The 57671-nt window shown below is 70.2% G+C and carries 47 protein-coding genes (2 of these 47 cut by a window edge); 18 read left to right on the forward strand and 29 right to left on the reverse strand.

Translation table 11 applies throughout. The features are described from left to right. From IE226_RS18485 to ngcE, 7 genes are all read right to left on the reverse strand, one after another. On the reverse strand, positions 1 to 1127 hold the 5' portion of the coding sequence (locus IE226_RS18485) for an ROK family transcriptional regulator (protein WP_190082376.1). 73 nt of this gene lie to the left of the window's left edge; only the first 1127 of its 1200 coding nucleotides appear in the window; its start codon is at positions 1125 to 1127; its stop codon lies beyond the left edge, outside the window. Between the two features lie 197 nt (positions 1128 to 1324). Further along, complete coding sequence (locus tag IE226_RS18490; RefSeq protein ID WP_190082377.1) at positions 1325 to 2209, reverse strand: carbohydrate ABC transporter permease; 885 nt, start codon at positions 2207 to 2209, stop codon at positions 1325 to 1327. After that, positions 2209 to 3087, reverse strand: coding sequence for a carbohydrate ABC transporter permease (locus tag IE226_RS18495; RefSeq protein ID WP_229871168.1), 879 nt, complete (start codon positions 3085 to 3087; stop codon positions 2209 to 2211). The genes IE226_RS18490 and IE226_RS18495 overlap by 1 nt, the downstream gene beginning before the upstream one ends. Positions 3088 to 3206: 119 nt before the next feature. Continuing rightward, the gene (locus tag IE226_RS18500) at positions 3207 to 4469 is read right to left on the reverse strand and encodes an extracellular solute-binding protein (protein WP_229871172.1); all 1263 of its coding nucleotides are present in this window, start codon (positions 4467 to 4469) and stop codon (positions 3207 to 3209) included. Between the two features lie 148 nt (positions 4470 to 4617). Beyond that, positions 4618 to 5514: a carbohydrate ABC transporter permease gene (locus tag IE226_RS18505; RefSeq protein WP_190082379.1), complete on the reverse strand. Its 897-nt coding sequence runs from the start codon at positions 5512 to 5514 to the stop codon at positions 4618 to 4620. Between the two features lie 21 nt (positions 5515 to 5535). Next, positions 5536 to 6450, reverse strand: coding sequence for a carbohydrate ABC transporter permease (locus tag IE226_RS18510; protein ID WP_190082487.1), 915 nt, complete (start codon positions 6448 to 6450; stop codon positions 5536 to 5538). A 190-nt stretch (positions 6451 to 6640) separates the two neighbouring features. Continuing rightward, on the reverse strand, positions 6641 to 8074 hold the full coding sequence (gene ngcE, locus IE226_RS18515) for an N-acetylglucosamine/diacetylchitobiose ABC transporter substrate-binding protein (RefSeq protein WP_190082380.1): 1434 nt from the start codon (positions 8072 to 8074) through the stop codon (positions 6641 to 6643). 557 nt (positions 8075 to 8631) lie between these two features. On the opposite strand from ngcE, the gene IE226_RS18520 reads away from it, so the two are divergent. From IE226_RS18520 to IE226_RS18530, 3 genes are all read left to right on the forward strand, one after another. After that, positions 8632 to 12492 (forward strand): GH92 family glycosyl hydrolase, encoded by a 3861-nt coding sequence (locus IE226_RS18520; RefSeq protein WP_190082381.1) that lies wholly within the window; start codon positions 8632 to 8634, stop codon positions 12490 to 12492. 153 nt (positions 12493 to 12645) lie between these two features. Beyond that, positions 12646 to 12996 carry a hypothetical protein gene (locus tag IE226_RS18525; RefSeq protein ID WP_229871180.1) on the forward strand — a complete coding sequence of 117 codons (351 nt, stop codon included), beginning with the start codon at positions 12646 to 12648 and terminating at the stop codon, positions 12994 to 12996. A 133-nt stretch (positions 12997 to 13129) separates the two neighbouring features. After that, entirely contained in the window at positions 13130 to 13519 is a 390-nt protein-coding gene (locus tag IE226_RS18530; RefSeq protein WP_190082382.1) for a VOC family protein, read from the forward strand. Between the two features lie 73 nt (positions 13520 to 13592). On the opposite strand, the gene acnA is transcribed toward IE226_RS18530, so the two are convergent. Beyond that, positions 13593 to 16307 carry an aconitate hydratase AcnA gene (acnA, locus tag IE226_RS18535; RefSeq protein ID WP_190082383.1) on the reverse strand — a complete coding sequence of 905 codons (2715 nt, stop codon included), beginning with the start codon at positions 16305 to 16307 and terminating at the stop codon, positions 13593 to 13595. A gap of 157 nt (positions 16308 to 16464) precedes the next feature. Next, the gene (locus IE226_RS18540) at positions 16465 to 16989 is read right to left on the reverse strand and encodes a sigma-70 family RNA polymerase sigma factor family protein (protein WP_373306989.1); all 525 of its coding nucleotides are present in this window, start codon (positions 16987 to 16989) and stop codon (positions 16465 to 16467) included. Here IE226_RS18540 and IE226_RS44105 point away from each other — a divergent pair. Beyond that, positions 16981 to 17376, forward strand: coding sequence for a beta/alpha barrel domain-containing protein (locus IE226_RS44105; RefSeq protein ID WP_229871247.1), 396 nt, complete (start codon positions 16981 to 16983; stop codon positions 17374 to 17376). The genes IE226_RS18540 and IE226_RS44105 overlap by 9 nt on opposite strands. Here the strand turns inward: IE226_RS44105 and IE226_RS18550 are convergent. Beyond that, positions 17358 to 18371: a LacI family DNA-binding transcriptional regulator gene (locus IE226_RS18550; protein WP_229871183.1), complete on the reverse strand. Its 1014-nt coding sequence runs from the start codon at positions 18369 to 18371 to the stop codon at positions 17358 to 17360. The genes IE226_RS44105 and IE226_RS18550 overlap by 19 nt on opposite strands. 194 nt (positions 18372 to 18565) lie before the next feature. On the opposite strand from IE226_RS18550, the gene IE226_RS18555 reads away from it, so the two are divergent. Both IE226_RS18555 and IE226_RS18560 read left to right on the forward strand, forming a co-directional pair. Beyond that, positions 18566 to 20464: an amidohydrolase gene (locus tag IE226_RS18555; protein WP_190082384.1), complete on the forward strand. Its 1899-nt coding sequence runs from the start codon at positions 18566 to 18568 to the stop codon at positions 20462 to 20464. 121 nt (positions 20465 to 20585) lie between these two features. Next, positions 20586 to 22115: a helix-turn-helix domain-containing protein gene (locus IE226_RS18560; RefSeq protein WP_190082385.1), complete on the forward strand. Its 1530-nt coding sequence runs from the start codon at positions 20586 to 20588 to the stop codon at positions 22113 to 22115. A 76-nt stretch (positions 22116 to 22191) separates the two neighbouring features. On the opposite strand, the gene IE226_RS18565 is transcribed toward IE226_RS18560, so the two are convergent. From IE226_RS18565 to IE226_RS18575, 3 genes are all read right to left on the reverse strand, one after another. Next, entirely contained in the window at positions 22192 to 23028 is an 837-nt protein-coding gene (locus tag IE226_RS18565; protein WP_190082386.1) for an alpha/beta fold hydrolase, read from the reverse strand. 66 nt (positions 23029 to 23094) lie between these two features. Further along, complete coding sequence (locus IE226_RS18570) at positions 23095 to 23493, reverse strand: RidA family protein (protein ID WP_190082387.1); 399 nt, start codon at positions 23491 to 23493, stop codon at positions 23095 to 23097. Further along, on the reverse strand, positions 23490 to 24740 hold the full coding sequence (locus IE226_RS18575; RefSeq protein ID WP_190082388.1) for an acyl-CoA dehydrogenase family protein: 1251 nt from the start codon (positions 24738 to 24740) through the stop codon (positions 23490 to 23492). Before IE226_RS18575 ends, IE226_RS18570 begins: the two co-directional genes overlap by 4 nt. A gap of 102 nt (positions 24741 to 24842) precedes the next feature. Between IE226_RS18575 and IE226_RS18580 the strand changes: the two genes are divergently transcribed. Together IE226_RS18580 and IE226_RS18585 are read left to right on the forward strand one after the other, a co-directional pair. Continuing rightward, complete coding sequence (locus IE226_RS18580; RefSeq protein ID WP_229871185.1) at positions 24843 to 26483, forward strand: AMP-binding protein; 1641 nt, start codon at positions 24843 to 24845, stop codon at positions 26481 to 26483. 4 nt (positions 26484 to 26487) lie between these two features. Continuing rightward, the gene (locus IE226_RS18585; protein WP_190082390.1) at positions 26488 to 27303 is read left to right on the forward strand and encodes a PaaX family transcriptional regulator; all 816 of its coding nucleotides are present in this window, start codon (positions 26488 to 26490) and stop codon (positions 27301 to 27303) included. On the opposite strand, the gene IE226_RS18590 is transcribed toward IE226_RS18585, so the two are convergent. Together IE226_RS18590 and IE226_RS18595 are read right to left on the reverse strand one after the other, a co-directional pair. Continuing rightward, positions 27287 to 29602: a bifunctional salicylyl-CoA 5-hydroxylase/oxidoreductase gene (locus tag IE226_RS18590; protein ID WP_190082391.1), complete on the reverse strand. Its 2316-nt coding sequence runs from the start codon at positions 29600 to 29602 to the stop codon at positions 27287 to 27289. The two genes, IE226_RS18585 and IE226_RS18590, sit on opposite strands and share 17 nt — an antisense overlap. A gap of 2 nt (positions 29603 to 29604) precedes the next feature. Beyond that, entirely contained in the window at positions 29605 to 30432 is an 828-nt protein-coding gene (locus IE226_RS18595; RefSeq protein WP_190082392.1) for an enoyl-CoA hydratase family protein, read from the reverse strand. A 271-nt stretch (positions 30433 to 30703) separates the two neighbouring features. Between IE226_RS18595 and IE226_RS18600 the strand changes: the two genes are divergently transcribed. Then, a complete protein-coding gene (locus IE226_RS18600; RefSeq protein WP_190082490.1) occupies positions 30704 to 31135 on the forward strand; it encodes an ATP-binding protein in 432 nt (143 codons plus the stop codon). Between the two features lie 10 nt (positions 31136 to 31145). Here IE226_RS18600 and IE226_RS18605 read toward each other — a convergent pair whose 3' ends face one another. The 6 genes from IE226_RS18605 to IE226_RS18630 all read right to left on the reverse strand — a co-directional run bounded on the left by IE226_RS18605 (position 31146) and on the right by IE226_RS18630 (position 39790). Further along, on the reverse strand, positions 31146 to 32597 hold the full coding sequence (locus IE226_RS18605) for an amino acid permease (RefSeq protein WP_190082393.1): 1452 nt from the start codon (positions 32595 to 32597) through the stop codon (positions 31146 to 31148). A 110-nt stretch (positions 32598 to 32707) separates the two neighbouring features. Continuing rightward, positions 32708 to 33706, reverse strand: a complete 999-nt coding sequence (gene argF, locus IE226_RS18610; protein WP_190082394.1) for an ornithine carbamoyltransferase — start codon at positions 33704 to 33706, stop codon at positions 32708 to 32710. Between the two features lie 124 nt (positions 33707 to 33830). Further along, entirely contained in the window at positions 33831 to 35057 is a 1227-nt protein-coding gene (locus IE226_RS18615) for an arginine deiminase (RefSeq protein WP_190082395.1), read from the reverse strand. A 44-nt stretch (positions 35058 to 35101) separates the two neighbouring features. Then, positions 35102 to 37663, reverse strand: a complete 2562-nt coding sequence (locus IE226_RS18620; protein ID WP_190082491.1) for a polynucleotide kinase-phosphatase — start codon at positions 37661 to 37663, stop codon at positions 35102 to 35104. Continuing rightward, positions 37663 to 39195: a 3' terminal RNA ribose 2'-O-methyltransferase Hen1 gene (locus IE226_RS18625; RefSeq protein WP_190082396.1), complete on the reverse strand. Its 1533-nt coding sequence runs from the start codon at positions 39193 to 39195 to the stop codon at positions 37663 to 37665. Before IE226_RS18625 ends, IE226_RS18620 begins: the two co-directional genes overlap by 1 nt. A 145-nt stretch (positions 39196 to 39340) precedes the next feature. Beyond that, on the reverse strand, positions 39341 to 39790 hold the full coding sequence (locus IE226_RS18630) for a cold-shock protein (protein ID WP_190082397.1): 450 nt from the start codon (positions 39788 to 39790) through the stop codon (positions 39341 to 39343). A 120-nt stretch (positions 39791 to 39910) separates the two neighbouring features. Here IE226_RS18630 and IE226_RS18635 point away from each other — a divergent pair, with 120 nt between their 5' ends. Continuing rightward, complete coding sequence (locus IE226_RS18635; protein ID WP_190082398.1) at positions 39911 to 40834, forward strand: LLM class F420-dependent oxidoreductase; 924 nt, start codon at positions 39911 to 39913, stop codon at positions 40832 to 40834. A gap of 426 nt (positions 40835 to 41260) precedes the next feature. Beyond that, a complete protein-coding gene (locus IE226_RS18640; RefSeq protein WP_190082399.1) occupies positions 41261 to 41482 on the forward strand; it encodes a hypothetical protein in 222 nt (73 codons plus the stop codon). A 65-nt stretch (positions 41483 to 41547) separates the two neighbouring features. Here IE226_RS18640 and IE226_RS18645 read toward each other — a convergent pair whose 3' ends face one another. From IE226_RS18645 to IE226_RS18670, 6 genes are all read right to left on the reverse strand, one after another. After that, positions 41548 to 42030 carry a DUF6099 family protein gene (locus IE226_RS18645; protein WP_190082492.1) on the reverse strand — a complete coding sequence of 161 codons (483 nt, stop codon included), beginning with the start codon at positions 42028 to 42030 and terminating at the stop codon, positions 41548 to 41550. Between the two features lie 242 nt (positions 42031 to 42272). Next, positions 42273 to 42641, reverse strand: a complete 369-nt coding sequence (locus tag IE226_RS18650; protein ID WP_190082400.1) for a nucleotide pyrophosphohydrolase — start codon at positions 42639 to 42641, stop codon at positions 42273 to 42275. Beyond that, entirely contained in the window at positions 42593 to 43762 is a 1170-nt protein-coding gene (locus IE226_RS18655) for an AAA family ATPase (RefSeq protein ID WP_190082401.1), read from the reverse strand. Before IE226_RS18655 ends, IE226_RS18650 begins: the two co-directional genes overlap by 49 nt. 477 nt (positions 43763 to 44239) lie before the next feature. Further along, on the reverse strand, positions 44240 to 44620 hold the full coding sequence (locus IE226_RS18660; RefSeq protein ID WP_160507707.1) for a cell division protein SepF: 381 nt from the start codon (positions 44618 to 44620) through the stop codon (positions 44240 to 44242). Positions 44621 to 44738: 118 nt separating this feature from the next. Then, the gene (gene fes / locus IE226_RS18665) at positions 44739 to 46067 is read right to left on the reverse strand and encodes an enterochelin esterase (protein WP_190082402.1); all 1329 of its coding nucleotides are present in this window, start codon (positions 46065 to 46067) and stop codon (positions 44739 to 44741) included. Positions 46068 to 46178: 111 nt separating this feature from the next. Then, positions 46179 to 47426, reverse strand: coding sequence for an epoxide hydrolase family protein (locus IE226_RS18670; RefSeq protein WP_190082403.1), 1248 nt, complete (start codon positions 47424 to 47426; stop codon positions 46179 to 46181). A gap of 119 nt (positions 47427 to 47545) precedes the next feature. Between IE226_RS18670 and IE226_RS18675 the strand changes: the two genes are divergently transcribed. The 4 genes from IE226_RS18675 to IE226_RS18690 all read left to right on the forward strand — a co-directional run bounded on the left by IE226_RS18675 (position 47546) and on the right by IE226_RS18690 (position 52248). After that, on the forward strand, positions 47546 to 48355 hold the full coding sequence (locus IE226_RS18675) for an arylamine N-acetyltransferase family protein (protein ID WP_190082404.1): 810 nt from the start codon (positions 47546 to 47548) through the stop codon (positions 48353 to 48355). Between the two features lie 97 nt (positions 48356 to 48452). Beyond that, entirely contained in the window at positions 48453 to 48860 is a 408-nt protein-coding gene (locus IE226_RS18680; RefSeq protein ID WP_190082405.1) for a TOBE domain-containing protein, read from the forward strand. Positions 48861 to 48963: 103 nt separating this feature from the next. Continuing rightward, positions 48964 to 49782 carry a molybdate ABC transporter substrate-binding protein gene (gene modA, locus IE226_RS18685; RefSeq protein ID WP_190082406.1) on the forward strand — a complete coding sequence of 273 codons (819 nt, stop codon included), beginning with the start codon at positions 48964 to 48966 and terminating at the stop codon, positions 49780 to 49782. 189 nt (positions 49783 to 49971) lie between these two features. After that, on the forward strand, positions 49972 to 52248 hold the full coding sequence (locus IE226_RS18690; protein ID WP_190082407.1) for an ABC transporter permease: 2277 nt from the start codon (positions 49972 to 49974) through the stop codon (positions 52246 to 52248). 247 nt (positions 52249 to 52495) lie between these two features. Here the strand turns inward: IE226_RS18690 and IE226_RS18695 are convergent, their stop codons facing one another. Then, positions 52496 to 53404: an aminoglycoside phosphotransferase family protein gene (locus IE226_RS18695; protein WP_190082408.1), complete on the reverse strand. Its 909-nt coding sequence runs from the start codon at positions 53402 to 53404 to the stop codon at positions 52496 to 52498. A gap of 128 nt (positions 53405 to 53532) precedes the next feature. Between IE226_RS18695 and IE226_RS18700 the strand changes: the two genes are divergently transcribed. Next, complete coding sequence (locus tag IE226_RS18700) at positions 53533 to 54396, forward strand: MEDS and STAS domain-containing protein (protein WP_190082409.1); 864 nt, start codon at positions 53533 to 53535, stop codon at positions 54394 to 54396. Between the two features lies 1 nt (position 54397). After that, positions 54398 to 54898, forward strand: coding sequence for an ATP-binding protein (locus IE226_RS18705; RefSeq protein WP_229871200.1), 501 nt, complete (start codon positions 54398 to 54400; stop codon positions 54896 to 54898). Between the two features lie 117 nt (positions 54899 to 55015). Here the strand turns inward: IE226_RS18705 and IE226_RS18710 are convergent, their stop codons facing one another. Beyond that, on the reverse strand, positions 55016 to 56068 hold the full coding sequence (locus IE226_RS18710) for a LacI family DNA-binding transcriptional regulator (RefSeq protein ID WP_190082410.1): 1053 nt from the start codon (positions 56066 to 56068) through the stop codon (positions 55016 to 55018). Positions 56069 to 56451: 383 nt separating this feature from the next. On the opposite strand from IE226_RS18710, the gene IE226_RS18715 reads away from it, so the two are divergent. Beyond that, a protein-coding gene (locus tag IE226_RS18715; RefSeq protein WP_190082411.1) for a pectate lyase-like domain-containing protein crosses the window boundary here: on the forward strand, positions 56452 to 57671 show its 5' portion. The gene runs 595 nt beyond the window's last position; the window shows 1220 of its 1815 coding nt (coding positions 1-1220); the start codon lies at positions 56452 to 56454; its stop codon lies off the right edge, out of view.

Raw genomic sequence — 57671 nt, forward strand, 5'->3', positions numbered from 1 at the left:
AGAGCCAGCGCTCCCAGAACCTCCGCACGGCCCCCCAGGGCGCCGGGAAGGACCGAAAGCTGGCGCGCCGCGCTGGGAATGGCGTAGCGCCCCACGGACTCCCTTATGGGCCCCAGGACCAGCTCTCCGGCCTCCGCCAGGTCGCCGCCGAGCACGACCCTGCTCGGGTTCAGGAGGTTGCAGAGGTTGGCCACGCCGCTGCCGATGTGCCGGCCGACGTCGGCGATCACCCTGCGGCAGCCCGGGTCGCCTTCGCGCGCGAGGGAGACCACGCGCTCCATGGTCAGCTCGGTGCCGTGGCTGGACTGGAGCAGCGGAAGGACGTAGCGGGCCGCGGTGAAGGTCTCCAGGCAGCCCCGGTTGCCGCAGCGGCAGACCGGGCCCGACTCGTCCAGGGTGATGTGCCCGATCTCGCCCGCGGTGCCGCCGGGGCCGCGGTAGATCCGCCCGCTGATCACGAGCCCGGCGCCGACACCGCTCGCGACCTTGATGTACGCGAGGTCCTTGACCCCCCGGCCGCTCCCCCAGACCAGCTCGCCGAGCGCGCCGAGGTTGGCGTCGTTGTCGACGTGCACGGGGACGCCGAGGCGGTCCTTGAGCTCCTCCGCCGGCTTGGTGCCGGTCCAGCCGGGCAGGATCGAGGTCGAGCCGAGCGTGCCGGACTCCACGTCGATGGGGCCCGGCACACCGAGGCCGATCCCCGCGATCTTCGCGCGGTCCACGCCCGTCACCGCGATCAGCCTGCTGACCAGCTGCTCGGCCCGGTCGAAGCCCTGCGCGGCGGACGCGTCCACGTCCAGCGGCTCGGACTCCTCGGCGAGCACCTGATGGGCGAGGTTGCCCACGGCCACGCGCAGGTGCGTATGGCCGAAGTCCACGCCGATGACGATGCCCGCGTCACCGCTGAGCGAGACGCTGCGGGCCCTGCGCCCGCCCGCCGAGGTGGGCGTGACCTCGACCGTTCCGCCGTCCTTGAGCTCCCGGACGATGTTGGAGACCGTGGCCGCGGACAGACCTGTCGTCCTGGCGATCTCCGCCTGAGTGAGCGACCCGGCGAGTCGCACGGCACGTACGACCCGCTCGAGATTGGCCCGGTGCAGCGACGACTGCGACCCCGGAGTCTCCATTGACTCAGCCACCCTTTTCCGTATGACGTCACAGCGAGTTCGCTGCCCGTACAAGTTGTGAACTCCAAGCTCTGCTGAAGGGGTTAGCGCAGTCAAGTCCTTGACGTAAATCGGCGCTCCCGAACAGCGGACAGGCCGGGTCCAAGCGGCGAGGATGCACCCCAAACCACCCGAACCCGGCCTGAGGGGCCGATCCGTTACTTGACCGATCCCGCGGTGAGACCCGAGACGACATGCCGTTCGATGAAGGCGAAGAGCACGACGACCGGCACGATCGCCACCACGGAGGCCGCGAAGAGGTAGTTCCACTCCACGGTGTAGGCGCCGATGAAATTGTTGATGCCCACGGTCAGCGGCTGTTTGTCCGGCTCGGTGGTGAGCGTGAGGCCCATCACGAACTCGTTCCACGAGGTGATGAAGGTGAAGATCACCGCGGTGACCACGCCGGGCAGCGCGAGCGGCAGCGTCACCTTCACCATGGCGCCGAAGCGGCTCGTGCCGTCCACCATGGCGGCCTCCTCCAGCTCCGGCGGGATCGAACCGATGTAGGCGGTCAGGATCCATACGGCGAACGCGAGGTTGAACGCCGCGTTGGTGATGATCAGCGTCCAGACCGAGTTGAGCATGTCCAGCTGGTGGAACTCGCGGTAGAGACCGACGAGCAGGGCCGTGGGCTGGAACATCTGGGTGACCAGGACGAGCAGCAGGAAGATCTTGCGTCCGCGATAGCGCATGCGCGCCGTGTAGTACGCGGCGGGCAGCGAGACCAGGAGCACCAGGAGCGTGGCGCCGCCCGCGACGAGCAGGGTCACCTGGAGGTTCTGGCCGAGCTCCGACTCCTTCCAGACCTCGATGAAGTTCGACCACTCCAGGTCCGTCGGCAGATACGTCCGGTCCCGCAGCTCGCTCTTGGGCCGCAGCGCGGTGATCACCATCTCCAGGTACGGAGCCAGGAAGATCGCCGCGAGCGCCCAGGCGACCACCGTGATGACCAGGGTGCGCGGCCGGAACGCGCGCTTGGGCTTGAGCTGGGGCGCGGAACCCTTCGGGGACCCCGCGCGGGGTGCCGTCGCGGTGGCCATCAGTCCTCCTCGTTCCACCGGCTGACCTTCAGGAAGATCAGCACGAGCACGACGACCATCGCGAAGTTGACCACGGACATGGCGGCGGATTCGCCGATGTCGGTCTCCTTCAGCTTGTACATGAACACCATGGTCGTGGAGGTGTCATAGCCGGGTCCGCCCTGCGTCATGGCCCAGATGATCGGGAAGGAGTTGAAGACGTTGATGAGGTTGATGACCACACCGATGAGGAACGCGGGCCGCAGCATCGGCAGCGTGATGTGCCGGTACGTCTGCCAGGAGCTCGCCCCGTCGATCCGCGAGGCCTCGTAGACCTCGTGCGGGATCGTCTGAAGACCGGCGAGCAGCGTGTACGTGGTGAAGGGCAGCGACACGAAGATCGCGACGGCCATCATCCACGGCCAGGCCGTCTCCGGTTTGCCGAGCCAGTCCTTGGAGTTGTCGATGAGGCCGAGGTCAAGCATCAGCGTGTTCAGCACGCCCGCGGTCTGGTTGAGCATCCACTTGAAGCCGATGGCGGTCATCAGGACGGACGCCGCCCAGGGCGCGATGAGCGCCCAGCGGGTGAGGGTGCGGCCGGGGAACTTCTGGTTGAACAGCTGGGCGAGGGCCAGCGAGAGCAGCATCGTCACGGTCACGACGACGACGGTCCAGATGACCGTCCAGAGCAGGACCGCCCCGAAGTCGGTCTCCTCGAAGAGCTTCTTGTACTTGTCGGTCCCCGCGCTGCCGCGCACGATTCCGGCGATGGAGATGTTGAGGAACGAGGTGCGGATCAGCTCGACGACCGGCCAGATGACCACGGCGAGGATCAGCAGGATGACGGGCGCTATCCAGGGCAGCGGGCCGAGCCGGGCGATACCGCTGCGGCGGCTCACGGGCCTGGGTGCGCGCCCGCTCCGTCCCCGGCCGGTGTCGGCCGGGGGCGGAGGGGCCTTGAGTGACACAAGGGCTCCTAGCGAACGGGACTACGGGACGAAGTGCGTCTGCCTGCGGGCTACTTGTTCTCCGCGGCCGCCGATTCCGCCTTCTTCTGCAGGTCGCCGAGGACCGCCTTGGGGTCGTCGCTCACGGCCTTGCCGCCGGTCTTCTTCATCTCGGCGGAGATGACGTCCCAGGAGGTGTCGCCGAGCGGGTAGAACTTGGCGTTCGGCAGGACCTCGAAGAACGGCTCCAGGTCCTTGTGCTTGCCGTTGGTCTGCATCTCCTTGAGCGCGTCCTGGGTGACGGGCATCAGGTTGTACATCTCGTCGAACTGCAGCATCTTCTCGGAGTACGTGAAGTCCAGGAACTTCTTCACGCCTTCCTTCTCCGCGCCGCCGTCCTTGAACGCCATCATCCAGTCGGCGACACCGAGCGTGGAGTCCAGCGGGCCGGTCTTGCCGGGGATCGGCGCGACGCCGTAGTCGACCTTGCCGTCCTTGGCCATCTGGATGAGGCTCGGGTGGCCGTTGAGCATGCCGACCTTGCCGGCCGCGAAGTCCGCGAATGCCGTCTTGCGGTCGGTGGAGGCCGGGTTGGTGTACGTGAGTCCGGGCTTGACCAGGTTCTTCTGCAGCCAGTCGAAGGTCTCGACGTTCTGCGCGCTGTCGAGCGTGTACTTGCCGCTCGCGTCGGTGTAGCCGCCGCCGTTGCCGAGCTCCCACATCATCGTCTCGCCCTGGGTCTCCTCGGGGCCGAGGGGGAGGGCGTACGGGGTCTCGGCGGCCTTGGAGGACTTGATCTTCTTGGCGGCCGCGGCGACCTCGTCCCAGGTCTTGGGCGGCGTCTTCACGCCCGCCTTCTCCAGGACGGCCTTGTTGTAGAACATCACGCGGCTGGAGGAGACCCACGGGATGCCGTACTGCGTGCCGTCGACCTCGCCGGCCTTCGCGAAGCTCGGGATGAGGTTCTCCCGCGTCTTGGGCGAGAGGACCTCGTCGGCCTTGTAGAGCAGGTCGTCCGCGACCTTGTCGGCGTAGCCGCCGGTCTGAAGCAGGTCGGGCTGGTTGCCCGCCTGGATCATGTTCTTGACGGACTTGTCGATCTCGTTCCAGTTGATGACCTGGACGTCGACCTTGTAGCCCTTGTTCTCGGCCTCGAAGTCCTTCTTCACGTCGGCCCAGTACTTCTTGGACGCGTTGGAGGCCTTGTCGCCGTAGTCGGCGGCGACGAGTTTGATGGTCTTGCCGTCGCCGCTGTCGCTGTCACCGCCGCACGCGGTAAGTCCCATGGCCATCGCGAGCGTTGCCGCACCGGTGGCGAGCACTCGGTTCCTCATGTTGTTCAACCCTTCGACATCGGTGTCGACTTGAACGCGGGCAAAGGTCCCCCCGCGGCGCCGTGGCGCCGACATTACTCACGGCCCGAATTGCCGCAACAGGCCTAGACCACTTTCGTGGCCAAGCTGAAATCACCTGCGGTCAGGGTCATTTGAGAGCACCCGCGGTGAGGCCCGCCTGCACCTGACGCTGGAACACCGCGTACACGACGAGCACCGGCAGCATCGCGATCGTCAGGCCCGCGAACAGCGCGCCCCAGTCCCCCCGGTAGCCCTGCGACACCGCGAGCGTGGCCAGGCCCTGGGGCAGCACGTAGCTCTTCTCCTCCTCGTTGTTGAGCAGCAGGGGAAGCAGGTACTGGTTCCACTGGCCGAGGAAGTTGAAGATGCCGATGCTGACCAGGCCCGGCTTGGCCATCGGCAGCATGATCTGGAAGAACGTGCGCGTGTGCGAGGCGCCGTCGACCATCGCCGCCTCCTGGACGCCGGTGGGCAGCGTGCGGAAGAAGGACGTCAGGAAGAAGGTGGTGAAGGGCAGCGAGTACGCGATGTACGCGATCATCAGACCCGGCCGGGTGTCCAGGAGCCCGAAGTTCTCCATCACCGCGAAGAGCGGCACGAGCGCGAGGATGACCGGGAACATCATGCCGCCCGCGAAGAGCAGGAAGACGAACCGGTTGCCGGGGAAGGTGAAGCGGGCGATGACGTACGCGGCCATCGACCCGAGCAGCATGGTGCCGGTCAGCGAACCCGCCAGGATGATCAGCGAGTTGATCGTGTACTGGCCGATGTTGGCCTCGGTCCACGCGTTGGTGAAGTTCTCCCAGTGGAAGGCGTCCGGCCAGCCCATCGGATCGCTGAGGATGTCGACCGAGGGCCGCAGCGCGGTGAGGGCGACCCAGATAAGGGGCCCGGCCGCGAGGATCACCCACAGGACGAGGAACGCGTGCGAGAACACGTTCAGCGTGGCGCCGCTCCTGGAACCCGGGTCGGGGCGGGGCGCGTCGGTGGACCCGGGGCGGGACGCGGTTTCGGAGATGGTCATGATGCAGTGCTCCCGCGGTCTTTAGTATTCGATCCGGTCGCGATTCCCGATCCTCATGACGATCAGCGAGAACGCCATGCTGAGGACGAGGAGGACAACTCCGATGGAGGTGGCATAGCCGTACTGGCCGTCACGGAATCGTTCGTAGAGGAAGACCGGGGTCACCTTCAGGACGTGCTCGGGCACCATGACAAGGACGATCGCGAACGAGTCGAGTGCCTGGATGCCCATATAGATCCAGCCCGTGCGGACGGTGTCCCAGATCAGCGGAAGCGTCACGCTGAAGAAGGTCCGCCCGCGGCCCGCGCCGTCGAGCAGCGCGGCCTCGTAGATGTCCTTGGGGATCGCGCCCATCGCGGCGGAGAAGAGCACCACGTAGAAGCCGACGAAGCTCCAGCAGAGCACGACGAGTACGGCGATGAGGGCGAGGGTGCGGTCGCCGCCGAGCCAGGCGGGGCCGTCGATGCCCACCTTGTCGAGGCCGCCGTTGATCAGACCGCTGTTGGTGTTGAGGACGCGGCCCCACACGACGGCGATGATGGCGACGGACAGGACCTGCGGGAAGAAGTAGACGACCTTGTAGAACGACGAGCCCGCGACGCCCGCGATGGCCTGGCCCTTCCGGTGCCGGCCGCCCGAGGTGATCATGTAGGCGAAGAACATGCCGAGCATGAGCGTGACCACCGGGGCGATGACCGCGAGGGCGATGCTCATTTCGAGCGAGTCCCAGAAGCGCTCGTCGTTCCACATCTTCGTGAAGTTGTCGAACCCGATGAAGTTCGCCACCGGGCCGCCGGACCAGTCGGTGAACGAGTAGTAGATCGCCTGGACGAAGGGCGAGATGACGAACAGGGCGTAGAACGCCAGCGGCAGCCCCAGGAATCCGATGATGAAGCGGTACTTGTCGAGCGTGCGATAGCGCCGGTCGTAGCGCACGCTCTCGGGGGTGAAGCGGGGCGGAAGGAGCACCGCCAGGAGGAACAGCAGCCCGTTCGGCGACTTGGGCCGGCCTGTCGGGTCCGGTGCCTTCTTCGGGGGTGGGGAATCGTCCACCCGGGTGTCAGTCTTCACGCCACTCCGCCCCGCCTCGTTCACGTGCCCGCGTACTCGGTCGATCCGCCGCTGATCAGGACTTCTTGACCTTGACGACGTCAGGGTCCTTGAGGATCCGGGCCCCGGCCTTCTCCATGATGTCCATGGCCTGCTTGGTACCGATCTGGCCCAGCATGAACTTGGCGATCATGTTGTTGAAGTCCTCGCGGAACAGCTCGTTGTACCAGTCCATGTGCTTCGCGATGACGACGTTCTCGCCGGCGGCCTTGATCGCCGCCTGCACGCTCGCCACACCGTGCGGCAATTTCTGGCCGTCGATGGCTCCCTTGACCACCGGCAGGGCGGAGAGCTCCTTGAAGTTGTTCAGCGCGGCCTCCTTGCTGTACATCGCCCGCAGCCACTCCAGGCCGCCCTGCCGGTTCTGCGCCTTCTCGGGGACGACGTAGAACTCACCGGCCGGCGCGTTGATCGTGCCGAACGGCATCTTGTCGCCCGAGTCCAGTGACGGGCTCGGCCCGAACGACATCCCGAAGTCCTTCGGGGTGGTGTCCTTGGCCTCATTCTCCACCCAGGAACCGTTGGGCACGAAGACGCACTTGCCCCCCTTGGTCCAGGCGGTCTGCATCTCGGTGTGCGCCTCGGTGCCGTCGAAGCCGGTCAGGACGTACTTCTTGGCGACCAGCTCCTCCCAGGCCTCGAAGACGTCCTTGACCGCGTCGTTCTTCCAGGCGCCCGGCTCGAGGTAGTCCATGGCCGTGGTGATGTCGCGCCCCCCGCGCTGCGCGAACATCGTGTAGATGCTGAAGAACATGTACCGCGGGTGGCCGCCCGGATAGCTCCAGCCGTGGATGCCCTTGGCCTTGGCCTTCTTGCAGACGGCCAGCATCTCGTCCCAGGTCTTGGGGTACGCGGAATCCAGGCCCTCCTCGAGCAGCTTCTTGGAGTAGAAGGTGCCGTAGACCGTCAGCGAGATGCCGGCCTGGAAGGTGCCGGGGCCACCGAAATTACCGCTCGCCTCGACCGCCGGTTCGAGGATGTCGCGCACCTTGACGCTCGGGTCGTCCCACGACGGCGCGTCGAGCAGCTCGGTGAGGTCCGCCACCTGCTTGTTGGAGACCAGCTTGCCGGGGTTCATCTGGTCGGCGCCGGAGTTGTTGATGACGTCGGCCGTCGGGTTGCCGCGGACGATCTTCGGCTGGACCTGCGTGGCGATCTTCGTCGTCGACTTCTGGCCGGCGTCCGAGTCCGGGTACCGCTTCTTGTACATGTCGGTCACGAACTGGGCGTACTTGTCGCCGTAACCGCCGTTGAAGACGACCACGGCGAGCCCGGCGTCCGACTTCACGCCGAGCGGGTTCTTCTTGGACTTCTCGCCCTTCTCCGCCTTGTTCTCGTCCCCGCCGCCGCTCGCGCAGGAGCTCAGGGCGCCCACCGCCGGCACTGCGAGAAGGCTGGTGGCCGCCGCCCTCTTCATCACGTCACGACGATTGATGCTGGTGGATCCCATGCTCAAGTCCTCGCCTTCTCCAGGACTCAGGCGGCGTACGGGGCTCCCGACAGCTCGCCAGTGGCGAAGGGCCCGACACCGCGGGTCAGTTGAAGCTTGGTGGTGCTGCACGTGCGTCAACTACATGGCAAGGGCTTGCACCCGCCACTCAGGGTGCCGATAGGTATAGTCCACTTCTCGGCAGCAGAGCAAGATCGAATGCAGCTTCGGCCAGCAGTCTTTCCCTAGTTGAGACCTCGCGGAGATACGGACTGGTTCGTTCACGGCGTGAGCAAATTCAGCCGGGGAAGTCGGCGGCGTCGGGACCCGTCGGCGCTTTCCCCTCACTGATCTTCCCTGGCCCCTCCTCGCTCCTCATTGGACTTTCTCCCCGGCCCCCTTGGACTTTCCCGGCACCATCTCCGGGGCGTCTCAGCTCACCTCCACCTCACCTCCGCCCCATCTTCAGCCCCACCGGCCCTTTCAACAGCCTTGACACCACCGGCAACTTGGCGCCCTACTGGACCTTGCGCAGCCATGTGACAACGTTGTCCACACTTGCAGGGAGGGGCTCGGGGATGCCGCACAGATCACGCAGACCTCGCTTCAGACACCATCGTTCGGCCGCGGTTCTCGGAGCAGCCGCGTTCACGCTCGTCGCGACGGCGCAGGGCGCCGCCGTGGCCAAGCCGGAGAAACCACCCAAAGCAGCAAGGGAGTTCGTTTCTTCGTTCGAAGAGGGCGATGTCCAGCCGGACTGGCTGAACACCGTGGAGACCGGGCCAGACGGCAAGAAGAAGACCGCCGGCGTCAACGGAGCGTTCAGCGCGGGCATCCCCGGCAGTGTGAACGACCACGTCACCGCGGTCCGCGCCAGCGGCGAGAACGCCGGCGGCGGCGAGGTCAAGGAGAACCTGGTCGACGGTGAGCCCACCAGCAAGTGGCTGACCTTCGCGCCCACCGGCTGGGTCGAGTTCGACCTCGACGAGCCCGCCAAGGTCATCACGTACGCGCTCACGTCGGCGAACGACCACGACGAGCGCGACCCCAAGGACTGGAAGCTGCAGGGCTCCACGGACGGCAAGGACTGGAAGGACCTCGACACCCGCAAGGGCGAGGCGTTCGACAAGCGGCACCAGACGAAGAAGTACGACTTCGAGAACGACACCGCGTACGCCCACTACCGCCTGGACGTCACGGCCAACAACGGCGCGTCGGACGCCCTCCAGCTCGCCGACGTCCAGCTCAGCGTCGGCGGCAGCGAGAGCCCCGTCCCCGAGGACATGCTCTCCCTCGTGGACCGCGGCCCCAGCGGCTCGCCGACCGCGAAGTCGGGCGCCGGGTTCACCGGCAAGCGCGCCCTGCGCTACGCGGGCACCCACAAGGCGGACGCCCGCGGTTACTCGTACAACAAGGTCTTCGACGTGAACGTCTCGGTGCGGCGTGACACCGAGCTTTCGTACCGGATCTTCCCCGCCATGGCCGAGGGCGACCTCGACTACGACGCCACGAACGTGTCCGTGGACCTCGCCTTCACCGACGGCACCTATCTGAGTGACCTCAAGGCCGTGGACCAGCACGGTTTCGCGCTGACCCCGCAGGGCCAGGGCGCCGCCAAGGGCCTCTACGTCAACCAGTGGAACAACGTCGCCGCGCGGATCGGGCAGGTCGCGCGCGGCAAGACCGTCGACCGGGTGCTGGTCGCGTACGACTCCCCCAAGGGTCCGGCGAAGTTCCGCGGCTGGGTGGACGACGTCTCCCTGAAGGAGAAGGCCCCGGCGAAGCCGAAGGCCCACCCCTCGGACTACGCGGACACCACCCGCGGCACGAACTCCAGCGGCGGCTTCTCGCGCGGCAACACCTTCCCCGCGACCGCCGTACCGCACGGCTTCAACTTCTGGACGCCCGTCACCAACGCGGGCTCCCTGAGCTGGCTCTACGACTACGCGCGCGGCAACAACGCGGACAACCTGCCGACCATTCAGGCGTTCAGCGCGAGCCACGAGCCGAGCCCCTGGATGGGCGACCGGCAGACCTTCCAGATGATGCCGTCGGTCGACAAGGACACCCCGTCCGCGTCCCGCACCAAGCGCGCGCTGCCCTTCAAGCACGAGAACGAGACGGCGCGCCCGCACTACTACGGCGTGACGTTCGAGAACGGTCTGAAGGCCGAGATGGCCCCGACCGACCACGCCGCGATGATGAAGTTCACCTATCCCGGTGACGACGCGAGCGTCATATTCGACAACGTATCGGAGAAGGGCGGCCTGACCCTCGACGAGGAGAGCGGCGTCGTCAGCGGCTTCTCGGACGTCAAGTCCGGCCTCTCCACCGGTGCCACGCGCCTCTTCGTCTACGGCACCTTCGACGCGCCCGTCACCGCGGGCGGCAAGCTGGAGGGCGGCGGTGGCGGTGACGTCACCGGCTATCTGCGCTTCGAGCCGGGCAAGGACCGCACGGTCAATCTGCGCCTCGCGACCTCGCTCATCAGCCTCGACCAGGCCAAGGCGAACCTGAACAGCGAGATCCCGTCCGGCACCTCCTTCGAGCGCGTGAAGAACCGCGCGCAGAAGAGCTGGGACGACATCCTCGGCAAGGTCGAGGTGGAGGGCGCGAGCGAGGGCCAGCGCACCAGCCTCTACTCCTCCCTCTACCGCCTCTACCTCTACCCCAACTCGGGGTTCGAGAAGGTCACGTCGGCGGACGGCAAGTCGAAGTACCAGTACGCCTCGCCCTTCTCGCCGCAGACGGGTCCCGACACCCCGACCCACACCGGCGCGAAGATCGTCGACGGCAAGCCGTACGTCAACAACGGCTTCTGGGACACGTATCGCACGACTTGGCCCGCCTACTCGCTCCTCACGCCGAAGAAGGCCGGTGAGCTGGTCGACGGCTTCGTGCAGCAGTACAAGGACGGCGGCTGGACGTCCCGCTGGTCGTCGCCCGGCTACGCCGACCTGATGACGGGCACCTCCTCGGACGTGGCGTTCGCCGACGCGTACGTCAAGGGCGTGGACTTCGACGCGAAGGACGCGTACGACGCGGCCGTGAAGAACGCGACCGTCGTGCCGCCGAGCTCGGGCGTCGGCCGCAAGGGCATGGAGACCTCGCCCTTCCTCGGCTACACCCCCAGCGAGACGCACGAGGGCCTGTCCTGGGCCCTTGAGGGCTACCTCAACGACTACGGCATCTCCCGCATGGGCGAGGCCCTCTACAAGAAGACGGGCGAGAAGCGCTACAAGGAGGAGTCGGAGTACTTCCTCAACCGCGCCCGCGACTACGTCCACCTCTTCGACGGCAAGGCGGCCGGTGAAGGGTTCTTCCAGGGCAAGAACAAGAAGGGCGACTGGCGCGTCCCGTCCGACAAGTTCGATCCGCGCGTGTGGGGCTACGACTACACCGAGACGAACGCCTGGGGCTACGCCTTCACCGCCCCGCAGGACTCGCGCGGCCTCGCCAACCTCTACGGCGGCCGCAAGGGCCTCGGCGACAAGCTGGACAAGTACTTCGCCACCCCGGAGACCGGCTCCGCCGAGTTCGCGGGCTCCTACGGAGGTGTCATCCACGAGATGACCGAGGCGCGCGACGTACGCATGGGCATGTACGGGCACTCCAACCAGGTCGCCCATCACGCCGCCTACATGTACGACGCGGCCGGTGAGCCGTCCAAGACGCAGGAGAAGGTCCGCGAGGTCCTCTCCCGCCTCTACACGGGCAGCGAGATCGGGCAGGGCTACCACGGCGACGAGGACAACGGCGAACAGTCGGCCTGGTACCTCTTCTCCTCGCTCGGCTTCTATCCGCTGGTCATGGGCAGCGGCGAGTACGCGATCGGTTCGCCGCAGTTCACCAAGATGACCGTGCACCTGGACAACGGCCGCGATTTGGTCGTCAAGGCGCCGAAGAACAGCGCGAAGAACATCTACGTGCAGGGCCTGAAGGTCAACGGCAAGAAGTGGACCTCCACGGCGCTCCCCCACAAGGAGATCGCGCGCGGCGGTGTCCTGGAGTTCGACATGGGCTCCAAGCCCTCGTCGTGGGGCACCGGCAAGAACGCCCAGCCCACGTCCGTCACGCAGGACGACAAGGTGCCGTCGCCGCGCGGTGACGCCATCAAGGGTGACGGCGCGCTCTTCGACAACACCTCGGCCACGGACGCCACTTCGGCCTCCGTGGAGCTGCCGGTCGCCAAGGCGACGAAGGCGGTCCAGTACACGCTGACCTCGTCGTCCGACAAGGCGAAGGCGCCGCGCGGCTGGGTGCTCGAAGGCTCCGCCGACGGCGAGAAGTGGACCCAACTGGACAAGCGCTCCGGGGAGTCCTTCGCCTGGGACAAGCAGACACGGGCGTTCACCGTGGACAAGCCGGGTGAGTACGCGCACTACCGGCTCGTCCTCGACGGTTCGGCGACGCTCGCGGAGGTCGAGCTCCTGAGCTGATCCGTCTGCCGTGAACGAGGGGGCGGGGGTGCGTGCGCACTCCCGCCCCCTCTCGTTTCGAGTGACCGTCGCGTGACCGGCACGACAGGGCCGCTCGGAAGCATCACAGCTGTGCGGAAGACCCGCGACGGAGAACCAGAAGGAGACCAGCGCATGAACAAGACCCGCCGCCTCACCAGGCTCGTGCTCAAGCTCGCAGCAGTGGCGACCGCCGCGCTGCCGGCGCTCGCCGTGGCGCCGGGCGCGGCGGCCGCACAGCAGGTGCCGGCCGCCGCGCCCCCCAACGTCCTCAGTTGCACCACGGACACCGACGGGTACTGGGGGCACGCGCACTGCACCAACAACAGCAATGTCGTGACGGCCTTCCGCGTCACGGTGGTCTGCGGCCACTGGCCGGACACCACCGGCGAGTGGAAGACGCTGAACCCGGGCGCGTCCGACGTGTCGAGCGCTCGCTGCTTCGGCGGCTCGGGGGTCGGGAGCGTGGGCTGGGAGGAGGGCTGATCGTCCGGTGCTCCCGGCCGGAACAGCTCGACAGCGCGATGTCGTCGTGCCTAAGATCCACGGCGACATCGCGTGCCGGTCACCGACCGGGTGAGGCATGGAGGTGTCGGGAGATGCCTTCTGGAGGCATTCCTTGTCGGTAGAGCTGAACCACACGATCATCCACGCCCGGGACAACCGGGAATCCGCGGAGTTCCTCACGGACCTGCTGGGCCTTGAGATCACCTCGGAATGGGGCCCGTTCATCGCGGTGGAGCTGGGCAACGGAGTCACCCTGGACTTCGCCACCGTCCCCGCGGAGCACCTCACCCCGCAGCACTACGCCTTCCTTGTCTCCGAGGACGAGTTCACGACGGCGTACGAGAAGATCAGGGCGCGCGGCATCGAGCACTGGGCCGACCCGCACCAGCAGCAGCCGGGTGAGATCAACACCAATGACGGCGGGCGCGGGGTCTATTTCCTGGACCCGGCGTCGCACGCGATGGAACTGATCACGGTGCCGTACGGCGGCTTCCCCGGGTAGCCCCCTGGAACGACCGAGGGCCGCACCCCGTCGTGAGACGGGGTGCGGCCCTCAACTGCTGCTGCCGGTCAGGCTACTTACGGATCAGGCTGCGCAGCACGTACTGCATGATGCCGCCGTTGCGGTAGTAGTCCGCCTCACCGGGGGTGTCGATGCGGACGACCGCGTCGAACTCGACACCGGTGTCGGTGCTGACCTTGACGGTGCGCGGCGTGGTGCCGTTGTTGAGCTCCTCGACACCGGTGAAGGAGAAGGTCTCCTCGCCGGTCAGGCCGAGCGTCGCGGCGGACTGGCCCTCGGGGAACTGGAGCGGCAGGACGCCCATGCCGATGAGGTTCGAGCGGTGGATGCGCTCGTACGACTCGGCGACGACGGCCTTGACGCCGAGCAGCGCGGTGCCCTTGGCGGCCCAGTCGCGGGACGAGCCCGAGCCGTACTCCTTGCCCGCGAGGATCGCGAGCGGGGTGCCGGCCGCCTGGTAGTTCTGCGAGGCGTCGTAGATGAAGGAGACGGGGCCGTCTTCCTTCGTGAAGTCGCGGGTGAAGCCGCCCTCGGTGCCCGGCGCGATCTGGTTGCGCAGGCGGATGTTGGCGAACGTGCCGCGGATCATGACCTCGTGGTTGCCTCGGCGCGAGCCGTAGGAGTTGAAGTCACGGCGCTCGACGCCGTGCTCCGTGAGGTACTTGCCGGCCGGGGTGTCGGCCTTGATCGCACCGGCCGGGGAGATGTGGTCGGTGGTGACCGAGTCGCCCAGCTTGGCCAGGACGCGGGCGCCCGTGATGTCGGAGACCGGGGTGGTCTCCATCGTCATGCCCTCGAAGTAAGGGGGCTTACGGACGTAGGTCGACTCGGGGTCCCACTCGAAGGTGTTGCCGGTCGGGATGGAGAGGGCCTGCCACTGGGCGTCGCCCGCGAAGACGTCCTGGTAGGACTTGTTGAACATGTCCTCGCCGATGGAGTTGGCGACGACGTCGTTCACCTCGGCCTCGGAGGGCCAGATGTCCTTCAGGTAGACGGGGTTGCCGTCCTGGTCGGCGCCGAGCGCGTCCCTGGTGATGTCCACCTTCATCGAACCCGCGATGGCGTACGCGACGACCAGCGGCGGGGACGCCAGGTAGTTCATCTTGACGTCGGGGTTGATGCGGCCCTCGAAGTTCCGGTTGCCGGAGAGGACGGACGTCACGGCCAGGTCGGCGTCGTTGACGGCCTTGGAGACCTCCTCGGGCAGCGGGCCCGAGTTGCCGATGCAGGTGGTGCAGCCGTAACCGACGAGGTTGAAGCCGACCTTGTCGAGGTAGGGGGTGAGCCCCGCCTTGTCGAAGTAGTCGGTGACGACCTTGGAGCCCGGCGCGAGGGTGGTCTTGACCCACGGCTTGCGGGTCAGGCCCTTCTCGACGGCCTTCTTCGCGACGAGCGCGGCGGCGACCATCACGTACGGGTTCGAGGTGTTGGTGCAGGAGGTGATCGCGGCGACGGTGACGGCGCCGTGGTCGATCTCGTACGTCGAGCCGTCGGGGGCGGTGACCGTGGTCGGCTTCGACGGGACGCCGTTGGAGGTGGCCGGGGCGTCGGACGCCGGGAAGGACTCCTTGCCGGCCTCCTCGTCGTCGGTGACGTAGTTGCGCACGTCCGTCGCGAACTGCTGCGCGGCGTTGGCGAGGACGATGCGGTCCTGCGGGCGCTTGGGACCGGCGATCGACGGGACGACCGTGGCGAGGTCGAGCTCCAGCTTCTCGGAGAAGTCGGGCTCGGCGGCCGGGTCGAGCCAGAGGCCCTGCTCCTTGGCGTACGCCTCGACGAGCGCGACCTGCTGCTCGTCGCGGCCGGTCAGGCGCAGGTACTTCAGCGTCTCGTCGTCGATCGGGAAGATCGCGGCGGTGGAGCCGAACTCCGGCGACATGTTGCCGATGGTGGCGCGGTTGGCGAGGCTCGTGGCCGCCACACCCTCGCCGTAGAACTCGACGAACTTGCCGACGACGCCGTGCTTGCGCAGCATCTCGGTGATCGTGAGCACGAGGTCGGTGGCGGTGGTGCCCGCGGGCAGCTCACCGGTCAGCTTGAAGCCGACGACACGCGGGATGAGCATGGAGACCGGCTGGCCGAGCATCGCGGCCTCGGCCTCGATGCCGCCGACGCCCCAGCCGAGCACGCCGAGGCCGTTGACCATCGTGGTGTGCGAGTCGGTGCCGACGAGGGTGTCGGGGTAGGCCTGGCCGTTGCGGGTCATGACCGTGCGGGCCAGCTTTTCGATGTTGACCTGGTGCACGATGCCGGTGCCCGGGGGGACGACCTTGAAGTCGTCGAAGGCGGTCTGACCCCAGCGCAGGAACTGGTAGCGCTCCTTGTTGCGGCCGTACTCCAGCTCGACGTTCTGGCCGAAGGCCTCCGCCGTGCCGAACTTGTCGGCGATCACGGAGTGGTCGATGACCAGCTCGGCCGGGGAGAGCGGGTTGACCTTGTCCGCGTCACCGCCGAGCTCCTTGACGGCCTCGCGCATGGTGGCGAGGTCGACGACACAGGGCACGCCGGTGAAGTCCTGCATGATCACGCGGGCCGGCGTGAACTGGATCTCCTGCGAGGGCTGGGCCTGGGAGTCCCAGCCGCCGATCGCACGGATGTGGTCGGCGGTGATGTTCGCGCCGTCCTCGGTGCGGAGCAGGTTCTCCAGAAGCACCTTCAGGCTGTAAGGGAGGCGCGCGGAGCCCTCGACCTTGTCCAGCTTGAAGATCTCGTACGACTCGTCGCCCACGCGCAGCGTGCTGCGGGCGTCGAAGCTGTTCGCCGACACGACAGTCTCCTTCAGATTTTTTCGCGCGTTCCGTACATCCTGCCGCCACGACTCCTCGTCGGTCCGCTAAGGTAAGGCTTAGTTAGGTAACCCTTACCGGGTGGCGGCTTCTGGTGCGCCTCGGCAGATATCTCGATGTCGAGATAACTCTAGTACATCACCCACGAGTACGACGAGGCGCGCCAGCCTGCCCGCACGTCGGGGGCAGCACCGAGAACTCCAGAGCGCGCAGCCGGCGCGGGTCCGCGATCACCTCGTACGCGGCCACGCGCCCGTCCTCGACCCTGATCGCCAGGGCGAGGACCAGCCGTCCGTACGGCGCCACGACCAGGCCCACCGTGCCGTTGACGAGCGCGGCCTCCGCGAAGCGGGCGTTGTTCCTGAGGACCACCGTCTCCTCGGCCACGGCCCGTGCGCCGCGCAGCACCTCGGTGAGGTCGGCGGTGCGTACGACATCGGGGGCCAGGACGGTGAGCAGCGCTTCCAGGTCGCCGCTGCGGGCGGCCCCGAGGAAGGCGTCGACGACACGCCGGTCCTCCGCGAGCCCGGGGGCGGCAAGCACCTCCGGCGGCCCCTGGACCTTGTGGCGGGCGCGGCTCGCGAGCTTCTTCGCGGCCACCGGAGTGCGCTCCACGATCGGGGCGATCTGCGTGAACGGCACGGCGAACAGGTCGTGCAGCACGAAGGCGACACGTTCGGCGGGCCCCAGTGTGTCGAGAACCACAAGCAGCGCGCGGCCCACGGAGTCGGCGAGGAGCACTTCCTCCTCCGGGCCCTCCGGGCCGCCGCCCTCGCCGGGCCGGACGAGACCCCCGGTTTCACGGCGTTCGCGCGCTACCGGGAGCGGTTCGGCGGGCCGCTGATCGCGAACAACGGCTTCGACGGGGACTCCGCGAACGCCCTCGTCGAGGCGGGGCTCGCCGACGCCGTCTCCTTCGCCACGCACTTCGTCGCCAACCCCGATCTGGTCAGCCGCTTCGCCCTGGGGCGCGAGCTGGCCGACGGGGACCCCGCCACGTACTACCGGGGCGGCGCGGAGGGCTACGTCGACTATCCGGCGGCGGGCTGAGCGCGGGAGGAGTCGCGCGGGACCAGGGCCGCCGGTACGACGACGGGGCCCTGGGGTGCCGTCCCGGACGCGGGGCCCGCGCGGCCCTCGACCAGGTCGACGAGGAGCTCCACCGCGGCGCGTGCCGTCGCCTCCGGGGCGAGGGTCACCGTGGTCACGGGCGGCCGGGTCAGCGCGTAGCCGGTGTCCTCGCTCGCGCACACCACACGCAGATCGCCGGGGACGCGCAGACCGAGCCGCGCCGCGGCGGCCAGGAGCTGCCGGCCGCCGGGGTCGTACGCCGCGTAGACGGCGTCGGCGCGGGCCGGGCCCCGCAGCAGCGCGTCGAACGCCTTTCCTTCGGCGTCCGTCACGTCGAAGGGCACGACCAGCGGGTCCGCGCCGTGTTCCGCGCACCATGTGGCGTAGGCCGCCGTCACCGTGCGCGCGTAGTGCTCGTCGCCGTGGCCCGACTGGAGGGCGACGCGGCGGGCGCCGGACGCGGCGAGGTGGTCGAGGACTTCGCGGGTGGTCGTCTCGTGGTCGTTGTCGACCCAGTGGTCGCCCGGGTGCGGGTCGCCGGGGGCGCCGTCGAAGACGAGCGGGATGCCGCGGGCGCGCAGCGCGGTGACCATCGGGTCCCCGCGCGGGCTGTCCATGATCAGCATGCCGTCGACGGCGAGGGTGTGCCACGAGTCGTCCCCCGCGCGGGCGGCGGGCAGCGCGGTGAGGGCGTAGCCGCGCGCGTGGGCCGCTGAGGTGGCAGCCGTGACGACGCGGGAGAAGTAGGCGATCTCCGTGTAGTTCCAGGCGGTGGGGAACGTGGTGACCGCGATGCCGAGGGTCCGTGTGCGCGGGGCGGTGCGGCGGGTGCCGTAGCCGAGGGCGGTGGCGGTTTCCCGTACCCGGCGGCGGGTGGCGCCGCCCAGGCGGCCGGTGCCGTTCAGGGCGTGCGAGACCGTCGCGGTCGACACCTCCGCTGCGCGGGCTATGTCGGTGAGGGTGGGCCCTGGCACGGCGGCAATCCTACGGATTCACTGTGCCGGGGGCCATGTTTCCGCGGAATCCGTCGCGGGCGGCCGGTTCTGGTTAACGGGTTACTCGGTGAGGGTTTGTGGCGCCGCGGGGTTGTTGCGCCGCCCGCCTCGCGGCGGTTTTTTTGCCCGCCCACCACCCGATTGCCCCGCGACACAACAACGAGGAGACCCCCATGACCCCTCCGTACCCCTCCCCCCTCTCCCGGCGCGGCCTCATCGCCGCCGCTGGTGCCGCCGGTGCCGCCGGTGCCGCCTCTGTCGTCGCGGGCGCACCCGGTGCCGCCGCCTCGTCGCCGCGCCGGTCCGCCGCGCTCGTCGTACACAACTCCCGCGTCTTCAGCGGCCTCAAGGGCAACGCCCCCGCGCGGGCCGTCGCCGTCGGGCGGGACGGGAAGATCCTGGCCGTCGGGAGCGACGCCTCGCTCAAGCGGTTCATCGGGCGGGACACGCAGGTCGTGGACGGGCGGGGCGGCACCCTCATGAGCGGCGTCCACGACGGGCACGCCCACCCGATGGACGCCGCGAGCCGCTCGCTGCGGCCGTCCCTGGCCGGCGCCGAGCAGACCGTCGAGGAGTTGCGGAAGACGCTGACCGGGTTTCTGAAGGACTCCGCCGAGCAGGAGCCCGACGGGTGGCTCGTGGTGGAGGACTGGAACCCGGTCGGGCTGCTGCCGCGCGGCACCGCCCCGCACCACTCCATGCTCGACGCCCTGCCCACCCGCCGCCCGATCGCCCTGCGCGGCGGCGACGGGCACAACCTGTGGGCCAATCAGCGCGCCCTGGACATAGCGAAGATCACCGCGTCGACCCCGGACCCGGTCGGCGGCAAGATCGTCAAGGGCGCGGACGGCAAGCCGACCGGCGTGCTCAAGGACGACGCCCAGCCGCTCGTCTCCCGGCACATCCCCGAGCCCGACGAGGCGCAGCTCGCGGACGCCGCCGCGAAGACCCTCGCCGAGGCCGCCGCGTCCGGCATCACGACCTTCATGGAAGCCGTGGTGGGCCGCGGCGAACTGAAGCTGTATCAGCGTCTGGCCGAGTCGGGCCGCCTGCTCCAGCGCATCGTGCCCGCCCTGCGCATCGAGTCCGGCCAGACCAAGGACCCGGCGGCGGCGGTCGCGTACGCGAAGGCGCTCCGAAAGGACTTCGGGGACGTGCGCGGGCTCCGCTTCGGCACCGTCAAGGTTTTCCTGGACGGGGTCATCGAGTACCCGGCGCAGACCGCGGCGCTCCTGAAGCCCTACCTCGACAAGGACGGCAAACCCACCGACCACCGCGGCGACCTGTACGTCTCGCCGGCGGAGTTCGGCCGGCTCAGCGCCGCCTTCAACGCCGAGGGCTGGCAGATGCACGCGCACGCCATCGGCGACCGCGCGGTCCGTACCTCCCTGGACGGGTACGAGTACGCCCTGCGGAAGACCGGGGCGCGCGGCCTGCGCAACACCACCGCCCACCTCCAGCTCGTCGACCCCGCCGACCTGCCCCGCTTCGCCCGCCTCGGCGTGATCCCCTGCATGCAGCTCCAGTGGGCCACCCGCAACATCTGGACGATGGACGCCCTGCTGCCCTACATCGGCGCCGGCCGCCACCGTCTGCTGTACCCGGCGCGCGGTCTGGAGCGGCACGGGGCGCTGCTGTCCGGTGGCTCGGACTGGCCGGTCGACCCGTTGCAGGTGTGGAACCAGGTCCGTACCGCCGTCGACCGGTCCGGAGCCGGGGGCGAGGGTGACCTGTACCGCGCGGAGGAAGGCCTCAGCCGCTCGTCCGCCCTGCTCATGCACACCATCGGCACCGCGCGCCAACTCCGCATGGACCACCTCACGGGAACCGTGGAACGGGGAAAGTCGGCCGATCTGGTGCTCCTCGACCGCGATGTGACGCGGTGTCCGGTGGCCGATATCAGCTCTGCCGAGGTGCGGCTGACGTTGACCGGAGGCACAGTGGTGCATGACGCCGACACATCGGCCGGGCGCGCTGCCGCCGCCCGGACGACGCGCGCGGCTGCCGGGCCCCGGCCCACGGCGCAGGCAGCGGTGCACGGTGGGCGGCACGCCTCGTGCGGATGCGGCTGACGCGGTGCGGCCACCTGGCGTACGGAAACGACGTAACGGAACTTCCGTACCGAACAAGACATTTCTCTTATGGCCTACCCCAGCGCGTGCGTCATCTCATATCTGAGATAACCTGCGGAACATGGCAGACGATTACCTCGTACGTATCGGCAAGCTCATCCGTGACGCACGTCAGCACCGGGGCTGGACGCAGTCGCAGCTCGCCGAGGCGCTCAACACAAGTCAGAGCGCCGTGAACCGCATCGAGCGCGGTAACCAGAACATCAGCCTTGAGATGATCGCGCGCATCGGCGAAGCCCTTGACAGCGAGATCGTCTCCCTCGGGTATGCCGGACCGATGCATCTGCGCGTCGTCGGCGGGCGCCGTCTCTCCGGTTCCATCGACGTCAAGACGAGCAAGAACGCCTGCGTGGCGCTGCTCTGCGCCTCCCTGCTCAACAAGGGACGCACGGTGCTGCGCCGCGTGGCGCGCATCGAGGAGGTCTACCGCCTCCTCGAAGTCCTCAACTCCATCGGCGTGCGCACCCGTTGGATCAATGACGGCCACGACCTGGAGATCGTGCCGCCCGCCGAGCTCGACATGGAGGCCATCGACGCGCAGGCCGCGATCCGGACCCGCTCGATCATCATGTTCCTCGGCCCGCTGCTGCACCGCATGGACCGCTTCAACCTGCCGTACGCGGGCGGTTGCGACCTCGGCACCCGCACGATCGAGCCGCACATGATCGCGCTGCGCCGCTTCGGTCTCGACGTCGCCGCGACCGAGGGGCTCTACCACGCCGAGGTCGCGCGGGACGTCGTGCCGGACCGCCCGATCGTCCTGACCGAGCGCGGCGACACCGTGACCGAGAACGCCCTGCTGGCCGCGGCGCGCAGCGACTGCACGACCGTCATCCGCAACGCCTCGTCGAACTACATGGTCCAGGACCTGTGCTTCTTCCTGGAGGCGCTCGGCGTGAAGGTCGAGGGCATCGGCACGACGACTCTCACGGTGCACGGCGTACCGAACATCGATGTCGACGTGGACTACTCGCCCTCCGAGGACCCGGTCGAGGCGATGAGCCTGCTCGCCGCGGCGGTCGTCACGGAGTCCGAGCTGACGGTGAACCGCGTCCCGATCGAGTTCCTGGAGATCGAGCTCGCGGTCCTTGAGGAGATGGGGCTCGACCACGACCGTACGGCGGAGTACTTCGCCGACAACGGCCGTACGCGCCTGATCGACCTCACGGTCCGGCCCTCCAAGCTGGAGGCGCCGATCGACAAGATCCACCCGATGCCGTTCCCCGGCCTGAACATCGACAACGTCCCCTTCTTCGCGGCCATCGCGGCGGCGGCGCAGGGCAAGACGCTGATCCACGACTGGGTCTACGACAATCGCGCGATCTACCTCACGGACCTGAACCGCCTCGGCGGGCGCCTCCAACTCCTCGACCCGCACCGGGTCCTGGTGGAGGGACCCACCCGCTGGCGCGCCGCGGAGATGATGTGCCCGCCCGCACTGCGGCCCGCCGTGGTCGTCCTGCTCGCGATGATGGCCGCCGAGGGCACGTCCGTGCTGCGCAACGTGTACGTGATCAACCGCGGTTACGAGGAACTGGCCGAGCGGCTCAACTCCGTGGGCGCGCAGATCGAGACGTTCCGCGACATTTAGCCGTTTTCCCGTCCGCTTTCCGTCCGTTTTCCGTTCGTTTTTCCGTTCGCCTGGGGGAGCCGGGCGGCGTGCCTGCCTACGTGTTCGTCACGAACTCCCGGATCGCCGCAGCCAGGCCGTCCGGGCGGTCCAGAGGGATCAAGGTGCGGCAGTCGTCCAGCTCCACCAGGCGGCTCTTGGGGAGCAGGTCGGCGAATCTGCGGCCGTGTTCCGGGGGCATCATCTTGTCCTGGCGGCCCCACACGACCAGGGCCGGCCTGTCGTACGCGCGCAGGGCCCGCGCCGCCTCCAGCATCTCCGTCCTGCGTGCGGAGCGCAGATAGCGGACCAGGATCCTGCGGGCCCCGGGGTCGGTGCGCAGGGGCGCGAGCCAGCGGTCCGTCAGGTCGTGCGGGACGGGGCGGTGCGCCATGACCGCGTATCCCGTGCCCGGCACGCGGCGCAGGGCGCGCACGGAGAGTACGCGGATCAGGAGTGCGATGCCGCCGGGGACGCGCGCGGCGGCATCCATCATCTTGCCGCCCGCGCGCGGCGGGTAGTTGTCGAAGGCCTCGCAGCCCGCGATGACCATCCGGCCGACGCGGTCGGGACGCTCGGCCGCGAGTTGCTGGAGCCGCCCCGCGTCGTTCTCGACGAAGACCGCGTCGTCGCCGAGGTCCAGCGCGTCGGCGAACTCACCGATCAGCCGGGCCATGGTCCGCGGCGACAGCTCGGCGCCCGGCTTCAGCGGCACTCGGTGACTGCCGTACGGGAGTGTCGGCACCAGGCAGCGGAACTCGTCGCCCAGTTCCTCGACGACGTGGCGCCATACGCTGCCGTCCTGCACGAGGCCGTGCAGGAGGACTATCGGCGTCCCCGTGCCTCCCGTGTCCTCGTACTCGACGGGTCCCGCGCTGAGTTCGATCCGTGCCATGGCAGCCCCCGCTTTTTCATCGCCTGATCGCCTGATCACCTGATCGCCGGTCCGACGCTATGCGGGTCAGTCGAGTACCGCTACCCCGTCCAGCTCCACCAGGCACTCTTCGTCCCAGAGGCGGACGGCGCCGATCACTGCCATGGCGGGGTATTCGCGTCCCGCCAATCGCCGCCAGATCCGCCCGAGTTCCGCCGCCTGCTTCCTGTAGTCGGCGACGTCCGTGGCGTAGACCGTGACGCGGGCGAGGTCGGCGGGGGTGCCGCCCGCGTGCCGCAGGGCAGTGAGGAGATTGGTCAGGGCCAGCTCGAACTGCTCGGGCAGGGTCGTGCCGGTGACCTTGCCTTCGGTGTCCAACGCCGTCTGGCCCGCGAGGAAGACGAGACGGCCGCCGGTCGCGGTGACGGCGTGCGAGAAGCCGATGGCCGGGGAGAGCTCGGAGGGGTTGACGCGTTCGAGGCTCATGCGGAGGGCTCCTCGGGGGTGGCGGATTCGGGGGTGGCGGATTCGGGGGTGGCGGATTCGGGGGTGGCGGGTTGCGAGGTGGCGGGCTGCGCTCCGTCTGCCTCTGCGGAGTACAACTCCCTCGCGATGATGGTGCGTTGGACCTCGCTCGCGCCCTCGTAGATGCGGGGCGCGCGCACCTCGCGGTAGAGGTGCTCCAGCAGGTGGCCCCGCTGCAAGGCGCGCGCACCGTGCAGTTGGACCGCGGCGTCCACGACGTACTGCGCCGTCTCCGTGGCGATCAGCTTGGCCATGGCGGCGCGTCGGGCGATGTCCGGTTCACCGCGGTCGTAGGCGGCCGCGGCCGCGTGCACCATCAGGCGGGCCGCCTCGGTCCGCGTCGCCATCTCGGCGACCTGGTGCGCCACGGCTTGGAGGTCCTTCAACTTGGCCCCGAACGCGTCCCGTTGAGCGGTGTGCGCGAGTGTCGCGTCGAGGGCGGCTGCCGCCATGCCGACCGCGAAGGCGCCGACGCTGGGCCGGAAGCGGTTGAGGGTGGTCATGGCGACGCGGAAACCGCGGTCGGGTTCGCCGAGCATGTCGTCGCCGGTGACGCGCACGCCGTCGAAGGCGAGGGCCCCGATCGGATGCGGGGAGAGCATGTCCAGGTGGGTCCCGGTGAGGCCGGCGCGGTCGGCGGGCACGAGGAAGGCGGTGACGCCGCGGGCGCCCGCGCCCGGGGTCGTACGGGCGAAGACGGTGTAGAAGTCGGCTTCGGGGGCGTTCGAGATCCAGCACTTCTCACCCGTGAGCCGCCAAGACGACACACCGTCCGGCTCCGCGCGCAGGGCCAGTGCCGCCGCGTCAGAGCCAGCGCCCGGTTCGGAGAGCGCGAAGGCGGCGACGGCGCGCCCCGCGCGGGCGGGGGCCAGCCACTGCTCGCGCTGCCGCGCGGATCCGTACGCGGCGACGGGATGCGCCCCGAGGCCTTGCAGAGCGAGCGCGGTCTCCGCCTCCGTACAGGCATAGGCGAGGGACTCACGCAGAAGACAGAGCCCGAGGGCGCCCTGTTCCGCAGCAGGGCCCCCCGCCCCCTCCCCCGCGAACAACCGGTCCAGTAGGCCCAATTCCCCCAGCGCCGCCACCAGGGGGCGGTTCACGCGGCCCGGTTCGCCCTTCTCCGCCAGGGGGCGCAGTCGCTCCTCGGCGAGGGTGCGTAGCTCCGTACACCAGGCGGTTTGTTCCGGATCGAGCGAGAATGCCGTCATGCCGGGCCCCTCCTCTATCGCGCACCGTTGACTGTCGTCACCATCACGATACGCTCGTCGTGCGAGCTCACCACAAGCCCGATCGGCAAGGGGGCGACCCGCGTGGACGCCAAGAGTGCACCCCGACTCCACCCATCGGCTCACGTCGACACCTTCGCCAGGGAGCATCTCCCGCCGCCGGAGCAGTGGCCCGCGTTCGTCCACGACCGGCCCGAGCTGCACTACGCGGACCGCCTCAACTGCGGCACGGAGCTCCTGGACCGGACAATGGAGCGGTACGGCGCCGAGCGCCCCGCGTTCCGTACGGGCTCCGGCGACGTGTGGACGTACGGCGAACTGCGGCAGCACGTCGACCGGATCGCCCACGTCCTGACCGGCGAACTCGACGTCCTGCCCGGCCAGCGCGTCCTGCTGCGCGGCCCCACCACCCCCTGGCTCGCCGCCTGCTGGCTCGCGGTGATGAAGGCCGGCGCGGTCGCCGTCACCGTCCTGGCCCAGCAGCGCGCGCACGAGCTGACCACGATGTGCGAGATGGCCGAGGTCGCCCACGCCCTGTGCGACGCCCGCGCCGTCGACGACCTGATCAAGGCCGGGATACCGGGACTGAGCGTCACCACCTTCGGCGGGGACACGGACGACGACCTCCTCGCCCGCGCGGCCCGCCGGCCCGACGTCTACGACCCCGTCGACACCGCCGCCGACGACGTGGCCCTCATCGCCTTCACGTCCGGCACCACCGGACGCCCCAAGGGCTGCATGCACTTCCACCGTGACGTGCTCGCCATCGCCGACACCTTCGCGCGCCATGTGCTCAAACCGGTGCCCGACGACGTGTTCGCGGGGAGCCCGCCGCTCGGATTCACCTTCGGCCTCGGCGGACTCGTCGTCTTCCCGCTGCGGTTCGGCGCCTCGTCGCTGCTGCTCGAACAGGCCGCCCCCAAACAGCTGTTGCCCGCCATCGCCGAGCACGGCGTGAGCGTGCTCTTCACCGCGCCGACCGCCTACCGCACGATGCTCGACGAGCTGCGCGATCCCGGCGCCCCCGACGTCTCCACGCTGCGGCGGTGCGTCTCCGCGGGCGAGAACCTGCCCGCCGCCACCTGGCAGGCCTGGCACGAGCGCACCGGCCTGCGCATCATCAACGGCATCGGCGCGACCGAACTCCTTCACATCTTCATCTCCGCCGCCGACGAGGCGATACGGCCCGGCACCACGGGACGCCCCGTTCCGGGGTGGCACGCGCGCGTGGTCGACGATTCGGGGGCCCCGGTGCCGGACGGGGAGCCGGGTCTGCTCGCGGTGCGCGGCCCTGTCGGCTGCCGGTATCTGGGCGACGAACGCCAGTTGCAGTACGTGCGCCACGGCTGGAACGTCACCGGCGACACCTATGTCCGCGACGCCGACGGCTATTTCACCTACGTGGCCCGCGCGGACGACATGATCATTTCGGCCGGGTACAACATCGCGGGCCCGGAGGTCGAGGATGCGCTCCTGCGCCACCCCGACGTCCTGGAAACAGCCGTCGTGGGGCTCCCCGACGAGCTGCGCGGGCAGCAGGTCGTCGCCTACGTGGTCCAGCGCCCCGGCACGGAACGCGACCCCGACCGGCTGCGCGAGTTCGTGAAGAGCGAGCTCGTGCCGTACAAGTGCCCGCGCGAGATCGTCTACCTGGACGCGCTGCCGCGCACCGCGACGGGCAAACTGCAACGGTTCCGGCTGCGGGAGCCGGGGCCCGTAGAGTGATCACGTGTCCGAGCAGCACACTCCACGGTCCCTGATCGTCACCTTCTACGGCGCCTACGGGCGCGCGGCCCCCGGCCCGGTGCCCGTCGCCGACCTTGTCAGGCTCCTCGCCCCGGTCGGCGTGGACGCCCCGTCCGTGCGCTCGTCCGTGTCGCGGCTCAAGCGGCGCGGTCTTCTCGTCCCCGCGCGGACGGCGGCGGGCGCGGCGGGGTACGCCCTGTCGCCCGACGCGCGCCAGCTCCTGGAGGACGGCGACCGCCGCATCTACGCCGATCCCCCGGCCGCGCGGCAGGGCGGCGGCTGGGTGCTCGCCGTCTTCTCCGTACCGGAGTCCGAGCGCCAGAAGCGGCACGTGCTGCGCTCCCGTCTCGCCGGTCTCGGCTTCGGTACGGCCGCTCCGGGGGTGTGGATCGCCCCGGCGCACCTCTACGAAGAGACCCGGCACACCCTGGAGCGCCTGCAACTCGCCTCGTACGTCGATCTGTTCCGGGGCGAGCACCTGGGCTTCGCGGCGACGGCGGACGCGGTGGCCCGCTGGTGGGATCTGTCCTCGATCGCCAAGGAGCACGAGGCGTTCCTCGACCGGCACGAGCCGGTGCTCCGGGCCTGGCAGAGGCGGCCGGACACCCCGCCCGACGAGGCGTACCGCGACTATCTCCTCGCCCTGGACTCCTGGCGCCGGCTGCCGTACGCCGATCCCGGCCTGCCCGGAGAACTCCTGCCGGACGGGTGGCCCGGCGACCGGTCCGCCGAGGTGTTCACGGCGCTCGACGGACGGCTGCGGGACGCGGGTGCGGGCTTCGTCAACTCCCCAGCGTGAGGCGGGGCTTGGGGGCGTCCGTGCGGCCCGTCTGCGGTCGGCGGCTGCCCGCGCCGTACTGCTGCGGCCAGGCCACGCCAGGACCCGCGTAACCCTGCTCGGCCGCCGCGTGCAGCGTCCAGTGCGGGTCGTAGAGGTGCGGGCGTGCGAGCGCGCACAGGTCCGTACGCCCGGCCAGGATCAGTGAGTTGACGTCGTCCCAGGAGGAGATGGCGCCGACCGTGAGGACGGGGACGCCGGTTTCGTTGCGGATGCGGTCGGCGAACGGCGTCTGGTACGAGCGGCCGTACGCGGGGCGCTCGTCGGAGACGACCTGGCCCGTCGAGACGTCGATCGCGTCGGCTCCGTGCGCGGCGAAGGCGCGGGCGATCTCGACGGCGTCCTCGGCGGTGGTGCCGCCGTCGGCCCAGTCGGTGGCCGAGATGCGGACGGTCATGGGTTTGCGGGCGGGCCACAGAGCCCGTATCGCGTCGAAGACTTCGAGGGGGAAGCGCAGGCGGTTCGCCGGCGAGCCGCCGTACTCGTCCGTCCTGCGGTTGGTCAGCGGCGAGAGGAACCCGGACAGCAGATAGCCGTGCGCGCAGTGCAGTTCCAGGAGGTCGAACCCGCTGCGCTCGGCCCGCCGTGCCGCGTCGGTGAACTGCTCGCGGATCTCGACGAGTCCCGCCCGGTCCAGTTCGAGCGGGCGCCGACTGTTCGCCTTGTACGGGAGGGGCGACGGCGCGACAAGCGGCCAGTTGCCCTCGTCGAGGGGTTCGTCGATGCCTTCCCACATGAGCTTCGTCGAGCCCTTGCGGCCCGAGTGTCCGAGCTGGACGCCGATCGCGGTGCCCGGCGCCTGCGCGTGCGCGAAGTCGGTGACGCGGCGCCAGGCGTCGGCCTGCTCGTCGGTGTAGAGCCCGGCGCAGCCCGGTGTGATGCGGCCGTGCTCGCTGACGCACACCATCTCCGTCATGACCAGACCCGCCCCGCCGAGTGCCCGCGCGCCCAGGTGGACGAGGTGGAAGTCGCCGGGGACGCCGTCCCGCGCGGAGTACATGTCCATGGGCGACACGACGACGCGGTTGCGCAGGGTGAGGTCGCGAAGCCGGAAGGGCGTGAACATCGGCGGCGTACCGTCCGGGCAGCCGAACTCGCGCTCGACGGACTCGGTGAAGCGGGCGTCGCGCAGGCGCAGGTTGTCGTGGGTGACGCGGCGGCTGCGGGTGAGCAGGTTGAAGGCGAACTGGCGCGGCGGCTGGCCGAGGTAGTCCGGGAGCCGCTCGAACCACTCCAGGCTGGCGCGGGCCGCGCGCTGCGTGGACTCGACGACGGGGCGGCGCTCCGTCTCGTACGCGGCGAGGGCCTCGGGGATTCCGGGCTGTTCCTGGAGGCAGGCGGCGAGCGCGAGAGCGTCCTCGACGGCCAGTTTGGTGCCGGAGCCGATGGAGAAGTGGGCGGTGTGGGCGGCGTCGCCGAGCAGCACCGTGTTGCCGTGCGACCAGCGTTTGTTGACGACCGTGCGGAAGTTGATCCAGGCGGATTTGTTGCCGCGCAGGGTCCGGCCGCCGAGCGCGTCGGCGAAGATCTTGGCGCAGCGTTCGGTCGACGCCTGCTCGTCGAGCTCCGCGAACCCGGCCGCCTCCCACACCTCTTCGCGCATCTCGACGATGACGGTGGACTCACCGCTCGACTCGCCGCTCCCCGCCGTGGAGAACGGATAGCCGTGCAGCTGCATCACGCCGTGTTCGGTCTCGGCGATCTCGAAGCGGAAGGCGTCGAACGCGAAGTCGGCCGCGAGCCAGATGTAGCGGCAGCGGTGCGTCTCGATGCTCGGTGCGAAGACCTCGGCCCGCGCCTCGCGCGTGAGGCTGTGCACGCCGTCCGCCGCGATCACCAGGTCGTACGAGGCGGAGAGCTCGGCGGCGGGCGGCGCTTCGGCGCGGAAACGCAGGTCGACGCCGAGTTCCCGGCACCGCTCGTGCAGGATGCCGAGCAGCCTGCGCCGCCCGAGCGCCGCGAAGCCGTGCCCGCCCGAGGTGTGCCGGCTGCCCCGGTGCACGATGTCGATGTCGTCCCAGCGCACGAACTCGGCCTGGAGCGCGGCGTAGACGACGGGGTCGGCGTGCTCGATGCCGCCGAGTGTCTCGTCGGAGAGGACGACCCCGAAGCCGAACGTGTCGTCCGGGGCGTTGCGCTCCCAGACGGTGATCTCGCGCTCCGGGTCGAGGCGCTTGAGGAGGGCGGCGGCGTAGAGCCCGCCGGGCCCGCCGCCGATGACGGCGATGCGGCGGGCCGTTCCCCGGCCGGTGGCTGCCATCGTCAGCGCCCCTGCCACTTGGGCGGGCGCTTGTCCGTGAAGGCCGCGTGGAATTCCTTGTAGTCCTCGCCGGTCATCAGGAGGGCCTGCGTCGCCGCGTCCAGTTCCACGGCGGCGGCGAGCGGCATGTCCAGTTCGGAGGTCAGCAGCGCCTTGGTCTGCGCGTACGCGAGGGCGGGTCCGTCGGCGAGGCGGCGCGCCAGGGCCTGTGCGGCCTCGGCTGCCCTGCCCTCGTCCGTCAGCTCGCTGATCAGGCCGATCCGTTCGGCCTCGGGGGCGCGGACCGGGTCGCCGAGCATCAGGATGCGGGTGGCGTGGCCGAGGCCGACGACGCGGGGCAGGAGGTACGCGGCGCCCATGTCGCCGCCCGACAGGCCGACCCGCGTGAAGAGGAAGGAGAACCGCGCCGAGGGGTCCGCCACCCGGAAGTCAGCGGCCAGGGCGAGCACCGCGCCGGCGCCCGCGGCCACCCCGTGCACCGCGGCGATCACCGGGAAGGGGCACTCCCGGACGGCCCGTACCACCTGGCCCGTCATGCGGTTGAAGTCGAGCAGCTGCGCGGTGTCCATGCCGAGGGTCGCGCCGATGATCTCGTCGACGTCACCGCCCGAGCAGAAGCCGCGCCCCTCTCCCCCGAGCACCAGGGCGCGTACGGATTTGTCGCGGGAGAGCTCGGCCAGGAGGTCGCGCAGATCGGCGTAGGCCCCGAAGGTGAGCGCGTTCAGCTTGTCGGGGCGATCGAGGGTGACCGTGGCTACCCCCTCCTCCACCGCGACGCGGATGTGCTGCCAGTCGGGGGTGCGGGGGGCGGAGCCGGTGAAGGGACTCATGGCGACGTGCGGCCTCCTTGGTAGGGGCGGCGGCGGTCTGCGTACCGGAGTTGTTGCTGCCCCTCGAAGTTATCACTCGTACGTGACTGTCGTCACGAGTACGCGATAAACCCTGTGGGTAGAGAGCCCCGGGGGGAGAACCGAAATCCCGTTATGCGCGTCTTGTCACCCACGCCGCCCGGGGGCCGGACGTCCCGGTATCGCCCGACCGTCGACCCTGTCGACATAGCGCTTAAGATTCGTACGGTTGAAAGCAGGACCTCCTGCTGCCCTGAACGGACCCGCCTTGCCCGAACCTCCCGCTCCCGCCTCGTGGCGCATCGCGCTGCCGCACACCGCCGCGGCAGTCCCGATCGCCCGTGCGCTGGTGCGTACCGCGCTCACGGAGATCGAGTCGCGCGCCGACAGCGACACCGCCGAGCTGCTCACGGCCGAGCTGGTGGCGAACGCGGTGGAGCACACCTCGGGGCAGAACCCGATAGAGCTCGTCATAGAGCTCCTGCCGACCGGCTGCCAGGTGGAGGTCCACGACTCGAACCCGCTGCCGCCCGGCAATCTCAGCGATCCCGGCCCGATGTGCGAGCCGGACCCCTGGCAGGAGCACGGGCGCGGCCTGCTCCTGATCCGCACCCTCAGCTCGTCCTGCGGGCACCGCCCCACCGACTCCGGCAAGGCGGTCTGGTTCACGCTCCCCGCGGCGTAGACGCGTCCTTTCAGGCCCCGGCCCCTGCCCCGGTTTCGGCTTCGGCTTCGGACTTCTGGCCGAGGCGTGAGTGACGGCGCCCGTACAGCGCGTACACCAAGCTGCCCACGACGAGGAACACGGCGAACTGCACCCACGTCGTCCAGCCCGTGCCCCAGATCAGATAGAGGCAGAAGCCCACGCCCAGGATCGGGCTCACGGGGTACAGCGGCACCCGGAAGGTGCGCTTCAGCTCCGGCGCCGAGCGGCGCAGGGCGAGCACCGCGACGTTCACCACGACCATGATCCCCAGCGTGCCGATCGTCGTCAGATTGACCACCGCGTCGAGCGACGAGAAGGCGGCGGGGACGGCGAAGACGGCCGCGACGATCCAGGTGTTGGCGACCGGCGTCGAGGTCTTCGGCGAGACGCGCTCGAAGACGCGCGGGATGAGCCCGTCGCGGGACATCGACATCAGGATGCGGGTCTGCCCGTACATCACGGCGAGCACGACGGACGCGATGGCCACGACCGCGCCGAAGGCGATGATGCCGCCGCCGACCGCCGAGTCGGTGACCTGGTCGACGACCAGCGAGAGCGCGGCGGGCTTGTCGGCGACCGCGTCCGCGCCGAGGGCACCGATCGCCCCGAGGGCGACGGAGACGTAGAGCAGCGTGACGACGCCGATGCAGACCAGGATGGCGATCGGGATGTTGCGCCGCGGGTTCTTGACCTCTTCGCCTGCGGTGGTGATCGCGTCGAAGCCGATGAAGGAGAAGAAGGCGAGCGAGGCGCCCGCGGTGATGCCGGAGGCCCCGGCGCCCGCGAAGGGCGTGAGGTTGCCGGCCTCGAACGCGGTGAACGCGATCGCGAGGAAGAGCAGCAGGATGCCGATCTTGAGCACGGCCATCGCGGCGGTCGCCCGCGCGCTCTCGCGGATGCCGCGTACGAGCAGCACCGCGGCGAGCAGGATCACGATCACGGCGGGCAGGTTCACGACGCCGCCCTCGCCGGGTCCCGAGGAGAGCGCGTCGGGCAGCCGCAGGCCGGTGAGGCTGTCGAGCAGTTCGTTCAGGTACTGGCTCCAGCCGACCGCCACGGCGGACACGGAGACGCCGTACTCCAGGAGCAGGCACCATCCGACGAGGAACGCGGTGCGCTCGCCGAGCGAGGCGTACGCGAAGGAGTACGAGCTGCCGGAGACCGGGATCGCGCCGCCCAGCTCGGCGAACGAGAAGGCGGTGAAGATGCAGGTGACGGCGGCCAGGAAGTACGAGACGGCGACCGCGGGGCCCGCCTCGGCGACGCTGTCGGAAAGGCCGACGAAGATGCCGGTGCCGACGATCGCGCCGACGCCGAAGCACACCAGCTGGAACAGGCCCATGGTGCGTTTGAGGCCATGGCCTTCGAGATCGGCGCCCGATTCGGCGACGAGGAGTTCGGGGGACTTGATGCGGAGTCCTGCCGGACCGGTCGAGCGCATGCGGTGGTTCTCATTTCGGTGGTGCTTGGCGCGGCGGGGTGTGCCGCAAAAAAGCGGGGCCGGGGGAAGGTGTTCCCCGGCCCCACCCGTGTGAGCGTGCGGTAACGCGTTCAGGCGAGCGTGGCGACGAGAACCGCCTTGATGGTGTGCAGGCGGTTCTCGGCCTCGTCGAAGACGACGGAGTGCGCCGACTCGAAGACCTCGTCGGTGACCTCGAGAGAGCTTAGACCGTACTGGGCGTGGATCTCGCGGCCGACCTGCGTGCCGAGGTCGTGGAAGGCCGGGAGGCAGTGCAGGAACTTCACGTCGGCGTTGCCCGTGGCGCGCAGGACGTCCATGGTCACCGCGTACGGCGCGAGGGCCTCGATGCGCTCGGCCCAGATCTCCTTGGGCTCGCCCATGGAGACCCAGACGTCGGTCACGACGAAGTCGGCGCCCGCGACACCTCCGGCGATGTCCTCGCTCAGCGTGATCCTGGCACCGCTGGTCTCGGCGAGCTCGCGCGCCCGGGCGACGATCTCATCGGCGGGCCAGTAGGCCTTGGGCGCGACGATGCGTACGTCCATGCCGAGCAGGGCGGCCGTGATCAGGTACGAGTTGCCCATGTTGAAACGGGCGTCACCGAGGTAGGCGAAGGCGATGTCGGTGAGGGGCTTGGCGCTGTGCTCGGTCATCGTGAGCACGTCGGCGAGCATCTGGGTGGGGTGCCAGTCGTCGGTCAGGCCGTTGTAGACGGGCACGCCCGCGTAGGCACCGAGCTCCTCGACGATCGCCTGGGCGTCGCCGCGGAGCTGGATGGCGTCGAACATCCGGCCGAGGACCCGGGCGGTGTCCTTCGCGGACTCCTTGCTGCCGATGTGGGACCCGGCCGGGTCTATGTAGGTCGTGGACGCGCCCTGGTCGGCGGCCGCGACCTCGAAGGAGCAGCGCGTCCGCGTGGAGGCCTTCTCGAAGATCAGCGCGATGTTCTTGCCGCGCAGCCGCTGCGTCTCGGTCCCCGCCTTCTTGGCCGCCTTCAGCTCGGCGGCAAGATCGATCAGGCCGCGGAACTCCTCGGCGGTGAAGTCCAGCTCCTTGAGGAAGTGGCGGCCGGTGAGGTCGATGGCCATGATGGCGCTCCAGGGGTACGCGTACGAGGGTACTGGAAGTCTATACGATGCTCCACATTTCTATACAGACCCTGTACTCGCGCGGGCAGTGCGCCGCCCCGCACCCGCCCGACCGCCTACCGGCTCAGTCGACGGGATCCCGCTGCACCGGGCAGCTCATGCACCGCGGGCCGCCCCGGCCGCGCCCCAGCTCGCTCCCCAGGATCTCGATCACCTCGATGCCCTCCTTGCGCAGATGCGTGTTCGTCGTCGAGTTCCTCTCGTACGCCACGACCACCCCCGGCTCGACCGCGAGGACGTTGCATCCGTCGTCCCACTGCTCGCGCGCCGCCGCGTGCACGTCCTGGGTGGCCGTGAGGACCCGGATGCCGCTCAGGCCCAGGGCCGCGGCTATCGCCCGGTGCATGTGCTCCGGCGGATGGTCGGTGACCTTCAGCTCCCGGCCGTCGACGCCCGGCTCGATGGTGTACGAGCGGAGCATGCCGAGGCCCGCGTACTGCGTGAAGGTGTCGCCGTCGACCATCGTCATCACCGTGTCAAGGTGCATGAAGGCACGCCTCTTCGGCATGTCCAGGGCCACGATCGTCTGCGCCGAGCCCGCGGCGAAGAGCTTGTGCGCGAGCATCTCGACGGCCTGCGGCGTGGTGCGCTCGCTCATGCCGATCAGGACCGCGCCCCGGCCGATCACCAGGACGTCGCCGCCCTCGATGGTGGAGGGGTAGTCCGACTGCCCCTGTGACCACATGTGGAATTCCTCGGCCCGGAAGAGCGGGTGGTGCTGGTAGATCGCCTCGAAGTGCACGGTCTCGCGCTGCCGGGCGGGCCAGCGCATGGCGTTGATGGAGACGCCGTCGTATATCCAGGCCGAGGTGTCGCGCGTGAAGAGGTGGTTGGGCAGCGGGCCGAGCAGGAAGTCGTCGAGGTCCATGCAGTGGAAGCGCACGGACGTCGGCTCCGGGTGTCTCTCCAGGAACTCCCGTTTCGTCATCCCGCCGATCAGCGCCTCGGCGAGTTCCGCGGCGGGCAGTGTCTCGAACGCGGCCCGCAGATGGTCCGTCGCCAGCGGCCCGTACTCCTTCTCGTCGAAGACGCGGTCGAGGACGAGCAGGCGCGCGCCTGGCACGTCCAGGGTCTCGGTCAGCAGGTCGCCGAAGAGGTGGACGGCCACCCCGCGGTCGCGCAGCACGTCGGCGAATCCGTCGTGTTCCTGGCGAGCCCTGCGGACCCACAGGACGTCGTCGAAGAGCAACGCGTCCTTGTTGGTCGGGGTGAGCCGCTTGAGCTCCAGATCAGGGCGGTGCAGGATCACGCGGCGCAGCCGCCCGGCCTCGGAGTCGACATGGAATCCCATGAGGCCCATCTTTCCCCGGCCGGGCGGCAGTTGCCCGTTGTTGGCTAAAGCCGCGGGTCCACCGGCTCGGACTCCAGGGCGAGTACCGCGAACACCGCCTCGTGCACCCGCCAGAGCGGCTCGCCCGCCGCGAGGCGGTCGAGGGCTTCGAGTCCGAGCGCGTACTCACGGATCGCCAGCGAGCGCTTGTGGCCGAGGAATCGGTCGCGCAGCTTGTCGAGGTGGTCGGGGCGGGTGTACTCCGGGCCGTAGATGATCCGGAGGTACTCGCGTCCGCGGCACTTGATGCCGGGCTGCACGATCCGCCCCTTGCCGTCCCTGACCAGCGCCTCGACCGGCTTGACGACCATGCCCTCGCCGCCGCGGCTCGTCATCTCCAGCCACCAGTCGATGCCCGCCTGGACCGAGGCCTCGTCGCCGGTGTCGACATAGAGCCGCCGGGTGGTCTGAAGCAGGCCGGTGCCGTCGTGCTCCACCATGCGGTCGATCAGGGCGAGCTGTTCGTCGTGCGGCAGCGCGGCGAGGCTGCGCCCCCGGACGGCCAGGATCTGGAACGGCGCGAGACGCACGCCCTCCAGCCCTTCGGTCGGCCAGCAGTAACGGCGGTAGGCCTCCGTGAACGCCGCCGCGTCCACGGCTCGTTCGCGCTGCTTGGCCAGGAGCTCGCCGGTGTCCACGCCGCGCGCCGTCGCCGCTTCCAGGGCGGCTATCGCGTCGGGGAAGACGGCCGCGGACGCGGCGCCCACGGCCGCGTACTGCGTGCGGAGCAGGCCGGACGCCTTGAGCGACCAGGGCATCAACTCCGCGTCGAGCAGCAGCCAGTCCGTGTCGAGCTCCTGCCACAGGCCCGCTTCGGTGACGGCGGTGCGCACCCGGCCGAGTATCTCCTCGGTGACTTCGGGGTCATCGAAGAAGGGACGTCCCGTGCGGGTGCAGAGTGAGCCGGTCGGCCCGTCCACGCCGAAGCGCTCGCGAGCCACGTCCGCGTCGCGGCACACCAGGGCCACGGCGCGCGAGCCCATGTGCTTCTCCTCGCACACGACCCGGGCGACGCCGTCCTGCGCGTACGAAGCGAAGGCCTCGGCCGGGTGCTCAAGGAAGCCCTCGCGCCGCGATGTCGCGGTCGGGGCCATCGTCGGCGGGAGGTAGGGCAGGAGCCGCGGGTCCACGGCGAAGCGGCTCATGACCTCCAGGGCCGCCGCCGCGTTCTCCTCGCGGACGGTGACGCGTCCTGCCTGCCCGGTCTCCACGACCCGGCGGCCGTGCACGTCGTTCAGGTCGAGCGGACGCCCGTCGTGGCCGCCCGGGGCCTCGGTGCCGAGCGGCTTGGCCGGTTCGTACCAGACCTGCTCCGCCGGTACGTCGACGAGCTCCCGCTCCGGCCAGCGCAGCGCGGTGAGCTTGCCGCCGAACACGGCCCCGGTGTCCAGGCAGATGGTGTTGTTGAGCCAGGTCGCGGTCGGCACGGGGGTGTGGCCGTAGACCACGGCGGCGCTGCCGCGGTAGTCCTCCGCCCACGGGTAGCGCACGGGCAGGCCGAACTCGTCGGTCTCGCCGGTCGTGTCGCCGTAGAGCGCGTGCGAACGCACCCGGCCCGACGTACGCCCGTGGTACTTCTCGGGCAGACCCGCGTGGCAGACGACGAGCTTGCCGCCGTCCAGGACGTAGTGCGAGACGAGTCCGTCCACGAACTCCCGCACGCCCGCCCGGAACTCCTCGCTCTCCGCTTCCAGCTGCTCGATGGTCTCGGCGAGCCCGTGGGTGTGCTGGACCTTGCGGCCCTTGAGGTAGCGGCCGAGCTTGTTCTCGTGGTTGCCCGGTACGCAGATGGCGTTGCCGGCGGCGACCATCGACATCACGCGGCGCAGCACGCCCGGCGAGTCCGGGCCGCGGTCGACGAGGTCGCCCACGAAGACGGCCGTACGGCCCTCGGGGTGCGCGCCGTCGGCGTAACCGAGCTTGCCGAGCAGGGTCTCCAGCTCGGAGGCACAGCCGTGGATGTCGCCGATGATGTCGAAGGGGCCGGTGAGGTGGGAAAGGTCGTTATAGCGCTTCTCGGTGACGATGGTGGCGGCGTCGATCTCCTCCACACCCCGCAGGACGTGGACCTTTCTGAACCCCTCGCGCTCCAGGTGCTTCAGGGAGCGGCGCAGTTCGCGCTGGTGGCGCTGGATGACGCGGCGCGGCATGCCGGCCCGGTCGGCGCGCTCGGCGTTGCGCGCGGCGCAGACCTCTTCGGGCACGTCCAGGACGATGGCGATGGGCAGCACGTCGTGCTCCCTGGCCAGCTGGATCAGCTGCTTGCGGCTCTCGCTCTGCACGTTGGTCGCGTCGACGACGGTGCGGCGGCCCGCGGCGAGACGCTTGCCCGCGATGTAGTGCAGCACGTCGAAGGCGTCACGGCTCGCGCCCTGGTCGTTCTCGTCGTCGGCGACCAGGCCGCGGCAGAAGTCGCTGGAGAGCACCTCGGTGGGCTTGAAGTGCTTGCGCCCGAAGGTGGACTTGCCGGAGCCTGTGGCGCCGACGAGGACCACGAGGGAGAGGTCGGTGACGGGCAGCACACGCCCCGGGGGAGTGGCTTCGGTACTGGTGCCGGTCTCCTTGATCACGCTGCCCGCACCTCCTTCACGTTCTTGTCGTTCGCGTCGATCTTGTCGCTCTTGTTGTTGCTCTTGTCGCTCTTATCCGTCTTGTCGCCCTGCGTGAACACGGCCATCTGGGTCGGCGGCCCCACCTCGGGGTCGTCGTCGCCGACGGGCACGAAGTCCACTTCGTAGCCGTGCCGTTCGGCGACCTGGCGGGCCCAGCCGCGGAACTCCTCCCGCGTCCACTCGAACCGGTGGTCGCCGTGCCGGACGTGCCCCGCGGGGAGTGTTTCCCAGCGGACGTTGTACTCGACGTTCGGCGTCGTCACGAGCACCGTGCGCGGGCGCGCGGAACCGAACACCGCGTACTCCAAAGCGGGCAGGCGCTCCTCGTCGAGGTGCTCGATGACCTCGCTGAGCACGGCGGCGTCGTACCCCTTGAGCCGCTTGTCGGTGTACGCGAGCGAGCCCTGGAAGAGCTTGACGCGTCCGGCCTGGCGCTCGCCCATGCGGTCGAGCTTCAGCCGCCGCGAGGCGATGGTCAGCGCACGCATCGACACGTCGACGCCGGCTATCTCGGTGAACCGCGTGTCCTTGAGCAGCGCCTGCACCAACTGGCCCTGCCCGCAGCCGAGGTCAAGGACCCGCCCGGCGCCGGCGGCGGTCAGCGCGGCCAGGATCGCCTCGCGCCGCAGAACGGCGAGCGGCACGGGCTTTTCCTCGGTGTCGCTCTCCTCGTCGACCGCGTTGTCGAGGTCGTCGATGTCCGTGTCGTCGGCGTCGGCGAGCCGCACCAGTTCGAGCCGCTCCATCGCCTCCCTGGTCAGCGACCAGCGCCGTGACAGATAGCGGCTGGTGATGACCTTCTGTTCCGGGTGGTCCGCGAGCCAGCCCTCACCGGCGCGCAGCAGCTTGTCGACCTCGTCCGGCGAGACCCAGTAGTGCTTGGCGTCGTCTAGTACGGGGAGCAGGACATAAAGGTGCCGAAGCGCCTCGCTCAGGGTCAGCTTCCCGTCCGGCACTTCGAGCACGAGACGGACGTACCGCGAGTCGCCCCACTCCGGGAACTGCTCGTCCAGCGGAATCCGCGTCACCGTGACCGTCCAGCCCAGCGGCTCGAACAGCTTGTGCACCAGCTCCGCGCCGCCGCGTGCGGGCAGCGCGGGCACCTCGATCCGCAGCGGCAGCGGCTGCCCGGCCCGCTCGGGCCGTGCCTTGCACATACCGCGCATGGCACTGGAGAACACCGCGCTCAACGCCACGGCGAGCAGCGACGAAGCTGCATAGGGCCGGTCGTTCACGTACTGGGCGAGCGCCGCGTCGGGCGCACCTCCCCGCCCCTTGCCCTTCCCCCGCCGCACCAGCGTCACGGGGTCCACCTCCAGCAGCAGCGCGGCGGTGCAACGCTCCTCGGTCGCTTCGGGGTACAGGACATGCGCGGTGCCGTACGAAGTGGAGAACCGCTGCGTTTTGCCGGGATGCTTGTGCAGCAGGAACCCGAGGTCGGTCGCGGGGTTCTCAGGGGTACCGGAGGTACTGATCGTCAGGAACACGGTTTTGCCTCGAAACGCAATCTGAACTGCGGAAACTTACGGCTGCGGCTCCAGCGCGCCTCTCGACCGTACAGCGAACACCTCTGGCACACTCAGGGGTTTTTGCTCCCCTGGTCCTCCCCGGCCCCCGGCCCAGGCCTGCGCCTCAGCCTTCCGCCCAGCCGTGGCTCTTGCCGTGCTGCACCAATTGCTCGCGAAGCTGCTTGATCTGCTCGCCGGTCATCCACGGAGCGGTGCTGAGCAGCAGCTCGGTCAGCTCGAACGAGTACTCCGCGACGCTGAGCACGTCACAGGTCGGCTCCTCGCCGTCGTCGAACCCCACGGCGGCCGCCTGGATCGACGGAGGCACCTGTGCCCTGCTCGTGTACGGGGCCGCCATCGGCGTCTTGGCCCCCTTGGGAAGACGCACGGAGGACGCCTTGGGCCCGCGCTCGCCCTCCTCGATCTCGAACTCGACCTGCGTCCCCGTGTGCACCAACGGCTCCGGGATCAGCAGATCATTGGCGTGCAGGAACACGTCTTCCCCGCCGTGTTCCGGGGCGATGAAGCCGTAGCCCCGCGCGCCGTCGAACCGGACAACTCTGCCAGCGACCATCTCGACCCACACCCCCGCACCATCTCCGGGCCCCTTGCCCGGACAGCCAGTGCCGAAGCCTAACCTCCCGGCAACGGCGCGGCACTGAAACTGGCTCCGGCGTCCGGGCAAGATAGCTGTATGGACCTTCGAATCTTCACCGAACCGCAGCAGGGCGCGACCTACGAGACGCTTCTCCGTGTCGCCAAGGCCACCGAGGACCTCGGCTACAGCGCCTTCTTCCGCTCCGACCACTATCTCGTGATGGGCGCCTCCGACGGCCTTCCCGGCCCCACGGATGCCTGGATCACCCTGGCGGGACTTGCCCGCGAGACCCGGCGGATCCGGCTCGGCACGCTGATGACCGCGGGTACGTTCCGGCTGCCGGGCGTCCTCGCCATCCAGGTCGCGCAGGTCGACCAGATGTCGGGCGGCCGCATCGAGCTCGGTCTCGGCTCGGGGTGGTACGAGGCGGAGCACTCCGCGTACGGAATCCCCTTCCCGAAGGAGAAGTTCGGGCGCCTGGAGGAGCAACTCGCGATTATCACGGGCCTGTGGGAGACCCCGGTGGGCGAGCACTTCTCCTACGACGGCACTTACTACCAGCTCACCGATTCCCCTGCCCTTCCCAAGCCGGCGCAGTCCAAGGTGCCCGTCCTCATCGGCGGTCACGGCGCCAAGCGGACGCCCGCTCTCGCGGCCCGCTACGCGAGCGAGTTCAACATTCCCTTCGCCTCTCTTTCCGATACCGAGCAGCAGTTCAAGCGGGTGCGTGCCGCCGCCGAGGAGGTCGGTCGCAAGGCCGACGACCTCACCTACTCCAACGCCCTTGTCGCATGCGTCGGCAAGACGGACGCGGAGGTGAGGCGGCGCGCCAATTCGATCGGCCGCGAGGTGGAGGACCTGAAGGCGAACGGTCTCGCCGGCTCCCCGGCGGAGGTCGTCGAGCGGATCGCCGCCTATCAGTCCGTGGGCTCGCAGCGCATGTATCTCCAGATCCTCGACCTGGACGACCTGGACCACCTGGAACTCATCTCCTCGCAGGTCATGCCCCAGCTGAGCTGACCGGGGCGGGGCCGGCCGCGACGGAAGGGACCGGGGCGGAATCGGCCGGGGTGGAATGGGGCGGGGCGGAATGGGGCGGGGCGGAATGGGGCGGGGCGGGATCGGCCGTGTCAGGACCGGCCACGCCGGAATGGGGCGGGGCGGATACGGCGGCAGGACCTGCCGCGTTAGGACCGGCCGCGACAGAATCGGTCGGGGCGGAATCGGCCGCGTCAGGACCAGCCGCGACAGAGCCGGCCCCCGGCCGGGTGAAATTCCGTCAACCCTGCATCCGGTACGGCTCCGCCCCAGTGACCCGTCGCCGCGGGTGGTCGTTGGCTCGGGCGGAGCCGGACCGCCCGGCACCCGCGCCGGCGGCCGCTGCTGGTGCGCCGCTCGCATCAGTTGCCCTCCACCACCTTGAGGGCGAGGGCCGAGGAGGCCGTCATGTCGCAGGAATCCGTACCCGAGCAGGAGGGCGCGCACGAGCTGACCGCCTCGCAACAGGGCCCACCCAAGGGCCTGCTCCAGCAGATGGATGAGCTGATGGCCGCCCTCAACGCGGATCTGACGCAGCTCGACGCGGATCTGCAGCAGTCCGCGTCGGCAGGCGACACCGCGCCCCCTGCCCCTCGCCCTCCCGTCGACGATGAGTCCACCCGCTTCTGAAGGCGCCGTCGCTCGCCTCGGGCCCGTACCACCCGGCCTCCCTCGGCCCGTGTGACAGTGCCGGTTCATGGCGACCCCGCCGTCGAGTCGGCTTCGGGCAGGCGCTGTTCGCGCACCGCGAGTCTGCGCAGCATCTCGAGCACGCGATCCCTCGACTCGTCGGCGGCGTCGATCGCTTCCATGCACTGCCAGTACGCCCCCTCGCCGTCCGCGCCCATGGCCACGCCGACCAGTGCGATGCCCACCTCGCCGAGCAGTTCGTCGAGTGCCCGCAGAACGTCGTACGCATGGGTGATGCCCGTGAGCCGGGCCGCCCGTATGCCCTCGGCGCCGAGGGCAGGGCCGTCGAGGATGCCGTAACCCCGGCCGCCTACTTCGCTCAGGCCGAGTGCCTCGTCCCGTAACTCCGGCGGCCCCGCGATCGCGAGTCGGCTGCCGATCGCCTGCGCGAGCGTCTGGGACTGCCACACCTCGGTCACGATGTCCGACGACTCCTGGCTCCGCGCCAGAGCGCGTCTGCTCGCCTCGATGAGCCGCATCGCCTCCATGAGCACCCCCACCCGTCCCGTGCGCAACCGCCGCACGCTCGCCTCAACTCCTCTGTTCACTACCCACAGTGAGGGCCACCGGGACGAAAAGCCAGAGCAAGACGGAAATCTGTGGACAAGTTGTCGAGTGTGGATAACTTGTCCACTCCGGAGAGTGACGAGATGCGGAGTTGTGGATCGATGAACGGCGGCCGGCGGGGGCGGGCAGCTGGGCGTGCGGAGGGGGCGGCGGATTCACGAACTCACTTCGCCGGAAAGCGCAGTTCATTCCGGTCGATCTTCGCGGCGAGCGCCGCCAGCGCGTCGATGCCGAGCACCTCGCAGAATTGCAGGAGATAGGCGAGCACATCGGCGACCTCGTCCGTCACCCGGTGCGCCGAGTCCGGGTTGTCCATCACCCGCGCCGACTCGTCGGGCGTCAACCACTGGAAGATCTCGACCAGTTCGGATGCCTCCACGCTGAGCGCGGCGGCCAGGTTCTTGGGCGTGTGGTACTGCTCCCAGTCCCGCCGCGCCGCGAAGTCGGCGAGCCGGCGCTGCAATCCCGCTACATCAAGTTCAGTCACGGAACCAGGTCTACCACCGCGGCCCCGTCCGCTCCTGCGGCCCATGACGCGTCGTTCACCGTCCCGACGAGGCGGATGTGCCCGCGCTCGCAGGTGCGTACCGCGAGGTCGGCGAGTGCGCGCTTCTGCCGCAGGTCCAGGAAGTGGTCGAGGCCGTCAGCGAGCACGGTGAGGTTCTGGTACGCCGACGGCACCTCGCTCGCCGGGTCCACCGCGAGGACTCCGGGCCCGGTGAGCAGCACCAGGGCGAGCGCCAGATACCTCAGCTCGCCGTCCCCGAGCCGTCCGACGGGTGATCTGATGCCCCCACCCCGGTCGATGAGGGCCTGGACCGACCCGTCGTCGGCCACCTCGGCGAACACGTCGGCGACCGGGCCCGCGCACCCCGCCCGCACCGCCGCCACCAAGCGCGCGTGACGGTTGCCGCACTCCTCCCGCGTACGGAGAAGGACTTCGGCGAGGTTGCCGCAGCCGCTCGACAGGCGGCCCGCGCCGAGCAGTCCGGGAGGCACGGGCAGCCGCATGGCTCCGGGCCGGGGAGCGCACGGGAAGACCGAGCGCAGCGCGATCACCACCTGCTCGGCCGCCGCGAGCACCAGCCGCTGCCCCTCTGTCTTGCCGGCCACCCGCAGCGGAAGGAGCGCCGTGCCGAGCCGGTCGTCCGGCAGCGGGGCGCGCGTCACCGGCGACGCACCGGCCGTGTGCCAGGCCGCCTGCACCGCGCGCCGCCCCGGATCTCGCAGGGCCGTCTCAAGGAGGACGAGCCCGCCTCTGGTCAGCCGCTCGCCCACGACGCGCAGTTCGGGCTCGGCCTGTACGGCGACGTCGAGCCGCACCGCTCCGACGGGACCGTCGACCGTGCAGCCGATCCGGAAACCCCGCCGGTGCTGCCCGTCGCCCCGTGCGCGATCGGGCACGCAGGCCACGGGATCGGCGAAGACGTCGATGAGTTCCTCGCCCGCGCCGAGCCGGGCCAACGCCCCATAGGCGGCGAGCGCGGTGGACTTGCCGCTGCCGCTCGGCCCCGCGACGACGGTCAGCGGGCCGAGGGGGATCACGGCGCCCCGGTGCGAGGCGAAAGCCGAGAGCCGCAGTTCGGTGACGCGACTCCGGGCCGGACCACCCGACGGCGGCTCTGCGTCCGGCTCCGGCAGGTGCACTGTCATGCCCGGACGCTAGGCGGCAATGGTTCTGCCGAACCGTTTTGCCCCGATGACCTTCCTACGAATGAGGGATTCGGGCGGGGATGGCTGGGCGAGGGATGCCCAGGCGAGTGGCGCCTGGGCGAGGGACGCTCGGGCTCGGGCGGCTCGGGGTTTGTCGACCCGGGGTTGGTCGACCTGGGGTCGGCCGTCTCGGGGTTGGTCGGCTCGGGGTCGGCCGTCTCGGGGTCGGCCGTCTCAGGGTCGGCCGTCTCAGGGTTGAGACGGCCCGAACTCAGGCGGCCAGAGGAGTTCAGGCCGCCCGGATTCAGACCGCCCGGTCACAGGCGGCCCGGATTCAGGCTGCCCGGTCACAGGCGGCCCGGATTCAGGCTGCCCGGCCACAGGCGCACCGGATGCAGGCCGCCCGGATTCGGGCGACCCGGATTCAGGCCGCCCAAGTACAGGCGGCGTCAGGCCGCCCGGGCGCAGGCGCGCCCCCTACGACTGGGCCGCCGCGACAAGGCCCTGCACCTCGGTGCCGGGAGGGGCGAGCAGGAAGACGTTCTTGTCGACCCGATGCATCCCGCAACCGAGACCGAGGACCACGCCGCTGCTGAAGTCCAGGACGCGCTTGGCGACTTCCGTCTCGGCGCCGGTCAGGTCGAGCAGGACCGGAATCTGCGCCATCACCGTCTCGGCGACCTCGCGGGCGTCCGCGAAGATGTTCACCCGCATCACCACAAAACGCCGCCGCGCCTCGGTCTCCGCGTCGGGCATCGCGCGGTGCCCCGGCCACGAGGGCCATTCGTTGCGGCTGCGCAGCGGTACGACCTGGGCGAGCCCTTCCCACTGTTCATCGGTGACGTCGTGGCTGTTCAACGCTCCACCCCGTCCTGGCTCGCACTCGATATCTGCACTGGCTCATTCTTACGCGTCCTCACCCGTTCAGCCCAACAGCGACACGGGGCGGGCGGACCAGTCTGCCAGGCCGGGCGGGTCAGTGTCCCGGGAGTCCCGCAAGCCCTTCGGTGAGGCCGGCTTCCCAACAGGCCCAGTCGTGGCCGCCGTTGTACTCGTTCAAGGTCACCCGGCAGCCGCGCGAGTGCAGCGTCTCGTACAGCTCGCGGTGATGATCAAGAATTTCAGCCTCGCGCAGCCCGACGTCGAGGCGCACGGCGACGGGCGGCCGGGACGCACCGGCGCCGGGCCGGGAACCGAGCCGGGAGCCGAGCCGGGAAAGTTCCACGGACAGCCGCGCGGAGAGGTCCCCGGTGAGCGGCGCGGACTGGGCCAGGACATTGCCGAAGCGTTCCGGCCGCAGGAAACCCGCGTACAGGCAGACCAGTCCGCCGAGGCCCTGGCCCGCGACGAGCGTGCGCGCGGGGTCGGTGGTGAGGGGCCAGCGGCCGGCCGCCCACGGCAGCAGTTCGTCGGCGAGGAACCGCACCTGCACCTCAGGCTCGCCCATCTCCCTGCGGCGCGTGGCCCTGTCGACGGCGTCCGGGGCGAGGACGGCGAGCGGCGGCAAGGCGCCGTCGGCGATCAAGGCGTCAAGCCTGTCCTGGAGGGCGAGCCGCCCGAACCACATGTCGCCGTCGCACAGCACGAGCACCGGCAGTTCGGCCGCCGGGCCGCCAGGAGGGAGGTACGCCCACACGTCCCGCTCGGCGCCGAGCACCCCAGCGGGCAGCCGGTTCCGCTCGACCCTTCCCCTCGGCGCTCCGGCGGGCGGCTCTGCCCCCGGCCGCGCGGGGGCTTGCGGGAGCTCGTAGACGGAGGCGGAGCGATCCGACCAACGGCCCTGCATCCGGCGGGGGTTGAGCGGGTCGGGGGCGGCGTGCGCGGACAGGGAGAGCAGCCGTTGCCGGCGGAGGGCTGCGGACGCGGGCGGTTCGCCGGGCGAGATGTCGGCGGCCATGCGGTACGAGCCGCGGTGGTCGGCGCGTAGCCGGTAGGTGATGTGCCAGATGTCGGTGCCGGGCAGCGGGTCCAGCAGGGATGCCGCGAGGTCGGCGCGGTCCGCGATGCCCTCGGCGAGCAGCAGGACCTGCCGGGTGGCGCGGTGGCCGCGCCACAGGAACGTCACGTCACGGTGGCCCGGCTCGCCGTCGACGGCCTCGACCAGGGGTGTGCCACGGCGCGCGACATCCGCCCAGAACTCCTCGATGACGACGGCGACGGCCCGTGCCGCGTCGGAGGCACCGCCAACGTTGTCGGCGTCGTCGGCTTCGGCGACGCGGGCGGCGACCCGCCGGACGCAGGGCGCCGGGTCCGCGAGCCGGCGGGGCTCCGCGTCGGCCGCGGACACCCCCGTGGTCACGGTCATCCGCACACGAAGAGGACCCGCATCGTTCCCCGCCTTCCTGGTCCAGCACAGCCAATATCAACTTAGCTAAGCCTAACCTAACTCACAACCAATCGCGGTCACCCTTCCCCCTCAGCCCCGAGCCCTGAGCGGCCGGAAGAACTCCCGCAGCTCCCGCGCCACCTGCTCGGGTTCCTCGTGCGCCATGAAGTGCCCGCCCCGCTGCGGCGTGCTCCAGTGGCGCAGGTCGGTGAAGGTGCGCTCGGCCAGGCTCCTCGGATAGCCCGCGAACGCCGGTTCATTGCTGAGGGTGACGGCGCCGGGGACGGTGATGGGCGGCACCGGCTTGTTGCGGGGGTAGTCGTAGTACTGCCGGAACGACGAGCCGATGCTGCCGGTGGCCCAGTACAGGGTCGCGACCGTGAGCAGGGTGTCCTTGTCCCAGCGGGCCTCCAGATCGCCGCCGCAGTCGCTCCAGTCGCGGTACTTGTCGGCGATCCAGGCGACGAGCCCGGCCGGGGAGTCCATCAGGGCCGCGGCGATCGTGTCCGGGCGGGTGCACATGATCTCGCTGTAGCCCTGGTCGCCCGCGTCGTACGCGTCAAGGGCGTCGAGGAACGTCTGCTCCTCGGGGGTCGGCGGCTCGTCCTCGAACTGTTCCGTGATCACCGCGGAGGTGACGTGCACCCCGACCACGTCCTGCGGATGGAGCGCGCCGAGCCACTGCGTCACCCCTCCCCCGATGTCCCCGCCGAACGCCCCGAAGCGCGGGTAACCCAGCGTCTCGGTCATCAGCTCGTGCCAGATATCGGCTACGCCCCGGCGCGTGAACGGCTCGCGCGGCAGCTCGGAGTGGACGAAGCCCGGCAGCGAGGGGATCACCACGTCGAAGGCGTCGGCCGGGTCGCCGCCGTGCGCGGCGGGGTCGGCGAGGTGTCCGGCGACCCGCAGCATCTCCGCGAAGCTGCTCGGCCAGCCATGGCTCAGGATCAGCGGCAACGGCGCGGGCGCGCCTTCCGGGCGCCGGCCCCGCAGATGCACGAAGTGCACGCGCCGTCCGGCGACTTCGGCGACGTACTGGGGAAAGGAATTGAGCTCGCTCTCCGCGGCCCGCCAGTCGAAGCCGTCGGCCCAGTAGGCGACGAGTTCGCGCAGGTATCCGGGGTCGACGCCCGCCGCCCAGTACGTGGAGTCGGATGGCTGGGTGAAGAGGGTGCGCTTCAGGCGCGCCCGCAGGTCGTCCAGTACGTCGTCGGACACGGCCGTACGGAAGGGAACGGGCCCGGCGGTACGGGAAGCGGCGGTACAGGAAGAAGCGGGCCCGGTCGTACGGGACGAAGCGGATTCGGCCGTACGGAAAGCAGCGGATTCGGCTGGCATGGTTCCTTCGGGGCAGAGAGCAGAGGATGCGCCGCAGCACCGACAATCACCGAGAACCACCAAGGATCACGGCGGTGCGACAGGCAGGCCCATGATGCGCGACGCGCGAGAATCTGCCCATGGATTTTGACCAGACGGATGCCTACCTGCGCCGCATCGGCGCCGAGCGCCCCGCCGCTCCCACCACGCGGGCCCTGCACGATCTGCATCTCGCGCATCTGCGCGCCGTCCCCTTCGAGAACCTCTCCATCCACCTCGACGAGGACATCGAACTCACCGAGGAGTCCTTGGTCGCGAAGGTGGTCGGCGCCCGCCGCGGCGGCTTCTGCTACGAACTCAACGGCGCATTCGCGGCGCTGCTCACCGCCCTCGGCTTCGAGGTCACCCTGATGCAGGCCCGGGTGTACGACGCCTCCGGGCACCCCGGGATTCCCTACGACCATCTGGCGTTGCGCGTACGTACCTCCGACGGGGGCGACTGGCTCGCGGACGTCGGCTTCGGCACCCACAGCCACTTCCCGCTGGTCTTCGGCGAACGCGGTGACCAGTCGGACCCCGGCGGCACCTTCCGCATCACCGAGACTCCCGAGGGCGATCTGGACGTCAGCAGGGACGGCAAGCTGCAGTACGTGGCGGACCTGCGCCCGCGTGCCCTCGGCGACTTCACGTCCGGCGCATGGTGGCACCGCACCTCGCCCCGCTCCCACTTCACGCAGTCACTGGTCTGCTCGCTGCTCACCGAGGCCGGCCGGATCACGCTCAGCGGCCGCACCCTCACCACGACGACGGCCGGTGGGCGCCACACCGTCGAACTCGCCACGGACGCCGACGTGCTCGACGCGTACGCCGCACACTTCGGCATCGTGCTGAAGCAGGTACCGCACGTGAAGAAGACCGCGTACCCCTCGGGCGCCGCCGACCCCTCTTGAACTTTCCTCCAATGAGGTTGGCATCTACCGGCATCTGCCATGGACAATCGCCCATAGATGTTGTAGATGCCAGGTGATGCGGCTTATCGTGGCGCGTATGCAGTCCTACACGATCGGACAGGCGGCGCGTCTGCTCGGCGTCAGCCCCGATACGGCCCGCCGCTGGGCGGACGCCGGACGGGTCGCGACCCACCGCGACGAGGGCGGCCGTCGGCTCATCGACGGCCGCGACCTCGCCGCGTTCTCCGTCGAGGTCGCGCAGGGACAGGCGCATGGGGGCGCCGGCGAGGACGACGTCCCCTACACCTCGGCCCGGAACGCCTTTCCCGGCATCGTCACCGCCGTGAAGCTCGGCGATGTCGCGGCCCAGGTCGAGATCCAGGCAGGTCCGCACCGGCTCGTCTCGCTCCTGACCAGGGAGGCCGTGGAGGAGCTCGGTCTGGAGGTCGGCATGCAGGCGACCGCCCGCGTGAAGTCCACCAGCGTGCACATCGACCGCACCTGACCCCCGGTCCGCACTCCCGGTCCGCACCCCGGGTCCGCACTCCCGGTCCGCACCTATGGGCAGGGCCGCGCCGCCGGCCTCGCCCCCAAGGAGTTCCACGCTCATGTCCCCAGCTCTCAGCCCCGCCGGGCGCCGCACCGCCGGGCGCCGCACCGCCGCCGCCGTGCTCACGGCCGCCCTGCTCGTCCCGCTCGCCGCCTGCGGCAACGACGACGAGGGCGACGGCGCCGGGAAGGCCGCGGGCGACTCAGCCCAGAAGGCCGACCTGACGGTGCTCGCCGCGTCCTCGCTCACCGACGTCTTCAAGACTGCCGGTGCCGCGTACGAGAAGGAGAACCCGGGGACGAAGGTCAATTTCTCCTTCGCCGGTTCCCAGGAACTCGCCGCCCAGGTCAAGCAGGGCGCCCCCGCCGACGCCCTGGTCACCGCCGACACCAAGACCATGGACGGCCTGCGGTCCGACACCGGGGCGCCGTCCGTGATCGCCAAGAATCGCCTGGTCATCGCGGTCGGCGAGGGCAACCCGAAGAAGGTCGCCGAGCTGAAGGACCTCTCCGACAGCAAGCTGAAGGTCGTCCTCGCGGCGCCCGAGGTGCCGGTCGGCCGCTACAGCAAGCAGATCCTGGACGACCAGAAGATCGACGTGCGGCCGGTCTCGCAGGAGCCCAACGTCCGCGCGGTCCTGAGCAAGGTCGAACTGGGCGAGGCGGACGCCGGGCTCGTCTACAAGACGGACGCCGCCACCGCCACCGAGAAGGTCGACGCGGTCAGGATTCCGGACGGCGAGAACGCGATCGCCGAGTACCCCGCGGCCACCCTGAAGACGTCGGAACACGCGGACGCCGCGGCGGCGTTCGTGAAGTGGCTGTCCACGCCCGCCGCGCAGAAGATCCTGAAGAACGCGGGCTTCGAAAAGCCGTAGCAGCAGGAGCGGTAGCGGCAGTAGTCACACCCGTAGCCACTGCTTCGAGAAGCCGTGGCCGCACGAGCCGGGGTGAGGGGGCCGACCGCCTCCCCGGTCGGGGCCGCCGGGCCGTCCCCCGGCACGCTCCTGACGCCCCCTCACCTCGCGAGACCATCCCGAGCGCACCCCAGGGACCCAGGGACCACGATGAAACGCCTGCGCGGCCGTACCTCCGGCCCCCGCACCCCGATCGCCCTCGCGATCCCCGCGCTGCTCGCCGTCGCGTTCCTGCTCCTCCCGCTGCTCGGGATTCTCGTCCGCACCGAATGGGGCGAGCTCGGCGCCCATCTGACCACCGAGGGAACGACACAGGCGCTGAAGCTGTCCCTCGTCGTCTCCTTCTGGGCGCTGGCCCTCTCCCTGCTGCTCGGGGTACCGCTGGCCTGGCTCCTCGCCCGCGTCGACTTCCCCGGCAAGGCCGTCGTACGTTCCCTCGTGCTGCTCCCGATGGTCCTGCCGCCCACCGTGGGCGGCGTCGCCCTGCTGCTCGCCTTCGGGCGGCGCGGGCTGCTCGGGCCGTGGCTGGAGGACACGTTCGGGATCACCCTGCCGTTCCATACGTCGGGCGCGGTGATCGCGGCGACCTTCGTCGCGATGCCGTTCCTCGTCATCAGCCTGGAAGGCGCGCTCGGCGGACTCAGCCCGCGTTACGAGGAAACCGCGGCGTCCCTGGGCGCCTCGCCGGTACGGGTTTTCCGCACCGTCACGCTGCCCATGGTCGCCCCCGGGCTCATCGCCGGGGCCGCCCTGACCTGGGCCCGCGCCCTGGGCGAGTTCGGCGCGACCATCACCTTCGCGGGCAACCTCCCCGGCAGCACTCAGACCCTGCCGCTGCAGGTGTATCTCCTGCTCCAGGACTCCCCCGAGGCCGCGACATCCGTGTCGCTGCTACTGCTCGCCATCGCCATGGCGGTGCTCGTCGCGCTGCGCGGCCGCTGGATGAGCACTCCCGGCGGCCGACGGGGCAGGCGATCCGGAGAGCCCCGAGGCGCCAAGCAACTGCCGACCGAGCCGGACGCGCCCCGAGCCACGGAGCCGGAGCCCACCGTGGCCGGCGCGTCCGACGCCGGGACCGCCGGCGCGGGGGCGGCCGGTGCCAAGCCCACCGTTGCCAGTCCCGCCGATGCCGGGCCAGCCGTGGCCGGGGCGGCCATTGGCGGGTCCGACGTTGCCAAGCCCACGGTCGCGGGGACCGCCGATGCCGGGTCCACCGGTGCCGAACCCGCCGTGGCCGGGACCGCCAATGCCGAGTCCACCGTTGCCGGGGCCGCCGATGCCGAGCCCACCAATGCCGGTTCAGACGAACCCGAGCCCCCCAATACCGACCCCGCCGAACTCCCCCAAGCCAAGCCCGCACCGCTCACCCCACCCGCTCCACTCACCCCCGACCACTGGTCCCTGCACGCCGTCCTCACCGGCTTCAACCGGCTCACCCTGGACGCCGAACCAGGTACCACCATCGCCGTCGTCGGACCCAACGGTGCGGGCAAGACCACGCTTCTGCGCGCGCTTCTCGGTCTCACCCCGCGCGCCCATGCCGAGCTCCGTCTCGGCGGCACGGACGTCACCGGGCTGCCGCCGCACCGCCGGCACGTCTCCTGGGTGCCGCAGGACGGCGCCCTCTTCCCGCATATGAGCGCACTGGCCAACACGGCGTACGGGCCGCGCGCGCTCGGGGTTCCGCGTGCCGAGGCCCGGCGCCGCGCGCAGGAGTGGCTCGACCGGCTCGGAGTCGGGCACCTCGCGCACCGCAGGCCGGCCCAGGTGTCCGGCGGTCAGGCCCAACGGGTGGCGCTGGCAAGGGCGTTGGCCGCCCGCCCCCGGCTGCTCCTGCTCGACGAGCCGCTCGCCTCGCTCGACCAGACGACCCGCGCCCACGTACGCCACACCTTGCGCACGCACCTCGACACCTTCGGCGGGGTCTGCCTGATCGTCACGCACGACCCCGTCGAGGCGGTGTCCCTGGCCGACCGTGTTCTCGTACTGGACGAGGGGCTCGCCCTCCAGGACGAGACACCCGCCGAGGTGACACGGCGCCCCCGCTCCCCCTGGGTGGCCAGGATGCTCGGCCGCAACGCCTGGCCCGGCGTCGCGGCGCCCGAGGGCCTCGTCCTGCCAGGCGGGGGGACCCTCGTGACCGCCGACCCGCTCCCGCCCGGCACCGAGGCCCTGGCGATCATCGCGCCAGAGGCGGTGTCCGTGCACCGCGACAAGCCCACCGGCAGTCCCCGCAACGTCTGGCCCGGCACCATCCGCGAGATCACCGCGAGCGGCAGCCGCCTGCGCCTCCTGATCACCTCGCGGGAGGCTCCCGACCTGGTGGCCGAGATCACCCCGCAGGCCGCCGCCGAACTAGGCCTCACGGACGGGACGTCGGTGTGGACCAGCGTGAAGGCGACGGAGACGACGGTCGTGCCGACGTAGGACGCTCCGGCGCACCACACTTCGCCGGCGGACGGGGACGCCCGCGTCCGAGCGGCGCCGTGCCCACGTCAGCCGCGGCGCCGTGCCCGCGTCAGCCGCGGTGCTGGGCCCGCACCCAAGCGGCGCCGTGCCCGCGCCCGGGCAGTGCTGTGCCCGCACCCGGCAGTGCTGTGCCCGCGCCCTGGCAGTGCTGTGTCCCGCACCCGGGCGGTGCCGTGCCCCGCACCCAGGCGGCGCCGTGCCCGCGTCAGCCCCGGAGCTCGTGATCGGCGAGGACCTCCGCGATCAGGTGCTGGTCGAGTGCCGCCTGCTGCGGGTCGGTGTCGATGTGCTCGGACAGGGTCAGCAGGCACTTCCACAGCAGCCAGCTGCGGGCCCGCGCCCAAGTGCCCTCGTCCTGGCCGACCGCGCCGCGGAACGCCTCCCGGCTCTCGCCCGAGAACATCCCCCACGCGATCACCAGATCGCAGGCCGGGTCGCCGACGCCCGAGGTGCCGAAATCGATGACGGCGGTCAGCTTGCCGTCGGCGACCAGCAGGTTGCCGGGGGCGACGTCGCCGTGGAACCACACGGGCTCCCCGCGCCACTCGGCGGCGAGTGCGGCCTCCCAGACGGCCGCCGCCCTGTCCGTGTCGACGCGGCCCTCAAGGGCGGCCAGGCACCGCCGGGTCTCCTCGTCGTAGTACGCGGGGGACGCCCCCCGATACCAGCTGTGCTCGCCGGCGAGCGGGCCCCCGGTGGTGTCGCAGCGCTGGAGGGCGAGGAGGAACTCGGCCACGGAGAGCGCGAACTGGGCCATGTCGTCGATGCGTCCGGCAGCCGCGGTCTCACCGTCGAGCCAGCCGCGCACCGACCACGGGAAGGGGTAGCCCTCGCCCGGAGCGCCCTGGCCGAGGATCGGCGGGACGGCGTACGGCAGGGACGGCGCGAGGCGGGGCAGCCACTCGCTCTCCTTGGCGACCGCGGGGACATAGCCCGCGGCCGTGGGCAGCCGGGCCGTCAGGGTGTCACCGAGGCGGTAGGTCCGGTTGTCCCAGCCGTCGACCTGAACCGGCCGCACCGGAAGATCGCGCCATTGCGGGAACTGCGCGGCGACCAGACGCTTCACCAGGGCGGCGTCGATCCCCGCACGGCCGTCGGGAGGGGTCGGAACCATACGGGGATCATCACCTTCACCGATCGCTCGCCGCAATCAATTATCTAGTTGTCCAGCGATTGGAACGACTTCAGTCAACAATGATCACAGCCGCCGTGTCGCCTCGCGCCACCCCTAAGGTCGGCCTCATGGACGCCAGTTCTGTGACCAGGACGGTCTCCGTCACCCGTCTGAACTCCGGGGATCACGCATGCCTCGGTTTCGACGACGACGAATCGCGCTGGGAACTCCGTGCCGCGTACGCCGACATCGGCCTCTCGCGCGGCGAGCAAGTGATCTTCTTCACCGACCGGGCGACCACTCCCGCGCTCGCGGCCGAACACCTCAGTACCGGCGGCTTCCGCCTGGGACCCGCGCTCATGGACGGCCGCCTCGTCGTGGTCGACGACGTTCCCGGCTACGACCCGGCGGCCGGCTTCGATGCCACCGAACGTTCCCAAGCGTGGGTCGAGCTGACCGACAAGGCCCGGCACGGCGGCTTCTCGGGCATCCGGGTGGTCGGTGACATGGGCTGGGCCGCCGGACCGGGCGTCGACGTCGATCTCCTGATCGAGTACGAGGCGGGCCTCTCGCCGCTCTTCGCCGGGATCGGATTCACCGCCGTCTGCGAGTACGACCTGCGGAAGTTCGACGAAGGCGTCCTCGACCGGATTCACGGCGCACATCCCAAACGGGTACTACGGCGCCTCGGCGCACTGGAGATCACCCGGGCCGGCGCCGAGCTGCGGATCGCCGGAGACGTCGACCTCGCGACGCGCGAGCAGTTCGACTCGGGGCTCGGGCGCGCCCTGGCCGATCCCGGCCGGCCTCACGTACTCGACCTGTCCGAGCTGTGCTTCATGGACATACACGGCGCATCGACGCTGATGCGACTCGCGAGCAGGCTCCCCCGTGACCACCTCCTCGCGGTCCGCTGCTCACACGTGCAGGACAAAGTGTTACGGCTCTGCGGAGCCTCCGAAGTACCTCAACTCGTCCTGGGCGAAGGGTGAAGTGATCGTTTCAGTGATCCTCAACCGCGGCATCGGCAACGACGACAACGGCGGTGACCCGGCCCCGCACCGGGAACACGCCAACGACACCCTCGCACTCATCCCCGCCGGGGCCACCCTCCTCGAACACCCCTTCACCATGTCCGACTTGGCGCGCCTGAGGCTGCTCGTCACCCGTCGCGCCGAGGACGCGGGCCTGTGCGAACCCCGGCTCAGCGACTTCGTGCTCGCCGTGCACGAGGTCGCGAGCAATGCCGTCGTGCACGGCGGGGGCAAGGGGCGCCTCCATCTCGCGCTCGCGGAGGCGGGGTTGCGCTGCGCCATCACGGACAGCGGGCCCGGTCTCAGCTGTCCCGAGCCGTGCGAGTCGGCCAGCCTCCCCGACACGGACGAGGCCGAGAACGGCCGGGGGCTGTGGCTGGCCCAGGCCCTCGCGGACCGCTGTGAGGTCACGGTCCACGAGAGCGGGACCACGGTCACGCTGGTGGCGTTCCTGTCCTGAGCGGGGCCCGCGCGCAGGACGACGGGGGCCACGTCCAACACGTGCAGAACGACGGGGGTCACGTCCAGGACGACGGAGTTACGTCGCGACGCGCGGCCGGTGCTAGCACGATCAGGGTCACGCCGAGGCCCGCTCCACCAGCGTCGGCCGGAACACCATCGACAGCGGCGCGTCACCCGGCTGTTTGATGAGGCCGAGGAGCAGCCTGGCCATCTCGGCGGCCATCTCCTCGACCGGTTGCCGGACCGTCGTCAGAGCGGGCTCGCAGGATCGGGCTGCCTCGCTGTCGTCGAAGCCGACCACGGCCACGTCCCTCGGCAGCCGCCTGCCCGTGCGCAGCAGCGTCTGCAACGCGCCCTGCGCCATCAGGTCAGATGCGACGAACACGCCGTCCAGGTCCGGGACTTCGGCCAGGAGCCGCCGCATCGCCTCCGCGCCCCCCACCCGCGTGAAGTCCGCCTCCGCCCACGGTGCGCCGGTGACGCCGTGCGAGGCAAGGGCGTCACGGAAGCCGTCGAGGCGTTCCCGGGCAGCCGGCATGTCCTGCGGCCCCGCGATGGTGCCGATCCTGCGGCGCCCCCCGGAGACAAGCCGGTCGACGGCCATCCGCGCCCCCGCCCGCTGGTCCACCTCCACGTACGGCAACGGCACCGTGACCGCCGGGCGCCCGGCCAGTACGGCGGGGAGCCCGGACTCCGCGAGCAGCCGGGGAAGCGGATCGGAGGCGTGCGAGGAGACGAGCACGGTGCCGTCCACATGCCCCTGGCGCAGATACGAAAGGAACTGCCGCCGCGAGGTGTCGTCGTCCACCAGCATCAAGACCATCTGCACCCCGGCCGGGCGCAGCACGTCCAGGAGCCCGCCGACCACCCGCCCGAAGTGCGGATCGGTGAACATCCGGCCCACGAACGGTGCCGCGACCGGCCGCCGCTCCTGCTCGGAGACCACCAGGGCGATGGAGTCGGTGCGCTGGGTCACCAGGGAGCGGGCCGCCTGGTTGGGCACGTATCCGGTGGCCTCGACGGCCTCCTCCACCTTGCGGCGCAGCTCCGGGTCGACGGTGGGCGCGCCGTTCACGACACGGGAGACGGTGGCGCGTGACACCCCCGCCGTCCGGGCCACGTCCTCCAGGGTCACGGGGCGGGCGGGGCGCAGGGCGTCGGGAGTCACGGTGTCTTTATAGCAACCGGCTGGGCGGGTGTTCGGGTCTCTTTGCCTGGTCGGTGACCAAATGCGGGACGCGCCGACGCGGGCGGCACGCGTCCCACCCTGGTGGACATTTCCCCCACGTACGAGCTATTGGCGCCAACTTGCCCACACGGGCACCTAGTTGACTTCTCTCCGCCCAGTCAGTGCGACATCGTGCGCACCCCCTTGACGCGACTTGTCGCAGACACAACTATCCAACGCGAGAGAGCGCTCTCTCAGCGATCAACGTTCATGTTCTGAACGCAAACCGAACGCATACGGCACCGCTGTGCCCACCCCCTTTACCCACCCGCCCCACGCACCCCCAGCTGTGCCGACCCCCCCTCCTGACAGGAAGACTCCCCATGTCTGAGCACACGCCCAAGCCCGGCACCGGATCCACCCTCTCCCGCCGCGCCGCCCTCGCCGCGGCGCTCGCGGTTCCGGCCACCGGGATGCTCGCCTCCCACGCGGTCGCCGCCCCCGACGCGCCCCCGGCGCAGGCCCCCGCCGCCCGCGGACCCCAGCCGGCGAACGCCGCCGCCCCTGACTTCGGACCGAACGTCATCATCTTCGACCCCTCCACCGGGGGCATCCAGGCGAAGCTCGACGAGGTCTTCAAGAAGCAGGAGTCCGCGCAGTTCGGCAGGGCCCGTTACGCGCTGCTCTTCAAGCCCGGCACCTACGGCGGCCTCAACGCCCAGATCGGCTTCTACACCTCGATCATGGGCCTTGGCCTGTCCCCCGACGACACGCACTTCAACGGGGACGTCACCGTCGACGCGGGCTGGTTCAACGGCAACGCCACGCAGAACTTCTGGCGCTCGGCGGAGAATCTCTCCCTCTCGCCGGTCAGCGGCGCCAACCGCTGGGCGGTCTCCCAGGCCGCGCCGTTCCGCCGTATGCACATCCGCGGCGACCTGAACCTCGCCCCCAACGGCTACGGCTGGGCCAGCGGCGGCTACATCGCCGACAGCCGGATCGACGGGACCGTACAGCCGTACTCGCAGCAGCAGTGGTACACCCGGGACAGTTCGATCGGCGGCTGGCTGAACGCGGTGTGGAACATGGTCTTCTCCGGCGTCGAGGGCGCCCCCGGCGACTCCTTCCCCAACCCGCCCTACACGACCCTGAACAACACCCCGTACTCCCGCGAGAAGCCCTTCCTCTACCTCGACGGCGGCGAGTACAAGGTCTTCCTGCCCGCCCTGCGCACCAACGCGCGCGGCACCAGCTGGGGCCACGGCACCCCGCAGGGACAGTCCCTGTCCCTCTCCGCCTTCTACGTAGCCAAGGAGGGCGACAGCGCGGCCACCCTGAACGCCGCGCTCGACCGCGGGCTGCACCTCCTGCTCACCCCCGGCATCTACCGCCTCGACCGGCCGATCCAGGTCAAGAAGGCCAACACCGTCGTCCTCGGCATCGGCTACGCCACCCTCATACCGGACAACGGCGTCACCGCGGTGAAGACCGCCGACGTGGACGGCGTGCGGCTGGCCGGATTCCTCGTCGACGCGGGGCCGCAGAACTCCAGGACGCTCGTCGAGGTCGGCCCCTCGGGTGCGGGCGCCTCGCACGTCGGCAA

It is taken from the genome of Streptomyces longisporoflavus (assembly GCF_014649775.1).
GTDB lineage: Bacteria > Actinomycetota > Actinomycetes > Streptomycetales > Streptomycetaceae > Streptomyces > Streptomyces longisporoflavus.

Excerpts from the sequence above, each read along its gene's own strand:
- IE226_RS18490 (WP_190082377.1), bottom strand. The coding sequence starts at position 2,209 with ATGGCCACCGCGACGGCACCCCGCGCGGGGTCCCCGAAGGGTTCCGCG.
- IE226_RS18500 (WP_229871172.1), bottom strand. The coding sequence starts at position 4,469 with ATGAGGAACCGAGTGCTCGCCACCGGTGCGGCAACGCTCGCGATGGCC.
- IE226_RS18505 (WP_190082379.1), bottom strand. The coding sequence starts at position 5,514 with ATGACCATCTCCGAAACCGCGTCCCGCCCCGGGTCCACCGACGCGCCC.
- ngcE (WP_190082380.1), bottom strand. The coding sequence starts at position 8,074 with ATGGGATCCACCAGCATCAATCGTCGTGACGTGATGAAGAGGGCGGCG.
- IE226_RS18520 (WP_190082381.1), top strand. The coding sequence starts at position 8,632 with ATGCCGCACAGATCACGCAGACCTCGCTTCAGACACCATCGTTCGGCC.
- IE226_RS18525 (WP_229871180.1), top strand. The coding sequence starts at position 12,646 with ATGAACAAGACCCGCCGCCTCACCAGGCTCGTGCTCAAGCTCGCAGCA.
- IE226_RS18555 (WP_190082384.1), top strand. The coding sequence starts at position 18,566 with ATGACCCCTCCGTACCCCTCCCCCCTCTCCCGGCGCGGCCTCATCGCC.
- IE226_RS18560 (WP_190082385.1), top strand. The coding sequence starts at position 20,586 with ATGGCAGACGATTACCTCGTACGTATCGGCAAGCTCATCCGTGACGCA.
- IE226_RS18565 (WP_190082386.1), bottom strand. The coding sequence starts at position 23,028 with ATGGCACGGATCGAACTCAGCGCGGGACCCGTCGAGTACGAGGACACG.
- IE226_RS18570 (WP_190082387.1), bottom strand. The coding sequence starts at position 23,493 with ATGAGCCTCGAACGCGTCAACCCCTCCGAGCTCTCCCCGGCCATCGGC.
- IE226_RS18575 (WP_190082388.1), bottom strand. The coding sequence starts at position 24,740 with ATGACGGCATTCTCGCTCGATCCGGAACAAACCGCCTGGTGTACGGAG.
- IE226_RS18590 (WP_190082391.1), bottom strand. The coding sequence starts at position 29,602 with ATGGCAGCCACCGGCCGGGGAACGGCCCGCCGCATCGCCGTCATCGGC.
- IE226_RS18595 (WP_190082392.1), bottom strand. The coding sequence starts at position 30,432 with ATGAGTCCCTTCACCGGCTCCGCCCCCCGCACCCCCGACTGGCAGCAC.
- IE226_RS18605 (WP_190082393.1), bottom strand. The coding sequence starts at position 32,597 with ATGCGCTCGACCGGTCCGGCAGGACTCCGCATCAAGTCCCCCGAACTC.
- argF (WP_190082394.1), bottom strand. The coding sequence starts at position 33,706 with ATGGCCATCGACCTCACCGGCCGCCACTTCCTCAAGGAGCTGGACTTC.
- IE226_RS18615 (WP_190082395.1), bottom strand. The coding sequence starts at position 35,057 with ATGGGATTCCATGTCGACTCCGAGGCCGGGCGGCTGCGCCGCGTGATC.
- IE226_RS18630 (WP_190082397.1), bottom strand. The coding sequence starts at position 39,790 with ATGGTCGCTGGCAGAGTTGTCCGGTTCGACGGCGCGCGGGGCTACGGC.
- IE226_RS18635 (WP_190082398.1), top strand. The coding sequence starts at position 39,911 with ATGGACCTTCGAATCTTCACCGAACCGCAGCAGGGCGCGACCTACGAG.
- IE226_RS18640 (WP_190082399.1), top strand. The coding sequence starts at position 41,261 with ATGTCGCAGGAATCCGTACCCGAGCAGGAGGGCGCGCACGAGCTGACC.
- IE226_RS18645 (WP_190082492.1), bottom strand. The coding sequence starts at position 42,030 with ATGGAGGCGATGCGGCTCATCGAGGCGAGCAGACGCGCTCTGGCGCGG.
- IE226_RS18650 (WP_190082400.1), bottom strand. The coding sequence starts at position 42,641 with ATGGGCCGCAGGAGCGGACGGGGCCGCGGTGGTAGACCTGGTTCCGTG.
- IE226_RS18655 (WP_190082401.1), bottom strand. The coding sequence starts at position 43,762 with ATGACAGTGCACCTGCCGGAGCCGGACGCAGAGCCGCCGTCGGGTGGT.
- fes (WP_190082402.1), bottom strand. The coding sequence starts at position 46,067 with ATGACCGTGACCACGGGGGTGTCCGCGGCCGACGCGGAGCCCCGCCGG.
- IE226_RS18670 (WP_190082403.1), bottom strand. The coding sequence starts at position 47,426 with ATGCCAGCCGAATCCGCTGCTTTCCGTACGGCCGAATCCGCTTCGTCC.
- IE226_RS18675 (WP_190082404.1), top strand. The coding sequence starts at position 47,546 with ATGGATTTTGACCAGACGGATGCCTACCTGCGCCGCATCGGCGCCGAG.
- IE226_RS18680 (WP_190082405.1), top strand. The coding sequence starts at position 48,453 with ATGCAGTCCTACACGATCGGACAGGCGGCGCGTCTGCTCGGCGTCAGC.
- modA (WP_190082406.1), top strand. The coding sequence starts at position 48,964 with ATGTCCCCAGCTCTCAGCCCCGCCGGGCGCCGCACCGCCGGGCGCCGC.
- IE226_RS18690 (WP_190082407.1), top strand. The coding sequence starts at position 49,972 with ATGAAACGCCTGCGCGGCCGTACCTCCGGCCCCCGCACCCCGATCGCC.
- IE226_RS18695 (WP_190082408.1), bottom strand. The coding sequence starts at position 53,404 with ATGGTTCCGACCCCTCCCGACGGCCGTGCGGGGATCGACGCCGCCCTG.
- IE226_RS18700 (WP_190082409.1), top strand. The coding sequence starts at position 53,533 with ATGGACGCCAGTTCTGTGACCAGGACGGTCTCCGTCACCCGTCTGAAC.